This window comes from Nonomuraea gerenzanensis (genome assembly GCF_020215645.1).
GTDB classification, from domain to species: Bacteria; Actinomycetota; Actinomycetes; order Streptosporangiales; family Streptosporangiaceae; genus Nonomuraea; species Nonomuraea gerenzanensis.
On the sequence record NZ_CP084058.1, the window covers coordinates 3,662,507 to 3,718,561 of the forward strand.

General features: G+C 72.2%; 53 protein-coding genes and 1 riboswitch (2 of these 54 only partly in view). Of the genes, 31 read left to right on the forward strand and 22 right to left on the reverse strand.

All coding sequences use genetic code 11. From position 1 onward, the window contains the following. Positions 1-1,236: the 5' portion of a DEDD exonuclease domain-containing protein gene (locus tag LCN96_RS17610; protein WP_225273766.1), read on the reverse strand. 489 nt of this gene lie to the left of the window's left edge; 1,236 of the gene's 1,725 nt are visible here — the first part of the coding sequence; its start codon is at positions 1,234-1,236; its stop codon lies off the left edge, out of view. Between the two features lie 75 nt (positions 1,237-1,311). Between LCN96_RS17610 and LCN96_RS17615 the strand changes: the two genes are divergently transcribed. From LCN96_RS17615 to LCN96_RS17625, 3 genes are all read left to right on the forward strand, one after another. Further along, positions 1,312-2,808: a serine/threonine-protein kinase gene (locus LCN96_RS17615; protein ID WP_225273768.1), complete on the forward strand. Its 1,497-nt coding sequence runs from the start codon at positions 1,312-1,314 to the stop codon at positions 2,806-2,808. Further along, entirely contained in the window at positions 2,798-4,273 is a 1,476-nt protein-coding gene (locus tag LCN96_RS17620; RefSeq protein ID WP_225273769.1) for a serine/threonine-protein kinase, read from the forward strand. Before LCN96_RS17615 ends, LCN96_RS17620 begins: the two co-directional genes overlap by 11 nt. 280 nt (positions 4,274-4,553) lie before the next feature. Further along, positions 4,554-5,975, forward strand: a complete 1,422-nt coding sequence (locus tag LCN96_RS17625) for a hypothetical protein (RefSeq protein ID WP_225273771.1) — start codon at positions 4,554-4,556, stop codon at positions 5,973-5,975. A gap of 171 nt (positions 5,976-6,146) precedes the next feature. Here LCN96_RS17625 and LCN96_RS17630 read toward each other — a convergent pair whose 3' ends face one another. The 3 genes from LCN96_RS17630 to LCN96_RS17640 form a co-directional block, all read right to left on the reverse strand. After that, entirely contained in the window at positions 6,147-7,892 is a 1,746-nt protein-coding gene (locus LCN96_RS17630) for a PH domain-containing protein (RefSeq protein WP_263657491.1), read from the reverse strand. Between the two features lie 191 nt (positions 7,893-8,083). Continuing rightward, entirely contained in the window at positions 8,084-8,578 is a 495-nt protein-coding gene (locus LCN96_RS17635) for a PH domain-containing protein (RefSeq protein ID WP_225273772.1), read from the reverse strand. Beyond that, positions 8,575-8,802: a hypothetical protein gene (locus LCN96_RS17640; RefSeq protein WP_225273773.1), complete on the reverse strand. Its 228-nt coding sequence runs from the start codon at positions 8,800-8,802 to the stop codon at positions 8,575-8,577. The genes LCN96_RS17635 and LCN96_RS17640 overlap by 4 nt, the downstream gene beginning before the upstream one ends. A gap of 111 nt (positions 8,803-8,913) precedes the next feature. Between LCN96_RS17640 and LCN96_RS17645 the strand changes: the two genes are divergently transcribed. After that, positions 8,914-10,200, forward strand: coding sequence for a sensor histidine kinase (locus tag LCN96_RS17645; RefSeq protein WP_225273775.1), 1,287 nt, complete (start codon positions 8,914-8,916; stop codon positions 10,198-10,200). After that, a complete protein-coding gene (locus LCN96_RS17650) occupies positions 10,197-10,859 on the forward strand; it encodes a response regulator (protein ID WP_225273776.1) in 663 nt (220 codons plus the stop codon). The genes LCN96_RS17645 and LCN96_RS17650 overlap by 4 nt, the downstream gene beginning before the upstream one ends. Here the strand turns inward: LCN96_RS17650 and LCN96_RS17655 are convergent. Then, a complete protein-coding gene (locus LCN96_RS17655) occupies positions 10,841-11,917 on the reverse strand; it encodes a phosphotransferase family protein (protein WP_225273777.1) in 1,077 nt (358 codons plus the stop codon). The two genes, LCN96_RS17650 and LCN96_RS17655, sit on opposite strands and share 19 nt — an antisense overlap. A 234-nt stretch (positions 11,918-12,151) precedes the next feature. Between LCN96_RS17655 and LCN96_RS17660 the strand changes: the two genes are divergently transcribed. The 6 genes from LCN96_RS17660 (at position 12,152) to LCN96_RS17685 (ending at position 19,246) form a co-directional block, all read left to right on the forward strand. Next, the gene (locus tag LCN96_RS17660; RefSeq protein ID WP_225273778.1) at positions 12,152-13,384 is read left to right on the forward strand and encodes an NYN domain-containing protein; all 1,233 of its coding nucleotides are present in this window, start codon (positions 12,152-12,154) and stop codon (positions 13,382-13,384) included. 84 nt (positions 13,385-13,468) lie between these two features. Continuing rightward, the gene (locus tag LCN96_RS17665; RefSeq protein ID WP_225273779.1) at positions 13,469-14,443 is read left to right on the forward strand and encodes a C40 family peptidase; all 975 of its coding nucleotides are present in this window, start codon (positions 13,469-13,471) and stop codon (positions 14,441-14,443) included. Between the two features lie 369 nt (positions 14,444-14,812). Beyond that, a riboswitch (cyclic di-AMP (ydaO/yuaA leader) is annotated at positions 14,813-14,975 on the forward strand. Positions 14,976-15,048: 73 nt separating this feature from the next. After that, positions 15,049-15,573 carry a C40 family peptidase gene (locus LCN96_RS17670; RefSeq protein WP_225273780.1) on the forward strand — a complete coding sequence of 175 codons (525 nt, stop codon included), beginning with the start codon at positions 15,049-15,051 and terminating at the stop codon, positions 15,571-15,573. Between the two features lie 99 nt (positions 15,574-15,672). Next, positions 15,673-16,494: a gluzincin family metallopeptidase gene (locus tag LCN96_RS17675; protein ID WP_225273782.1), complete on the forward strand. Its 822-nt coding sequence runs from the start codon at positions 15,673-15,675 to the stop codon at positions 16,492-16,494. Between the two features lie 11 nt (positions 16,495-16,505). Further along, complete coding sequence (locus LCN96_RS17680; protein ID WP_225273784.1) at positions 16,506-18,131, forward strand: M48 family metallopeptidase; 1,626 nt, start codon at positions 16,506-16,508, stop codon at positions 18,129-18,131. 44 nt (positions 18,132-18,175) lie between these two features. After that, positions 18,176-19,246: a glycosyltransferase family 4 protein gene (locus LCN96_RS17685; protein WP_318528364.1), complete on the forward strand. Its 1,071-nt coding sequence runs from the start codon at positions 18,176-18,178 to the stop codon at positions 19,244-19,246. Here LCN96_RS17685 and LCN96_RS17690 read toward each other — a convergent pair. From LCN96_RS17690 to LCN96_RS17705, 4 genes are all read right to left on the reverse strand, one after another. Further along, on the reverse strand, positions 19,243-20,160 hold the full coding sequence (locus LCN96_RS17690) for a carbohydrate ABC transporter permease (RefSeq protein ID WP_225273786.1): 918 nt from the start codon (positions 20,158-20,160) through the stop codon (positions 19,243-19,245). The two genes, LCN96_RS17685 and LCN96_RS17690, sit on opposite strands and share 4 nt — an antisense overlap. After that, complete coding sequence (locus LCN96_RS17695; RefSeq protein WP_225273788.1) at positions 20,157-21,029, reverse strand: carbohydrate ABC transporter permease; 873 nt, start codon at positions 21,027-21,029, stop codon at positions 20,157-20,159. The genes LCN96_RS17690 and LCN96_RS17695 overlap by 4 nt, the downstream gene beginning before the upstream one ends. Further along, positions 21,029-22,315 (reverse strand): ABC transporter substrate-binding protein, encoded by a 1,287-nt coding sequence (locus LCN96_RS17700; RefSeq protein ID WP_225273790.1) that lies wholly within the window; start codon positions 22,313-22,315, stop codon positions 21,029-21,031. The genes LCN96_RS17695 and LCN96_RS17700 overlap by 1 nt, the downstream gene beginning before the upstream one ends. 241 nt (positions 22,316-22,556) lie before the next feature. After that, positions 22,557-23,444, reverse strand: coding sequence for an aldo/keto reductase (locus tag LCN96_RS17705; protein WP_225273792.1), 888 nt, complete (start codon positions 23,442-23,444; stop codon positions 22,557-22,559). Positions 23,445-23,522: 78 nt separating this feature from the next. Here LCN96_RS17705 and LCN96_RS17710 point away from each other — a divergent pair, with 78 nt between their 5' ends. Next, positions 23,523-23,882: a MerR family transcriptional regulator gene (locus LCN96_RS17710; RefSeq protein WP_225273794.1), complete on the forward strand. Its 360-nt coding sequence runs from the start codon at positions 23,523-23,525 to the stop codon at positions 23,880-23,882. 20 nt (positions 23,883-23,902) lie between these two features. On the opposite strand, the gene LCN96_RS17715 is transcribed toward LCN96_RS17710, so the two are convergent. Next, the gene (locus LCN96_RS17715) at positions 23,903-25,651 is read right to left on the reverse strand and encodes an AMP-dependent synthetase/ligase (RefSeq protein ID WP_225273796.1); all 1,749 of its coding nucleotides are present in this window, start codon (positions 25,649-25,651) and stop codon (positions 23,903-23,905) included. Between the two features lie 163 nt (positions 25,652-25,814). Between LCN96_RS17715 and LCN96_RS17720 the strand changes: the two genes are divergently transcribed. The 7 genes from LCN96_RS17720 to LCN96_RS17750 are packed head-to-tail and all read left to right on the forward strand — an operon-like array spanning position 25,815 to position 31,618. Further along, positions 25,815-26,582, forward strand: a complete 768-nt coding sequence (locus LCN96_RS17720; RefSeq protein WP_225273798.1) for a metallophosphoesterase family protein — start codon at positions 25,815-25,817, stop codon at positions 26,580-26,582. Between the two features lie 60 nt (positions 26,583-26,642). Further along, positions 26,643-27,077 (forward strand): SRPBCC family protein, encoded by a 435-nt coding sequence (locus tag LCN96_RS17725; RefSeq protein WP_225273800.1) that lies wholly within the window; start codon positions 26,643-26,645, stop codon positions 27,075-27,077. Between the two features lies 1 nt (position 27,078). Further along, the gene (locus LCN96_RS17730; protein ID WP_225273802.1) at positions 27,079-28,284 is read left to right on the forward strand and encodes an ArsA family ATPase; all 1,206 of its coding nucleotides are present in this window, start codon (positions 27,079-27,081) and stop codon (positions 28,282-28,284) included. A gap of 48 nt (positions 28,285-28,332) precedes the next feature. Beyond that, positions 28,333-28,770: a DUF5304 family protein gene (locus LCN96_RS17735; protein WP_225273804.1), complete on the forward strand. Its 438-nt coding sequence runs from the start codon at positions 28,333-28,335 to the stop codon at positions 28,768-28,770. 13 nt (positions 28,771-28,783) lie between these two features. Then, positions 28,784-29,716, forward strand: coding sequence for an ROK family glucokinase (locus tag LCN96_RS17740; RefSeq protein ID WP_225273806.1), 933 nt, complete (start codon positions 28,784-28,786; stop codon positions 29,714-29,716). A gap of 23 nt (positions 29,717-29,739) precedes the next feature. Next, positions 29,740-30,435 (forward strand): endonuclease/exonuclease/phosphatase family protein, encoded by a 696-nt coding sequence (locus LCN96_RS17745; protein WP_225273808.1) that lies wholly within the window; start codon positions 29,740-29,742, stop codon positions 30,433-30,435. Positions 30,436-30,472: 37 nt separating this feature from the next. Then, positions 30,473-31,618, forward strand: a complete 1,146-nt coding sequence (locus tag LCN96_RS17750; RefSeq protein WP_225273810.1) for a hypothetical protein — start codon at positions 30,473-30,475, stop codon at positions 31,616-31,618. A gap of 27 nt (positions 31,619-31,645) precedes the next feature. Here LCN96_RS17750 and LCN96_RS17755 read toward each other — a convergent pair whose 3' ends face one another. Then, complete coding sequence (locus tag LCN96_RS17755) at positions 31,646-32,125, reverse strand: hypothetical protein (RefSeq protein ID WP_225273812.1); 480 nt, start codon at positions 32,123-32,125, stop codon at positions 31,646-31,648. Positions 32,126-32,171: 46 nt separating this feature from the next. Next, positions 32,172-32,930 carry an alpha/beta hydrolase gene (locus tag LCN96_RS17760; RefSeq protein ID WP_225273813.1) on the reverse strand — a complete coding sequence of 253 codons (759 nt, stop codon included), beginning with the start codon at positions 32,928-32,930 and terminating at the stop codon, positions 32,172-32,174. Between the two features lie 178 nt (positions 32,931-33,108). Here LCN96_RS17760 and LCN96_RS17765 point away from each other — a divergent pair, with 178 nt between their 5' ends. Next, positions 33,109-33,825 carry a lysophospholipid acyltransferase family protein gene (locus LCN96_RS17765; RefSeq protein WP_225273814.1) on the forward strand — a complete coding sequence of 239 codons (717 nt, stop codon included), beginning with the start codon at positions 33,109-33,111 and terminating at the stop codon, positions 33,823-33,825. 65 nt (positions 33,826-33,890) lie between these two features. On the opposite strand, the gene LCN96_RS17770 is transcribed toward LCN96_RS17765, so the two are convergent. Further along, a complete protein-coding gene (locus tag LCN96_RS17770) occupies positions 33,891-34,352 on the reverse strand; it encodes a MarR family winged helix-turn-helix transcriptional regulator (protein ID WP_225273816.1) in 462 nt (153 codons plus the stop codon). A gap of 84 nt (positions 34,353-34,436) precedes the next feature. On the opposite strand from LCN96_RS17770, the gene LCN96_RS17775 reads away from it, so the two are divergent. After that, positions 34,437-34,862, forward strand: a complete 426-nt coding sequence (locus LCN96_RS17775; RefSeq protein WP_225273818.1) for a DoxX family protein — start codon at positions 34,437-34,439, stop codon at positions 34,860-34,862. Positions 34,863-34,949: 87 nt separating this feature from the next. Next, positions 34,950-35,249, forward strand: coding sequence for a hypothetical protein (locus tag LCN96_RS17780; RefSeq protein ID WP_225273820.1), 300 nt, complete (start codon positions 34,950-34,952; stop codon positions 35,247-35,249). On the opposite strand, the gene mmuM is transcribed toward LCN96_RS17780, so the two are convergent. The 4 genes from mmuM to LCN96_RS17800 all read right to left on the reverse strand — a co-directional run bounded on the left by mmuM (position 35,221) and on the right by LCN96_RS17800 (position 40,389). Continuing rightward, entirely contained in the window at positions 35,221-36,087 is an 867-nt protein-coding gene (gene mmuM / locus LCN96_RS17785; RefSeq protein ID WP_225273821.1) for a homocysteine S-methyltransferase, read from the reverse strand. The genes LCN96_RS17780 and mmuM overlap by 29 nt on opposite strands. Before the next feature lies 1 nt (position 36,088). Then, positions 36,089-36,907: a trehalose-phosphatase gene (gene otsB, locus LCN96_RS17790; protein WP_225273822.1), complete on the reverse strand. Its 819-nt coding sequence runs from the start codon at positions 36,905-36,907 to the stop codon at positions 36,089-36,091. Between the two features lie 216 nt (positions 36,908-37,123). Next, positions 37,124-39,568: a VIT domain-containing protein gene (locus LCN96_RS17795; RefSeq protein WP_225273823.1), complete on the reverse strand. Its 2,445-nt coding sequence runs from the start codon at positions 39,566-39,568 to the stop codon at positions 37,124-37,126. Beyond that, a complete protein-coding gene (locus tag LCN96_RS17800; protein WP_225273825.1) occupies positions 39,565-40,389 on the reverse strand; it encodes a helix-turn-helix domain-containing protein in 825 nt (274 codons plus the stop codon). Before LCN96_RS17800 ends, LCN96_RS17795 begins: the two co-directional genes overlap by 4 nt. A gap of 117 nt (positions 40,390-40,506) precedes the next feature. On the opposite strand from LCN96_RS17800, the gene LCN96_RS17805 reads away from it, so the two are divergent. Together LCN96_RS17805 and LCN96_RS17810 are read left to right on the forward strand one after the other, a co-directional pair. Then, positions 40,507-40,974, forward strand: a complete 468-nt coding sequence (locus tag LCN96_RS17805; protein ID WP_225273827.1) for a Dps family protein — start codon at positions 40,507-40,509, stop codon at positions 40,972-40,974. Positions 40,975-41,280: 306 nt separating this feature from the next. Beyond that, complete coding sequence (locus tag LCN96_RS17810) at positions 41,281-42,303, forward strand: alkaline phosphatase PhoX (protein ID WP_225273828.1); 1,023 nt, start codon at positions 41,281-41,283, stop codon at positions 42,301-42,303. 88 nt (positions 42,304-42,391) lie between these two features. Here the strand turns inward: LCN96_RS17810 and LCN96_RS17815 are convergent, their stop codons facing one another. Then, positions 42,392-42,988, reverse strand: coding sequence for a TetR/AcrR family transcriptional regulator (locus tag LCN96_RS17815; RefSeq protein WP_225273829.1), 597 nt, complete (start codon positions 42,986-42,988; stop codon positions 42,392-42,394). Between the two features lie 92 nt (positions 42,989-43,080). Between LCN96_RS17815 and LCN96_RS17820 the strand changes: the two genes are divergently transcribed. Continuing rightward, complete coding sequence (locus LCN96_RS17820) at positions 43,081-45,375, forward strand: MMPL family transporter (protein ID WP_225273831.1); 2,295 nt, start codon at positions 43,081-43,083, stop codon at positions 45,373-45,375. Here the strand turns inward: LCN96_RS17820 and LCN96_RS17825 are convergent. Further along, on the reverse strand, positions 45,344-46,195 hold the full coding sequence (locus LCN96_RS17825; protein WP_225273832.1) for a bifunctional helix-turn-helix transcriptional regulator/GNAT family N-acetyltransferase: 852 nt from the start codon (positions 46,193-46,195) through the stop codon (positions 45,344-45,346). The genes LCN96_RS17820 and LCN96_RS17825 overlap by 32 nt on opposite strands. Positions 46,196-46,289: 94 nt before the next feature. On the opposite strand from LCN96_RS17825, the gene LCN96_RS17830 reads away from it, so the two are divergent. Next, positions 46,290-47,195: a lactonase family protein gene (locus LCN96_RS17830; RefSeq protein WP_225273833.1), complete on the forward strand. Its 906-nt coding sequence runs from the start codon at positions 46,290-46,292 to the stop codon at positions 47,193-47,195. A 52-nt stretch (positions 47,196-47,247) separates the two neighbouring features. Next, entirely contained in the window at positions 47,248-48,696 is a 1,449-nt protein-coding gene (locus LCN96_RS17835; RefSeq protein ID WP_225273835.1) for a N,N-dimethylformamidase beta subunit family domain-containing protein, read from the forward strand. A gap of 12 nt (positions 48,697-48,708) precedes the next feature. On the opposite strand, the gene glpK is transcribed toward LCN96_RS17835, so the two are convergent. Further along, a complete protein-coding gene (gene glpK / locus LCN96_RS17840) occupies positions 48,709-50,166 on the reverse strand; it encodes a glycerol kinase GlpK (protein WP_225273837.1) in 1,458 nt (485 codons plus the stop codon). A gap of 131 nt (positions 50,167-50,297) precedes the next feature. On the opposite strand from glpK, the gene LCN96_RS17845 reads away from it, so the two are divergent. Next, complete coding sequence (locus LCN96_RS17845) at positions 50,298-51,323, forward strand: 6-phosphofructokinase (RefSeq protein WP_225273839.1); 1,026 nt, start codon at positions 50,298-50,300, stop codon at positions 51,321-51,323. Positions 51,324-51,455: 132 nt separating this feature from the next. Here LCN96_RS17845 and LCN96_RS17850 read toward each other — a convergent pair whose 3' ends face one another. Then, the gene (locus tag LCN96_RS17850) at positions 51,456-52,238 is read right to left on the reverse strand and encodes an MHYT domain-containing protein (protein WP_225273840.1); all 783 of its coding nucleotides are present in this window, start codon (positions 52,236-52,238) and stop codon (positions 51,456-51,458) included. A 94-nt stretch (positions 52,239-52,332) separates the two neighbouring features. Continuing rightward, positions 52,333-53,181 carry an MHYT domain-containing protein gene (locus LCN96_RS17855; protein WP_225273841.1) on the reverse strand — a complete coding sequence of 283 codons (849 nt, stop codon included), beginning with the start codon at positions 53,179-53,181 and terminating at the stop codon, positions 52,333-52,335. Positions 53,182-53,292: 111 nt separating this feature from the next. Here LCN96_RS17855 and macS point away from each other — a divergent pair, with 111 nt between their 5' ends. The 3 genes from macS to thiI form a co-directional block, all read left to right on the forward strand. Further along, positions 53,293-54,390, forward strand: coding sequence for a MacS family sensor histidine kinase (gene macS, locus LCN96_RS17860; RefSeq protein ID WP_225273842.1), 1,098 nt, complete (start codon positions 53,293-53,295; stop codon positions 54,388-54,390). Between the two features lie 32 nt (positions 54,391-54,422). Beyond that, positions 54,423-55,064: a response regulator gene (locus tag LCN96_RS17865; RefSeq protein ID WP_225273843.1), complete on the forward strand. Its 642-nt coding sequence runs from the start codon at positions 54,423-54,425 to the stop codon at positions 55,062-55,064. A gap of 70 nt (positions 55,065-55,134) precedes the next feature. Further along, positions 55,135-56,055, forward strand: partial view of a tRNA uracil 4-sulfurtransferase ThiI gene (gene thiI / locus LCN96_RS17870; protein ID WP_225273845.1) — the 5' portion only. The gene runs 276 nt beyond the window's last position; the window shows 921 of its 1,197 coding nt (coding positions 1-921); its start codon is at positions 55,135-55,137; its stop codon lies beyond the right edge, outside the window.

Genomic DNA, 56,055 nt, shown 5'->3' on the forward strand with positions numbered 1-56,055 from the left:
CGCGCTGAAGACGGGGGAGGCGTCGAGGGTCATGGCGCGGCGGGCGCTCTCGACGTGCACGGCGTACTCCTCGGGGCTCTGCCTGCCCTCGCAGGGCGCGCCGCAGCGGCCCATCTCGTGCAGCACGCACGCCGCCCGCCTGGTGCGCAGCGTGACCGGCTGCGTGCACTGGCGCAGCGGGACGGCCTCGTGCAGGGCGATGCGGGCGTCGTCGGCCTGGCGGGCGCTGGTGAAGGGGCCGAGGTAGGTGGCGCCGTCGTCCTTGAGGTCGCGCACGATCGACAGCCGAGGGAAGACGTCGGTGGTGAGCTTGAGCCACAACATCTTCTCCGGGAAGCGCGAGCGCCGGTTGTAGCGCGGCTTGGCGCCGCCGATCAGGCGCAGCTCGCGGACCTCCGCCTCCAGCGCGGTCGAGCAGACGATGTGGCGCACCCGCTCGGCGATGCCGATCATCTCGCGGATGCGGGGGCGGGTCTCGCCGGCGGTGAAGTAGGAGCGCACGCGGTTGCGCAGGTTGGTGCTCTTGCCGATGTAGAGGACCTCGCCGCGCTCGTCCTCGAACAGGTAGACGCCCGGCGCGTGCGGCACCGACTCGGCGAGGTGGCGCTTGCGCTGCTGCTCGGGCGTGGGGGCGCGGACGAACGACTTCAGCTCCTCCAGCGTGTGCACCTGGAAGGAGCCGGCCCGCTCGATCAGCCCGTGCAGCACGTCGACGGTCGCCCTGGCGTCCTGGAGGGCACGGTGGCACGGCTCGACGGGGCTGCGGAAGAACCTGGCCAGCGTCGCCAGCTTGGCGTTGGGCGTCTCGTCGCGGGTCAGCACCCGCCGGGCCAGATCGACGGTGTCGACGACCGGGTTGGCCGGCGGGGGATAGCCGAGCGCGGCGCACGCGGCCTTGATGAAGCGGGTGTCGAAGCCGGCGTTGTGCGCCACCAGCGTGGACCCCCTGATGAACTCCAGGAAGCTCGGCAGCACCGACTCGATCTTGGGCGCGGCCAGCACCATCGCGTCGGTGATGCCGGTCAGCACCGAGATGAACGGCGGGATCGGCCCCCCGGGATCGACCAGCGTCGAGAACTCGCCGAGCACCTCGCCCGCCCGCACCTTGACCGCGCCGATCTCGGTGATGGCGTCCTCGGCGGGCGCGCCGCCGGTCGTCTCGAGGTCGAACACGACGAACGTGACTTCGCTCAGCGGCGTGCCGAGCTCGTCGAGAGTGCCTTGAACCGGATCCACGAACCAAGACCATAGAGAGAGGGACCGACAGGAACGAGTAAGCACCCCTCTTGATCCTTAGTTACCCTTCCCTTTATGTCCGCGGGAAGACTTTCCGGCCGTTACTCCCTGCTTCGTCCGCTGGGCGCGGGCGGCATGGGGAAAGTATGGCTGGCCAGGGACGAGATGCTCCACCGCGATGTCGCGGTCAAGGAGCTGACGCTGCCCGAGGGCATGTCCGACAGGGAGCGGCACGACCTGGTGACGAGGGCCGTGCGCGAGGCGCAGGCCATGGCCCGGCTGCGCCACCCCGGCATCGTGGCGCTGCACGACGTGGTCGTCGAGCAGGAGCGGCCCTGGCTGGTGATGGAGCTGCTGCGCGGCCGCACGCTGGCCGAGACCGTGCGCGAGTTCGGGCCCATGCCGCCCGAGTACGCCGCCAGGATCGGCGCCGACGTGCTGGAGGCGCTGATGGTGGCGCACGCCCAGGGCATGCAGCACCGCGACGTCAAGCCGGGCAACGTGTTCCTGACCGAGAGCGGCCGGGTGGTGCTCACCGACTTCGGCATCGCCAGGCAGGAGGGCCAGGCCACGATCACCGAGCAGGGACTGACGATCGGCTCGCCCGGGTTCATCGCGCCCGAGCGGCTGGAGGGCCAGCCCGGCGGCCCGGCCAGCGACCTGTGGTCGCTCGGCGCCACGCTGCACATGGCGCTGAAGGGCACGCCCGCCTACGACGGCTCGGCGGCCCAGCGCATCCGTGCCACGCTGATGGAGCCGCTGCCCCCGCTGGAGGGCCCGCTCGGGCCGGTGGTGACCGCCATGATGGCCTACCAGCCCGCCGCCCGCCCCGACCCGCGCGTGGCCGTCGAGGTGTTGCGGCAGGTCGCGGCCGGCCGTCCCGCGCCGCGGCTGCCCGTCAACGCCGAGGTGACCGCGCCGGTCAAGCGGCGCGGCAGGGTGGCGCTGTGGACCGCCGCGGCGGCGGTGCTGGTCGCGGGGGCGGGCGCGACGGGGTTCGTGCTGCTGGACCGCGACGGCGGTGGCGGCGCCGGCGCCTTCACCGTGCCGCTGGACGTCTGCACGCTCCTCGGCCAGCAGGAGGTCGGCAGGCTGTTGCGTACGCAGCAGCCGCCGAAGGGCACGCCGGACTCCGACGAGATCGGCCCCAAGTGCGGCTGGCCGCTGCAGGGCACCGGCGTGGGCCTGCAGGTGCAGCGCGACTCCGACACCGTGGACCCCTGGTCCATGACCGAGACCTCGGCCCGCGCGCTCTTCCGCAACCAGCAGCGCTACTGGGCCAAGTACGACTCCGTCGACTGGACCTGGCCCGAGATCGGCGTGAGCAAGTCGATGCGGGCGGCGCGCACGCCGGTGCGCCCGCTCACGGGCGTCGGCGAGGAGGCGTTCGGCTTCGAGCTGAAGGGCCCGACGGGCCGCATGGTCTCGGCCCACGTCTACTACCGGCTGGCCAACCTGGTCGTCAGCGTCGAGTACACCACTCTCTCCGACAAGCCGACCGACGAGGACATCAAGCAGGCGGCCCTGAAAGCCGCGCAGGCGAGCGAGCAGGCGTTGCGCGATGCCAGGTGACCTCTACCTGCTGGCGGGCCGCTACCGGCTGATCGAGCGGCTCGGACAGGGCGGCGCCGGCACCGTGTGGCGGGCGATCGACGAGATGCTCGACCGGCAGGTCGCGGTCAAGCAGGTGCGCATCCCCGAGGGGCTCGACCCGCGCGAGCGGGCGGAGTTCGCCGACCGCGCCATGCACGAGGCCAGGTCCGCCGGACGGCTGCGCGACCCGGCCATCGTGCTCGTGCACGACGTGGTCCTCGACGGCGGCCGGCCGTGGATCATCATGGACCTGACCACCGGCCGCTCGCTCGACAAGGTGATCAAGGAGCGGGGGCCGCTGCCGCCCGGCTTCGTGGCCGCGGTCGGGCTGCGCGTGCTGTCGGCGCTGGAGGTGGCCCACGCCCATAGCCTGCTGCACCAGGACGTCAAGCCCGCCAACATCCTGCTGGACGCCGACGGCACGGCGATGCTCACCGACTTCGGCATCGCCGCGCCGATGGGCGGCAGGGGCGACATGTTCGGCAGCGCCGGCTCGCCCGGCTACATGGCTCCCGAGCGGCTCAACGAGCAGCCGTCCGGCCCGTCCGCCGACCTGTGGTCGCTGGGCGCGAGCCTGTACACGGCGGTGGAGGGGCGCGCGCCGTTCGAGCGGGCGCTGCCCGCCGCCGTCGCGGCGGCGGTGCTGCTGCACGAGCCGCCGTTCCCCACCAGGGCCGGGCACGAGCTGGGCCGCCTGCTGATGGCCATGCTCGCCAAGGACCCCGCCGCGCGTCCCACGGCGGCCCAGGTCCGCCAGGCGCTGAGCGGGCTGGCGGGCCAGGGCGCCGCTCCCCGCCCTGCGGAGCGGCGGCGCCGGTGGTGGCTGCTGCCCGGCGTGCTCGCCGCCGTCGTCGCGCTGGGCGCGGGCGGCTGGTACGCCGCCGCCGCGCTCGGCGAGCAGGAGACCGGCAGGTACGCCACCGCGCCCGACCCGTGCGCCCTGCTGACCGACGCCCAGGCCGCCGAGCTGGTGCGGGGCAGCCCGGAGCGCAGCCTCACCAGGCCGGGGGAGTGCCGGTGGCTCATCCGCGAGGGCATGTACCCGGCCCGCAGCCTCCTCGTCCGCGTCTGGGCCGAGCAGCCCACCGCCGACCTCGACGGCCCGCGGGTGGCGCAGCGCCGCTTCGACAGCGAGAGGAGCACCCGCGCCGCCGCCGAGGGCGTGACGCGGCGGCAGGCGTACGGGAAGATCCGCGAGATCACCGGCGTCGGCGAGGTGGCGATCGCGCAGAACGGGTTCAGGTTCTACGAGAACTCCAACGAGAGCGGCATCGCCGACAGCATCCTGCTCTTCCGCACGAGCAACCTGCTCGGCGAGGTGATCTGGCACCGCGAGGACGTGGACGTCGACACCGCGCCCGGCGGTGAGCCGGCCGGCGCGATCACCGACCAGAAGACGGCCGTGGCCGCGGCCCGACTGATCATGGCGGCGCTGGCGAAATGAGACCTTACGGCCAGAGACACTGTAAGCACCTTGCAAGGGGTGTGACTACCATGTCTCCCCGCAAGTCAGGGCAACCCCAGGAGTCCCAGTGAACCCCGGTAGCGAGTACGAGCCGCCCTTCGCCCCTCAGCAGGTGCCAGGCAGGCAGTACGAACCACCGGGCAGGCCGCCGATGCCGCAGGGCATGCCGCCGGGAAGGCAGCAGGGCATGCCGCCTGCCGGCATGCCGCCGGGGATGCCACCGGGAATGCCCCCGGGAATGCCACCGACCATGCCTCCCATGCCGCAGCCCCCGCCGCCGCGGCGCCCCGCCTGGCTCATGCCCACGCTGGCCGCCGCCCTCGTCGTGCTCGTCGCGGCGGGCGGCGTGGGGGCCTACTTCCTGTACGGCAGGCTCTCCGGCGGCTCGGCCCCCACCGGCACCGCCTCCTCCTCGCCTGCCAAGCAGCCCGCCACCGCCGCGGCGCCCCCCGACCTGTGCGCCATGCTGCCCAAGGAGGAGGCCGAGCGGCTCGTGCCCGGCGCCGCCGTGGCCACCTCGTCCCGGGACGGCGACTACACGGTCAACTTCGGTTGCAACTGGATCAACCAGCGCATCTCGTTCGGCGAGTTCTGGCGCAGCAGGGAGATCGACGTCAAGGTCGAGCAGCACAAGGGCGAGCGCGCCAAGACCGGCCGCGCGATGGCGCAGACCTCGTACGAGATGGAGTACCGCGGCGGCAGGTACGGCGAGACGGCCAAGCCGTCGCTCGACCCCGACGAGAAGCAGTACGTCTCCCCGGTCAAGGACGTCCCGGGCGTCGGCGACGCGGCGTTCGCCCAGTACACCTGGCGCCGCAGCGGCAAGCTGCTCTGGTACGCCTACGGCACCGCGTACGCCCGCGTGGGCGACATGATGGTCAAGGTCAGGTTCCAGGCGGGCCAGCAGCGCAAGGACGCGCAGATCCTGTCGAACCAGACCATGCAGGCGGTCACCGAGGAGAACGCCATCCGCGAGGTGAGCGGGCTGGTCGCGCACTTCGCCAAGGGGCTGGCGGACTGGCAGGCGAAGCACCCCGGCGTCCTGGTCAAGGCGGAGCCGACGGCGGCGGCCACGGTCTCGCCGACCACCAGTGCGACGCCCTCGCCCACCGTGCTGGCCTCCTTCCCGGCGGACTGCCAGGCCGTGACGGAGGCGGCCACCCGGCTCGTGCCCGAGCCGACGACCCGCGCGCGCGGCACCTCGGTCGGCGACGACGACCAGACCGAGTGCCGCTGGCTCAACCGGGAGCTGTCCGGCGGCCCCGGCGTGACGAAGATCCGCAGCGCGCTGATCACCGTGCACCGGTTCACGAACCGGGCGGGCGAGGTGGACGAGCCCGCGGCCAAGGCGTACTACGCCAGCGTGTACGGCCGTACCAAGACCACCGCGGAGTCCGCCATCGGCAGTATCAGCTTCGGCGCGGTGAGCGAGGTCAAGGGGCTGGGCGACCAGGCGTTCCAGCAGTTCGTGAAGAGCAGGAGCGGGGAGGTCTCCGCCTCCAGCGGCTCCGTCACCGTCCGCGAGGGCTCGTACGTGATCGTCGTCGACTACTCCGGGCACCAGCGGCCCGAGGGCGAGGCGACCGACTCGCCCAAGGTGACGCTGATGCCCGAGAAGGAAGCGATGGCGGGCGCGCTGGCTCTGGCCAAGGCCTACCTGGAGCAGCCGGCGGGCAACTAGCCCCATCGTGACCCTGAATCGTGACTCTGACTCATGATTTGCCGCCACGGTTAATGCGGCTGCAACCCGGTTGCAAGCGGGACAAATACGGTTATGTCTGCAAGCACCTGAGCCGCGCGATCATGTTTGTCCAGTACAGGGGCATGGGCAAACCGTGGGGGATCACGCGGCTCATTGCTTTTCCCGGGACAGGAAGGGTTCGAGCAGCCCGGGTACGGCCCGCGCGGCCAGGTCGAGGCCCTCGCCGCGGCCCACGTCCACCACGTCGTAGTGACCCCGGCCCGCCGCCGTCGTGGCCGAGACCGTCAGCAGGCCGGAGCGGCGCTGGAAGTACGTCTCGGTGATCGTCCAGCCGGAGATGCCCTTGCGGTCGAGCGCGATCGTGCGCCGCACCACGGCGCCCCTCCTGGCGATCAGATGGCGGGGGCCGAGCGCGTGCCCCAGGCTCGCGGCGCTCGCCACGGCCAGCCACAATCCGTACGCCAGCACCGCCACGGGCGCCAGCCACACCCAGCCGCCCAGCCGCGTGTTCACCCAGCCGCTCACCTGCGCCCACGGCAGCGCCGTACCCGTGGCCGTCGCCAGGCCGGGGGCCGTCCCCGTCGCCAGTGCGGTGATGGACGCGGTGACCAGTGCCGCCACCGCCGCCCGTACGAGCCGCCTGCGCCGGGCCGCCGCGGGGTGTGCCGCGAGCGCGGGCGCGTTGTGCCGGGCCGCGGGTGCGGGCGCGGGTGCGCTGTGCTGGGCGGGCGTGGGCGTGGGCCCGGGTGCCCTGTGCCGGGCTGCCGTGGGTCCTGCGGCGAGCCCGGGCACGTCGGCGCCGGCGATCGCGGCGGCCACGCGCACCGCCTGGGCGCGCGGCATCGGCGGGGTGAGCGCCGCCACGTCCTCGGTCTCGCCCTCGGCGCTCTTGCCCAGCCCGGTGGCGATGGACCTGAGCCGGGCCGCGCCGCCCAGCCGCAGCAGCAGCGGCTCGTTCAGCTCCACCCCGCGCAGCCTGCGCTCCTCCAGCGTCAGCGACCGGCTGGTCAGCAGCCCCCTGCGCACCCGCAGCCGGCCGGGCTCCCGCTCCAGCCGGTAACGGCCCCACGACTCGGCGAACAGCAGCACCGCCCCCAGCACGCCCACCACCACGTTCACCGCCAGCAGCAGCGGAACGGCCACCATCGGCTGCGCCACCAGCCACTCCCACAGGCCGGTCGCCAGCCGCGTGGTGAACCGCTTGAGCCCGAACGAGTCGAGCGCCTTGTACAGCGCCCCGAGCACCACGGCCGCGCCGGTGAACGTCCACACCGACAGCGGCGCGTACCTGACCCAGGACCAGCTCAGCTCCGCCAGCGGCCCGCCGCCCGCCTCGGCGGCCTCCGCGCCCTGGTGCAGCAGCACGCGGCGCAGGGCCTCGGCGTCGTGTCTGGTCAGCGGGTCGAGCTTGAGCTCGGCGCCCTCCTCGGCGTGCTCGCCCGTGCCGACCTTGACCACGGTCAGGCCGAACATCCTGTTCACGGGGTCGGCGCGGAGGTCGACACTGCGTACCCGGTCGCGGGGGATCGAGCGGTGCTGGCGGACGGTGATGCCCGAGCGCAGCTCCAGGCGGTCGGGGGTGAGCCGCCACCTGGTGGTGCGCAGCCTGAGCACGTCGTACGTGACCACGGCGGCGATCACCAGCACCGCGGCGCCCGCGCAGGCGGCCACCATCCCGCCCACGGGCCAGTCGCGGCCCAGCAGGAACCGCACCAGGCCGGCCGAGACGCCTGCCACGATCGCCAGCGACTTCACCCCGGACGCCCACAGGCTGCGCCGCGCCAGCCCCTGCCACCCACCGTCACCGGTATCGGCCCCCGCCCGGGGCACCCCTTCTTGGGCCGGCCCGGCCGCGCCCGCCCACGGCCCGGGGACGCCGCCTTCGATCCGAGCCACGCCGCCCTCCGACCTCGGCGCCCTGCTCTCGGCCCAGGAAGGGCTGCCCTCGGGCCTTGGGGCGCCGCTCCCGGCCCGTGCTTCAGCGCCCTCCGGCCTGGAGGCGCCGCTTTCGGCCGACGGCGTGCGGCCGGGCATGCCGCTCGCGGGGCGGCGCGCGGAGGCGTTGCCTGGCGTGGCGGGCCACGGCCTCACGTCGCATCCCCCGGAGTAGCCTGCGTGATCGCGGTCAGCCGCTCGGCGAGCTCGGCCGCCACCTCGTGATCCAGCGCCTCGATCTTGACGGCCCCAGCCGACGACGCGGTGGTCACCGTGACGTCCGCCAGCCCGAACAGCCGCTGCACCGGCCCCCGCGCGGTGTCGACCCGCTGGATCCTGGACATCGGCGCCACCCGCCAGGTGTGCGTCAGCCACCCCTTGCGCGTGTAGACCGCCTGCTCGGTGACCTCCCACCGCTCCACCCGGTAGGAGGCCCGCGGCGCCACCACCGCCACCACCAGGCAGCCCGCGGCGAACACCCCCACGACCGCGCCCAGCCACCCCGGCCGTGAGGTGAGGAACCAGTACGCCGCCACGGACGCCCCCGCCACCGGCACCATGAGGATCAGCCACTGCACCGTCCACCACGCCACCGCCCGCCGATCGACCTGGTGGCGCGGCGGGCGCAGTGTGGCCGGGCCGCTCATTCGCCGTCCTCCGCCCTGTCCATGGACTCGGCGACGGCGATCAACGCGAAGCCGAGCACCCCCATCACGATGGCCGCGAACACCGCATATCCCTCCAGGAACGGCAGCAGATTCACCACGAGCAGACCGTGGGCCCACCGCCACCAGCCGAGCAGGCCGTTCACCAGGCCGCCGACCCCTTGCAGGATCAGCAGCCAGCCGAGCACCTTCAACACCGCTTGCATGCCGTCAAGCCTCGCGCGGGCGCCCGGTGGCCCGCGTCGGCCGTTGGTCTCGGCGGGGACCGACTTTGGTCGCTGTCGCCGTACCGCCGGAAGGGCCTAACCTCGATGAACGTGACGGAACTGCGGGGAGACGGCGCCGCCACCACCTTCGAATATCGGTGGGCGCTGCCGTCGGTGCTGCTCGGCGACGGCGGCGCGGGCGGGCGCGTGCGGCGCTCGACGCGCGACTGGATCGTCGACATCCTCATGTTCCTGCTGGCCTGCGGCCTGACGTTCCTGTCCCTGGTGGAGCTCGACGCGCAGCGCCAGCCCGAGCTGCTGGTGCTGATCGAGCAGGTCACGGGGGCGCTGTCGTGCGTGGCGGTATGGCTGCGGCGCAGGTGGCCCGTCGCGCTGGCGATCGTCACCGCCCTGCTCTCCTCCTACCTGGAGATGATCGGCGGAGCGTCGGTGGTCGCGCTGTTCACGGTGGCGGTGCACCGGCCGTTCAAGATCTCGGGCCCCGTGACGCTGCTGAACCTGCTCACGCTCGCCCCCTACGTCATCCTGCGCCCGCAGACCGATCTCGACCGGTCGTGGGCGGCGGCGCTGGGCGTGGCGATCGTGCTGACGGTGTTCGCGTGGGGCATCGTGATCAGGGCCAGGCGGCAGCTCGTCTGGTCGCTCAGGCAGCGGGCCGACAGCGCCGCCGAGGAGGCCAAGCGGCTGGAGCGCGAGCGGATCGCCAGGGAGATGCACGACGTGCTGGCCCATCGCATCTCGATGCTGAGCCTGCACGCGGGGGCGCTGGAGTTCCGCCCTGACGCGCCGCCCGTCGAGATCGCCAGGGCGGCGGGGGCGATCAGGACCAACGCCCATCTGGCGCTGCAGGACCTGCGCGAGGTGATCGGCGTGCTGCGCCACTCCTCGTCCGGCGAGGGCGAGGGCGAGGGCGACGGCGGCGACGGCGGCACGGTGCCGGAGCGGCCGCAGCCGACGCTCGCCGATCTGCCCGCGCTGGTCGAGGAGTGCCGGCACGCGGGCATGGACGTGCGGCTCGACCTGCGGGCCGACGGCGCGCCCGCGGGGCTGGGGCGCAACCTCTACCGCATCGTGCAGGAGGCGCTCACCAACGCGCGCAAGCACGCGGGCGGGGCGCCCGTGACCGTCACCGTCGAGGGTGCGCCGGGCAGGCGGTTGTCGGTGGAGGTGCGCAACCCGCTGGGGCTGCGGCACGGGGCGCGCCTGCCCGGGGCGGGCGCGCGCATCCCGGGGGCGGGTGCCGGGCTGATCGGGCTGACCGAACGGGCGGAGCTGGCGGGCGGCAGGCTGGAGCACGGCGCCACGCCGGAGGGGGAGTTCCTGGTACGCGCCTGGCTGCCGTGGCCGGTGGAGACGACTCGGGAGGACGACGCATGACCGCTGACGAGCCGATCAAGGTGCTCATCGTGGACGACGACGCGATGGTGCGCGCCGGGCTGTCGATGATCCTCGGCGGCGTGGCCGACATCGAGATCGTCGCGGAGGCGGGCGACGGCTCGGAGGTGCCGCCGCTGGTGGGCGAGCACCGGCCCGACGTGGTGCTGATGGACATCCGGATGCCCGGCATCGACGGGCTGACCGCCACCGAGACGCTGCGCCGCACGCCGGAGCCGCCCGAGGTGGTAGTGCTGACCACGTTCCACGCCGACGCGCACGTGCTGCGGGCGCTGCGGGCGGGGGCGGCCGGGTTCCTGCTGAAGGACATCGCGCCGGGTGACCTCGTGCAGGCGATCAGGAAGGTGGCCGCGGGCGAGCCGATCCTCTCGCCGGCGGTGACGCGGCAGCTGATCACCCATGTCTCCGACGGCGGGGTGGGGGAGCGGGGCGAGCGCGCCAGGAAGCTGCTCGACCGGCTCAGCGAGCGGGAGCGCGAGGTGGCCACGGCCGTCGGGCAGGGCAAGTCCAACGCCGACATCGGGCGCGAGCTCTACATGAGCGTGCCCACGGTCAAGGCGCACGTCTCGCGCATCCTCACCAAGCTGGGCCTCAACAACCGGGTCCAGGTGGCGCTGCTGGTCTACGACGCCGGCTCGTAGCCCGCCAGCAACTGCTCGATGGTGGCCCGGTGCAGCACCAGGTCGTCGGGGTCGTCCGGCAGGGGCAGCTCGCCGAAGCGGATCCGGCGCTGCCAGATCCTGGCCATGATGACGCCGTGCCGCAGGGCGGCGTACATCTCGTAGAAGTCCAGGTCGCGGGGCTCGTAGCCGGTCAGCTCGCGGTAGGTCGCGCAGATGTCCTCGCGCCGCATGAACTCCGGCATGCCGGGCAGGCCGGCGCCGATCGTGATGTCCTGGAAGAACCGGTGCAGGAAGATCATCCAGGAGAGGTCCAGCTCGGGCGGGCCGACGGCGGCCATCTCCCAGTCGAGCACCGCGACCGGGTCGAAGCCCCGGTACATCACATTGCCGACCCTGGCGTCGCCCCAGGTCAGCACGTCGGGGCCGGGGTCGTCCGGCCAGTGCGCCTCCAGCCAGCCGAACGCCCGCTCCAGCAGCGGGATCCGGTGCTCGCCGTGCGCCCACTCGTAGTAGGCGCGCTGCGCCTCGACGTGCGCGCGCAGCCCCGCCCTGCCGAACGGGGCCAGGTCCTGCGGGGTGAACGCGGTGCGGTGCAGCGCGGCCACGACGCCCACGGTGGCGTCCTGCAGCCGCCGCTGGTCGGCGGGGGAGGCGTCGTGCAGCCAGCCGCCGAACGTGTACGGCATCACGTCGGGCGGCACCTCACCCTCGGCCCGCTCCATGACGAAGAAGGGCGTGCCCAGCGGGCCGGGGTCCGGCTCGAACCACAGGGCCCTGGGCGCTGGGATCCCAGCTTTTTCCCTGGCCAGCCGCATGATGTGAAACTGGGCCCGCAGATCGTAGGAGGGAAAGACGGGAACGGCTTCCACCGCAGGTGCCAGCCTGGCCACGCAGCGCGTACTGCGCCCGTCCCAGGTGGCGGTGAAGAACAGAGTCTCGCTTGACAGGCCGTTTTCCGACGGTCTGGACATCTCGGACACCGAGACGGTCGCGCCGACGCGGGCGCTGAGCCAGACGGTGGCACGTTTCCGCAGTTCTTCCAGGTCGCGAGTGGAAGTGCGCAACTGTTCCGGCACGAGGGGCCTCCCGGTTGGACATGTGCCCTTCGTCAGTCGTATACCCCCTAGCAAGCGCTTGTCCATACAGGGGCGGCCGTTACGGTCAGGTACGCAACAGCCGTACCCTTGTCTGAAAGGGCATGTCACGAAGGGACAAGTGGGATGAGTTCAGCGGGTGAAGGCCTGTCTCGCCCGCTTCCCGAGCAGGTGCGGCTCAATGTCGTGGATCTGGCCTCCCAGGTTCTCGGCACGATGCCCACTGCCACCATCCCGCCACCGCTGCGCGGCATCGCCAAGTTCGACCCCCGCAAGCGGGCCAAGCTGGGGGGCGCGCCGATCGCGGCGCAGCTGGAGAACGACAAGAAGTTCCGCGAGCTGGTCGCCGAGTCGGTGGCCGCCGGGTGGCCGGAGCTGGTCGCGTCGCTGGCCGAGGGCAACGTGCCCCCGGCCGCCGACCCCGTGCTCGTGGCCGCGGCGGCGTACCTGACCAGGCCGCCCGGCTGGGCGGAGATGATCGAGACCGCCCGCGCCGACCTGGAGCAGTCGGCGGTGGCCGCCGAGGACCACGAGCGCGAGGAGACGGTCACGCGGCTGCGCGAGCAGCTCGCCGCGCAGAAGAGCGCGGCCAAGGAGGAGGTCGACCGGCTGCGCGAGCAGCTCAAGGCGGCCCGCGCGGAGAACTCCGACCTGCGCCGCAAGCTGCACGACGCCCGCGAGCGGGCCAAGGCCGCGGCGCGGCGGGCCGAGGAGACCGAGCGGGCGGCGGAGGAGGCCAGGTCGGCCGCCACGGCGGCGGGCAGCGCCGGCGAGTCCGAGCTGCGCCGGCTGCGCGAGCGGCTGGCCGACGTGGAGAAGCAGCTCGAGGCCTCGCGCCGGGCCGCCCGCGAGGGCAGGAGCATCGAGGACGCCCGCATCAGGGTGCTGCTCGACGCGCTCCAGGACGCCTCGGCGGGGCTGCGCCGCGAGCTGGCCCTGCCCACCACGATCAGCCGGCCCGCCGACTCGGTCGCGGCGGTCACCGGCGAGCGGCCCGGCGTGCGCGGGGTGCCCGCGCGGGCCCTGGCCGACGACGACCCGCAGCTGCTCGACCAGCTCCTCGCGCTGCCGCAGGTGCATCTGATCATCGACGGCTACAACGTCACCAAGACCGGCTACGGCACCCTCACCCTCGCCGACCAGCGCACCCGGCTGATGACCTCGCTGGGCGGGCTGGTGGCGCAGACCAGGGTCGAGGTGACCGTGGTGTTCGACGGGGCGGAGCTCAACGCGCCCGTGCAGGTGGTGGCGCCGCGCGGGGTGCGGGTGCTGTTCAGCGCGCCGGGCGAGATCGCCGACGACCTCATCCGCCAGCTCGTCCGCGCCGAGCCGTCCGGCCGGGCCATCGCCGTGGTCTCCTCCGACCGCGAGGTGGCCGAGTCCGTCAGGCGGATGGGTGCCAGACCCGTTCCGTCTGGTTTGCTGCTGCGCCGGCTCGGCCGCGCGTAAATTACGAATTGGTAGGTTTGGCGTTACCCCGCCTGCCACTTCTGTACTATTTCGCCCCAGGTGTAATCCCTGGGAGGCGATACAGTGAGGTTTGGCCGGGTGCCGGTGGCCGCGGGTCTCGCGTTCGGACTGGTGCTGTACCCGACGGGAGCTGCCCTCGCTGATCCACGGCCTACGCTGGCGCAGGCCAAGGCGAAGCTGGAGAAGCTGAACGACAAGGCCGACAAGGTCGTCGAGCAGTTCAACCAGGCCAACGAGCGCTACAAGAAGGCCAAGAGCACCTACACGAAGCTGAACGACAGCTACAAGCGCAAGCTTGAGACGGTCGCGGACCTTCGTGCGCAGGTGATCGGGATGGCCGTCGAGAGCTACAAGCTCGGCGAGGACGTCACCTCCTGGCCCGGCCTCTTCAACTCCGACAACCCCAACGCCATGCTCTCCGGCTGGGCCGTGGCCGGGCAGCTCTCGCAGGAGCGGGCCGAGAAACTGGCCGTCTTCGACCGCGAGAACAAGGGCCTGAAGGCCGAGCGCGACAAGGCCGAGGTGGCGCTGGACGAGGCGGACGAGGAGCGCGACGCCGTCGAGAAGGAACGCGCCGAGATCCGCAAGCTGATCGCCCAGCAGAAGAAGCTGCTGGACAGGCTGGGGGCCTACAACCCCGGCAACCCCAACAGCACGGGCATCAAGTACACCGGGCCCGCCTCGGGCAGCGCCGCCGCGGCGCTGCGGTTCGCGTACGCGCAGGTGGGCAAGCCGTACATCTACGGCGGTACGGGGCCGCGCGGCTACGACTGCTCCGGCCTCACGCAGGCGGCCTGGGCGGCGGCAGGGGTGTCACTGCCCCGGACGACGTGGCAGCAGTGGGCCTGGGGCGCCAGCCGGAAGGTGGACCTGAACGACCTGCAGCCCGGCGACCTGATCTTCAGCGAGGGGCTCGGGCACGTCAGCATCTACGCGGGGAACGGGCAGATCGTGCACGCGCCGCAGACGGGTGACGTCGTCAAGGTCGTCAAGCTCTCCTCCTACGGGCGCTCCCTGGTCGGCGCCGTCCGCCCGTAGCCTGCCGTCTACGATTCGGCGTCGTAGATCCGTCGGGAGCGCTCCCAGTGGCGTTGCTCACGTTTGAAGTGTGTCAAATGTGACTTAAGTGACTTTTGGGACCTGACAATCAAGGCGTTCGCGAAGTGTGAGCAGGGTCACATTATGGTAACAGAACCTGGTGTTCCAGCAGGGGTTTCGACCTTGACTCCACTCCTTGTCTGATCTTTACAACCTGACTCACCTTTTGCCGTTCCTTGACCTTTCGGCGTAGCTTCTGGCGTCGTCGCGGTGAACAAGCCATGGCTCCGCGAACCGGCATCGGTCCCTCCCGATGTGAGAGATAAGAATCCGCCGGCCGCTCCCGACATCCCCAATCGACACGATCGGGCATGCGGCCTGCCGAATCCGTGCAGCCAGGAGGCACGGAGCCGGGGACCCAGCGATCCCAGTTCCCCAGGGATCAGGGGTGAATCGGCGCGCCATCGCGCCGTAGGGCGACTTCCAGGCCCGAATCCGTCAGCTAACCCGGTAGGCGTTCGTGGAAGACTCAAGGAGCAATCCTGTCCAGTCCCCTGCAGAACCCCCGCCTGTCCCGCCTTGCCCTGAGTGGCGTAGCACTCACGATGACCGTGACGGCCGGAGGTCTGGTCCTCCATGCCCCCACGGCTCAGGCGGCGACGACGAGCGACACGGCCGCCCTGACGACGGTGAAGGCGGAGACCACCGCCAAGACGTCCAAGAAGGCCACGGCAGCCCAGCGAGGGGCAGCCAAGCTCGCTCGGCAGCAAGCCAAGGCCCGCAGGGCCGTCTCTGTGGCCAAGAACCAGATCGGTGACCCGTACAGGTACGGAGGCACAGGGCCTGGTTCGTTTGACTGCTCCGGTCTCGTCCAGTTCGCCTGGAAGAAGGCCGGGGTCAAGCTCCCGCGCGTGGCGAGCAGCCAGTTCGCCCGCACCAGGCACAAGGTCTCCTGGCGCAAGCTGCGGCCCGGTGACCTGATGTTCTTCAGCGGGCTCGGCCACGTGGGCATGTACGTCGGCAAGGGCAAGATGATCCACTCGCCACGGACAGGCGAGCGGGTACGCATCGACAAGCTGAGCGGATGGCGCCGATCGTCCTTCGTCGGCGCGGTTCGTCCCGGCATGTGAAGAAGCCCCGTCCGGATTCTTGGAGGATTTCCTGGATTCGGACGGGGCTCTCGCACGTTCGGCGCCCGCACCAGGGCAGGGGCACTACGATCGGGCATCGTGTTCGAGCAGGTGAGCCGGCGAGCCGTGGTGGCGGGCCTGCTGCTCCTGCTTCCCGCCGCGGCCACTCCGCCGCCGGGTTCCCCCATCCTGCCTCCCGAGCTGCGCGACCTGTGGCCGGGACGGCCCGCGGCGGTCAGCCGCGGCGCCCGCGCCACCGTGGCGGGCCCGGCCACCGCGCCGCCCGGCCTGCTCGACGAGCTGGCACGCAGGGCCGACAGCGCGGGCAGGCGGGTCTCGGCCGTCCTCGGCAGGCCCGTACGCCCCCTCGTCGTCGTGCCGGAGTCCAGCCGCGACGCCGCCCGCCTGGCCGGGGTCGGCCGGGTAGACGGGCTGGCCGCCGTGGCCGACGGCCGGCGCGTGATCGTCGTGCCCGAGCCGTTCGCCACGCTCACCCCCACCGGCAGGGACGTCGTCCTGACCCACGAGCTGACCCACGTCGTGGCGGGCACCGACGGCCTGCCCGTCTGGCTGTACGAGGGGTTCGCCGACTACGTCGGCTACCGCGACGCCGGGCTGCCCGTGGCGACGGCCGCCGCCGAACTGGCGGCCGAGGTGCGGGCCGGGCGGCTGCCGAGCGCTTTGCCCGGGCCTGCGGCTTTCGCGGCGGACGGGCGTGACCCGGACCGGCTCGCCCGGGCGTACCAGGAGGCCTGGCTGGCGTGTCGCTTCCTCGCTGACCGGTTCGGTGAGGGGACCCTGGTGAGGCTCTACCGTGCGGCCCAGGCCGGAGGCGTCGATCGGGCGCTCGCCTCGCTGGGGCTCTCCGTCGCCACGCTGACCGCACGGTGGCGCGCGTACGTGCGGGAGCGGCTCGGATGAGGGGGAGGCAGATGAGCGATCGAGAAGACACTGACGACGCGGCACGGGAAGGCGAGGTGACGGACGGCGCGCTGGCGGCCGTGGGCGCGGCCGGCCATCCGGAGGAGGACACGGCACGGAGCGAACGCACCGCTCACGGAGAGGCGGGCGCCGGGGAGGCGCTGAGCGGCTCCGGCGGCTCCCGGGAGGCGTCGAGCGGCCGGGGCGCGGGCGAGCACTGGGGCGACGCGGCGGAATCGGAGGACGCCGCACACCCCGGACGCGCGCCGGCGGACGCCGCGCACCCCGCAAGCGCGTCGGAGGACGCCGCGCACCCCGGAAGCGGAAGCGCGGGCGACGCCGAGCCGTCCGCGCCGGGGCATCGTGGAGAGGTACCCGTGACAGGAGCAGCCCCCGACAGCCGAGCCGCGTTGCGCCCGGCGGCCATCGCGCTCGTCCTGCTGGGCCTGCTGATCGTGGCCGTGGCCGCCTTCAGCACCCCCTGGCAGGTGCTGACCGGCGACCCGCCGGACCCGGCACGCGACTTCACCGCCGCCCAGATCGCCAGATCGCAGGCGTTCGACGCGTCCACCACCCTGCCGAGCTACCTCTCGCTCGCGCTCACGATCATCGTCGCCGGCATCCTGGTCGCCACCCCGTTCAGCGCCAAGGTGCTGGGCAGGCTGAAGGGCCCGTGGTGGGCGCGGGTGGTCCTCGGCGCCCTGGTGATCACCGCGCTCGCCGAGCTGGTCAGGTGGCCGCTCGCCATCTGGGTCGAGACGATCCTGCGCGACTACGGCCTGTCCACCCAGGACTGGGGCGGCTGGGCCGGCGACCGGCTGAAGAACCTGGGCGTGGAGGCGGTCCTGCTCTGCGTCATGCTGCTGGCCCTGGTGGCGCTCGCGCGCAAGGTCAGGCGCTGGTGGATCCCCGCCGCGATCGGCGCGTTCGTGCTGACGGTGGTGACGTCGTTCGTCTACCCGGTGGTGTTCGAGCCGCTGTTCAACGACTTCAGCTCCATGCCGCAGGGCTCGCTGCGCACGAATCTGCTGGAGATGGCCGAGCGTGACGGCGTGCCGGTCGAGGACGTGCTGGTCGCCGACGCCTCGCGCCGCACGACGGCGCTCAACGCGTATGTGTCCGGCTTCGGCGCCACGCGCCGCATCGTCGTCTACGACACACTGCTGCAGGCGCCGCAGCGCGAGGTGGAGCTGGTCGTGGCGCACGAGCTGGGCCACGCCAAGCACGACGACGTGCTGTACGGCACGCTCATCGGCGCCCTGGGCGCCGGTCTCGGCGCGATCGGGCTGTTCCTGGTCTTCAATTCGGTACGGCGGCGCACGCGCGTCACCTCCATCACCGATCCCCGGGCGGTCGGCGTGGTCATGGGCCTCATGACGATCGGCTCGCTGATCATGGGCCCCGCGCAGAACGTGATCAGCCGGCACATCGAGGCCAGGGCCGACATGCACGCGCTGGATCTGACCCAGGACCCGGCCACGTTCATCGCCATGCAGAAACGGCTCGCCATCGCGAATATTTCCGACTTGTCGCCGGATGCGGTGGAATATGTGCTCTATGCCTCCCATCCTCCCGGCCCCGAGCGCATCGCCATGGCTCGCGCATGGGCCAAGCTGAACGGCGTCCCCGAGCCGTGACCCACCCCGCTCGGCCGGCCGGCGACAGCGCTGCCGGTGTGCTCATCGTGACGAACGACTTCCCGCCCAGGCCGGGCGGCATCCAGTCGTTCGTGCACGGGCTCGCGCTGCGCACGCCGGGCGTGGTGGTCTACGCCCCCGACTGGCCGGGCGCCGAGGAGTTCGACCGGCGTCAGCCGTTCAGGATCGTGCGGCATCCGACGCGGCTCATGCTGCCCACCCCGGCCGTCGCGCGCACGGCGGCCGGGCTGGTGGCCGAGCACCGCGTGCGGACGGTGGTGTTCGGCGCGGCGGCGCCGCTGGGGCTGCTCGCCCCGCGCCTGCGCCGGGCGGGCGCGCGGCGGGTGGTGATGCTCACCCACGGCCACGAGGCGTCGTGGGCCGGCTCGCCGGGCTTCCGCGCGGTGCTGCGCAGGATCGGCGGGCACGCCGACGTGGTGACCTACCTGGGCGAGTACACGCGCCAGCGGCTGGCCGCCGTCATCCCGGCGGGCAAGCTCGTACGGCTCGCGCCCGGCGTGGACGTCGCCCAGTTCCACCCCGGCGCGGCCAGGGCCGAGCTGGGGGTGGACGGGCGCCCGGTGGTGGTGTGCGTGTCGCGGCTGGTGCCGCGCAAGGGCCAGGACCAGCTCATCAGGGCCTGGCCCCAGGTGCTGCGCTCGGTGCCGGAGGCGGTGCTGCTGCTGGTCGGCGGCGGGCCGTACCGCAGGACGCTGGAGCGGCTGGCGGCCGGGCGGGAGTCGATCAGGTTCACCGGCACGGTGCCGGCGGCCGAGCTGCCGGGCTACTACGCGGCGGCGGACGTGTTCGCGATGCCGTGCCGTACCCGGCTTAAGGGGGTGGACGTGGAGGGGCTCGGGATCGTGTTCCTGGAGGCGTCCGCGACCGGGCTGCCGGTGGTGGCGGGCGCGTCGGGCGGCGCGCCCGACGCGGTCAGGCCCGGCGAGACCGGGCTCATCGTCAACGGGGAGGACGCCGGCGAGGTGGCGCGGGCCGTCGTCGAGCTGCTCACCGACCCCGACAAGTGCCGCAAGCTGGGCGCGGGCGGCCGTGACTGGATCGCCCGCGCATGGGCGTGGGACCAGGTGGCCGCCCGCTTCCACCAGCTGCTCTAGCCCTTCGTGGCGCCGAGCGTGAGCCCGGCCACGAACTGCTTGTGCAGGAGCTGGAAGACGATCAGCGTCGGCAGCGCCACCAGCATCGAGCCGGCGGCCAGCAGGTTGTAGTCGGTGAAGAACTGGCCGCGCAGGTTGTTCAGCGCCGAGGTCACGGGCAGCTTGTCGCCCGACGACATCAGCACCAGCGCCCACAGGAAGTCGTTGTACATCCAGGTGAACTGCAGGGTGGCCAGCGCCGCCAGCACCGGTCTGCACAGCGGCAGCGTCAGCCGCCAGTACCGCTTCCACACCCCGGCCCCGTCCACCAGCGCCGCCTCGGTGATCTCCTCCGGGATCGTGCGCATGAAGTTGGCCAGCACGAAGACGCAGAAGCCGAACTGGAACGCCACGTGGATGACGATCAGCCCCAGGTAGGAGTCGTAGAGCGACTGCGAGTCCGACAGCCACGCCGGCAGCGGGACGAGCGTGTAGAGGGTGTAGAGCGGGGTGATGAGGACCTGCGGCGGCAGCAGGTTGCCCGCGGTGAAGACGATCAGCAGCGTCATGCGGCCCGGGATGCGCAGCCGGGCGATCGCGAACGCCGTGAAGGAGGCCAGCAGCAGCGTCACCACCACCGCGGGCACCACGATGATCAACGTGTTGAGGTAGTAGCGGGGCAGCTCGGCCTGGGTCCACGCCTGTGCGTAGTAGTCGAGCGTGAGCCGTTCGGGCAGCGAGACGTACCCCAGCCTGGCGGTCTCCTCGTACGGCCGCAGCGACGCGTACACGGCCAGTGCCAGCGGCAGCAGCCAGCCCAGCGCCACCAGCACGAGGAAGAGGTGCAGCAGGAGCCGCAGCGGCCGGACGGGACGCCGCGCGGGCACGCGCGGCGCCTGGGCCGGGGGAGCGGAGGCTGGCGCGGTGAGGGTCATCGCCCCTCCCTGAACATCTGTGACAGGTACACGACGATGAACCCCATGGAGATCACCAGCAGGATCACCGCGATCGCCGAGCCGAACCCGATCCTGCTGGCCTCGCCCACGATGTTCTCGGTGACCAGCACCGACAGCAGCTCCAGCCCGTTCCTGCCCTTGTTGATGGCGTAGACGATGTCGAAGGCCCGCAGCGCCTCGATCACCGTGATCACCAGCACGATCACGTTGACCGGCCGCAGCGTCGGGAACACCACCCGGAAGAACGCCTGCCGCTCGTTCGCCCCGTCGATGGCCGCGGCCTCCTTCAGCGCCGGATCGACGGCCTTGAGCCCCGCCAGATAGATGATCATGACGTAGCCGACGTGCCGCCAGCCCGCCGCGACCATGACCACCCAGATGTTGACGGAGCTGTCGCCCAGCCAGTCCACGCCCAGCCCCGTCACCGCGTTCAGCACGCCGTAGTCGGAGGAGTAGACGAGCTGCGCGATGAAGCCCACCACGGCCAGCGACAGCACGACCGGCATGTACAGGGCGCTCTGGTAGAAGCGCGACAGCCGCAGCCGCCGGTCCAGCAGCACCGCGCAGAACAGCCCGAACGGCGTCGCGACCAGCCCCAGGAAGCCCAGCCACAACACGTTGTTGCGGACGGCCGACCAGAACGGCGGGTACTCGGCCGACAGGTCGTGGTAGTTCTCCCCGCCGATCCACTCGATCGGCCCGATCCCGTTCCAGTCGGTGCCCGACAGCCCGATGGAGGCCAGCGTGGGCCCCCAGATGACGCTCACGTTGACGGCGATGGCCACCCCCAGCCCGATGACCAGGACGGTCACGTCCCGGGCGGAGTAGCGACGGGTCTTGACGGCCATCAGCGGAAGATGTTCGCCTTCTGCTTCTCGATGCTCGCCAGCAAGGGGTCGATCTGCTCCGGCTCGCTGACGAACGACTGCAACGACGGGATCATCACGGTGGAGGCGAAGTCGGGCCGGGTGTCACGGTCGAGGAACTGCGCGATGTGCGTGGCCTTCGACACCAGCTCCGCGCCGCGCTTCTGCAGCGCGCTGTAGCCGGAGGTGTCGGCCTTCGAGCCGGCGGCCAGCGTGCCGGGGTCCAGCCCCGTCGCGATGTTCTGCGAGGACGGCTGGGCGAAGTGCTTGAGCAGGGCCTTGGCGCCGTCGGCGTTCCTGGCCTTGGCGGAGATCATGTAGCCGTCGATGGGGGCGTCGATCGAGTCCGTCCCGTACGCCGGGTTGATCTCGGGGAAGGTGAAGAAGTCGAGGTCGTCACGGTCGGCCTCCGGGAACTGCTGGGCGACGAACATGCCGAGCAGGTACATCCCGGTCTTCTTCTGCGCCAGCGACTGCCCGGCCTCCTGCCAGGTACGGCCCAGCGCCGCCGGCTGGTGGTACTGCATCAGCCCCCGCCAGGTCTCGAAGACCTGCTTGACCTTGGGGTCCGTCCACGACTCCTTGCCGGCCATGAGCGAGATGTGGAAGTCGTAGCCGTTCGTGCGCAGGTTGAGGATGTCGAACGTGCCCATCGCCGGCCAGCCGTCCTTGTCGGCGAACGCGATCGGGATCAGCCCGTCGGCCTTCATCTTCCTGGCCAGCGCGGTGAACTCGTCGAGCGTGGCCGGCGGCTCGTACCCCTTGTCCTGCCAGAGGCTCCTGCGGTAGAAGACCGCCCACGGATAGTAGGTGAACGGGATGAAGTACTGCTTGCCGTCCACGCCGGTCGACTGGTCCTTGAACGCCTGGGTGTAGTTGCCGCCGATCTCCTGCCACACGTCGGAGATGTCGACCGCCAGCCCCTGCTCGGCGAAGAACTGCATGCGGTAGCCCGCGAACCAGGTGAACACGTCGTCGGGCGTGCCGCGCAGGTAGCGGTTGATGTTCTCCTGGAACGTGTTGTGGTCGACGGTGTTGATCTTCGTGGTGGCCTGGGTGAAGCCCTTGACCACGGTTTCGAGGGTCTTCTTCGGGATCTCGTCGGAGGCGTTCGAGCCGATCGTGACCGTGCCGAGGTCGCCGCCCGTGCCGCCGGGCGCGGGGGCGGGGCTGCCGGAGCCGCACCCGGCCAGGACCGCCGGGACGCCGAACGCGGCGGCGGTGCCGAGCAGGAGATGGCGGCGTGAGATCGGCGGCCGTTGGTTCATGGTGGATTCCTCCTTGCCGGACCCGTCAGAATCCCCCGAGTTCGCTCACCTTCCCCCATCGAAAAGCCAACATTTCGGACTGTCAACGCACGAAATCCGGCATCATCGTGCGGTGCCCACGCCATCGCCGACCTGGCCTGGCGATATGGGCCTGACGATATGGGCCTGGCAGGGGGCGGCGCCGCCCCCTGAGTCGTCGAGCCCGGCCCGGGGCGGCGGGCCGCCGCCCGCCCCGCAGCCCTCACCGAGCGGCGCGGGAGAGCCGCTCGTACTGGTCGTCCGTCAACGTGATCGACAGAGCGGACACGTTCTCCTCCAGATGGGCGATCGACGACGTCCCGGGGATGGGGATCACCGTGGGGGAGCGGCGCAGCAGCCAGGCCAGCGACGCCTGCGCCGCCGTGACCCCGATCTCGCCCGCCACCTCCGCCAGCGGGCTGCCCGGCCCGGCGTGCGAGCCGGCCGCGAACGGGAACCACGGCAGGAACGCGATCCCGCGCTCGGCCGTGTAGTCCACGACGGGGTCGTGCTCGCGGGTGCTCAGGTTGTACAGGTTCTGGACGCTCGCGATGGGCGTGATCTCCGCGGCCTGGCGCAGCTCGTCCACGCCCACCTCGGAGAGCCCGAGGTGGCGCACCTTGCCCTCGTCCCTGAGCTGCTTGAGCGCGCCGATCTGGTCCGCCAGCGGGTACGCGGGGTCGATGCGGTGCAACTGGAGGAGGTCGATGCGCTCCACGCGCAACCGGCGCAGCGCCAGCTCCGCCTGCTGGCGCAGGTAGGCCGGGTGGCCGTGGGTGACCCATTCGGTGGGCGACGGGCGCAGCACGCCGACCTTGGTGGCGATCGTCAATTCGCCCGCGTACGGGTGCAGCGCCTCGGCGATCAGCTCCTCGTTGGCGCCCAGGGCGTAGGCGTCGGCCGTGTCGAACAGCTCGACCCCCAGCTCGGCGGCCCTGCGCAGGAGCGCGATCGCGCCCGCCCGGTCGGCCGGGGGACGCCAGATGTGCGCCTCGGCGGCGGACAAGGCAGGCTCGGGGCCGTCGGCCAGCCGCATCGCGCCGTAGCCGATCCGGCTCACCTTGAGGTCGCCACCGAGGAAAAAGGACTCAGGTACTGGAATTTCGCTCATGGCCGTAACGCTAGGACTTCACATAGATGTGAGATTCAAGCCGCCAGGCTGTGAGGAGCGTCACATGAGGATCGGGGGTTGTCGCGGGAGACCGGCGTCAGCCCGAGGCTGCTGCGTTACTACGAGGAGCAGGGCCTGCTCACCTCCCACCGCGGGGAGGGCGGCCACCGGCGCTACGACCAGGACGCTCCCACGGTCGTCCGCCGGATCCGCACGCTGCTCGCCGCAGGGCTGCCGACCAAGGTCATCAGGGACGTGCTGCCGTGCGCGTCCGGCTCGGGCGAGGTGCTCGACGCCTGCACGCTGGGGCACCTGCGCGAGCGCCTGGCGGGGCTGGAGGAGCAGCTCGCCGAGATCCAGCGGACCCGCGACAGTCTGGCCGCGCTCGTGGCCGGCACGGAGGGCACGACGGAGCAGGCAGCCGCAAGGGCCGCCTGACCCCCGAGGCGCCGGAGGGCTCAGTGCCCGCCGTACAGGTCGTCGACCTCCTTGGCGAAGTCGCGCATCACCAGGTTGCGCTTGACCTTGAGGGTCGGCGTGAGATGCCCGCTCTCCTCGGTGATGTCGGCGTCCAGGATCACGAACTTCTTGATCTGCTCGGCCTTGGACACCGACAGGTTGGCCCGGTCCACCGCGCCCTGGATCTCCGCCTGCACCTGGGGGTCGCCGCGCAGCTCCGCCATCTTGGCGCCGGCCGGGACGGCCTCGGGGTCGAGCGTGATCAGCGCCGCGACGAACGGCCGGCCGTCGCCCACGATCATCGCCTGGGAGATCAGCGGGTGCGCGCGCAGCGCGTCCTCCAGCGGGCCGGGGGCGACGTTCTTGCCCGCCGCCGTCACCAGGATCTCCTTCTTGCGCCCGGTGATCCGCAGGTAGCCGTCGGAGTCGAGCTCGCCGATGTCGCCGGTGTGGAACCAGCCGGCGGCGTCGATCACGTCGTCGGTCGCGGTGTCGTTCTTCCAGTAGCCGGGGAAGACGTTGCGGCCCTTGGCCAGGATCTCGCCGTCGTCGTCGATGCGCAGCGTGACGCCGGGCAGCGGCTTGCCGACGGTGCCGATCTTGTTGGCGCCCGGCATGTTGACCGAGACCGGGGCCGAGGTCTCGGTGAGGCCGTAGCCCTCGAAGACCTCGATGCCGACGCCGCGGAAGAAGTGGCCGAGCCGGTCGCCCAGCGCGGAGCCGCCGCACACCGCGGCCGACAGGCGGCCGCCGGTGGCCGCGCGCAGCTTGGTGTACACCAGCTTGTCGAACAGCGCCCGCCGCAGCCGCAGCCCGAGCGGCGCGCCGCCGGAGCTCTCCGCCTTGCTCCAGGCCACCGCCACGTCCACCGCGCGGGCGAAGATCTTGCCCTTGCCGCCGGAGATGGCCTTCTGCTCGGCGCCGTTGTAGACCTTCTCGAACACGCGCGGCACGCCCAGCAGGAACGTCGGCTGGAAGTCCTGGAGGTCGGGGGCGACGTTCTTCATGTTGGGGGTGTGCGCCATGACGGCCCCCGCCTCGATGAGCACGACCTGGATCATCCGCGCGAAGATGTGCGCCAGGGGCAGGAACAGCAGCGCGGCCGGGTCCTTGCGGGCGAACAGCGGCTCCAGCGGCCCCCGCAGCACGTTGAGCGCGGTGAACAGCAGGTTGTCGTGGGTGATCCGGCAGCCCTTGGGCCGGCCCGTGGTGCCCGAGGTGTAGACGACCGTGGCCAGGTCGGCGGAGCTGACCCGCTTCCTGCGCTCGTCGACCTCGGAGTCGGTGACGTCGCCGGTCTCCAGCGTGCCGTCCACCCGCCACAGCGCCTTCAGCTCGGGCGCCGCCTCCCTCACCGTCTCCTCGTGCCCGTCGAGCTCGACGAAGGCCGCCTTGGCCTCGCTGTCCTGCAGGATCCACCTGACCTGCTCGACCGAGGAGGTCTCGTAGATCGGCACGGTCACCGCGCCGACGGCCCAGATGGCGTAGTCGACCAGCGTCCACTCGTAGCGGGTGCGCGACATGAGCGCGACCCTGTCGCCGTGCTCGACGCCCGCCGCGATGAGCCCCTTGGCGACCTCGAGCACCTGGTCGCGGAACTCGGCCGCGGTGACGACGGGCCAGCCCGTGCCGACCTTGCGACGCATCACGACCGCGCCCGGCTCCTGCTCGGCGCGCCGGAAGACGGTGTCGGCCAGGCCCGCCGAAGCGGGCACGTCGACCAGGACGGGGACGCTGTACTCGCGCACGAACTCAACTCCTCTTCGGTGACCGCCTGGACGTTACCGCCTTAAGTTACGCGCCGGTAGCTCCGTCATTGAGGCGTTATGAAGGGCGTTTCTCACGCTAGCAGCCGTCGCCCGCCGGTACGCGCACCGGAATCGGCCGATCCGGCGGCTTAGGATCTCCCTCATGAGGGTCCATGTCGTCAGTGACGTCCACGGCAGAGCCGACGCCCTGGCCCGCGCGGCCGACGGCGCCGACGCGCTGATCTGCCTCGGCGACCTGATCCTGTTCGTCGACTACGACGACCACGCGCAGGGCATCTTCGCCGACCTGTTCGGCGCCGAGAACGCCAGGCGGTTCATCGAGCTGCGCACGGCCAAGCGGTTCGACGAGGCCAGAGCCATGTCGGCGAAGCTGTGGGCGACGCTCGACGGCGACCCGCGTGAGCACATCGAGCAGAACGTGCGCGGCCAGTACGAAACCCTCTTCACCGCCATGCCCACCCCCGCCTACCTCACCTACGGCAACGTGGACCTGCCCCGCCTGTGGGCCGACTACCTCAGGCCGGGCCACCACGTGCTCGACGGCCAGGTGACGGAGATCGGCGGCCTGCGCTTCGGCTTCGTGGGCGGCGGGCTCAGGACCCCGTACCGCACCCCGCACGAGCTGACCGACGAGGAGTACGCCGCCAAGGTCGAGGCCGTCGGCGAGGTGGACGTGCTGTGCTGCCACATCCCGCCCGCGCTGCCCGAGCTGCTCTACGACGTGGTGGCCCGGCGGTTCGAGCGCGGCAGCGAGGCGACGCTGGCGGCGATCAGGCGCACCCAGCCGCGTTACGCGCTGTTCGGCCACGTGCACAACCCCCTGCGCGCGCGAGCCCGGGTGGGACGCACCGAATGTGTGAACGTGGGGCATTTCCGGGGGAAGGGGGTTCCGTACGTCCTCGAATGGTGATCTGACCGGCACCGTGCAGCGGTCCGCCGCGGTCGGCGGTTTGTGCACTACGGTGGTCGCATGTCTGATCGCACCACTTCGAGCATCACCATCGGCGCCCCGCAGGCCGACGTGATGGCGGTGATCGCGGACTTCCCCTCCTATCCGGAGTGGGCCGGGCAGGTCAAGCGCGCCGAGGTCCTCAGCACCGACACCGACGGCAGGCCGCAGACGGTGCGGTTCGCCCTGGACGCCGGCCCGATCAGCGACACCTACACCCTGGCCTACACCTGGGAGGGTGACGGCGTGCGCTGGCAGGTGGCCGAGCCCGGGAAGATGGTCTCCGACCTCCGGGGGAGTTACCGGCTCGCCGGCGCGGGCAGTGGCACCGAGGTGACGTACGAGCTGACGGTCGATCTCAGCGTGCCGATGATCGGCCTGATCAAGCGCAAGGCGGAGAAGGTGATCGTGGACACCGCGCTCAAGGGCCTCAAGAAGCGCGTCGAAGGCCGCTGAGTTGAGCCCGCGGGTCCTGCTGTTCACGGGCAAGGGCGGCGTCGGCAAGACGACGGCCGCCGCGGCCACCGCCACGCTCGCCGCCGGGCGCGGCCTCAAGACGCTCATCATCTCCACCGACACGGCGCACTCCCTGTCCGACGCGCTGGCCGCGGCGCCGGGTGAGATCGTGCCCGGCCTGCACCTGCACCAGGTCGACACACAGAAGTCGCTGGAGCGCCACTGGGGCGAGCTGCAGGAGTACGCCAGGGGAGTGCTGGCCGAGCTGGGGCTCGACCAGATCACCTCCGAGGAGATCACCGTCCTGCCGGGCGCGGAAGAGGTCATCGCCCTGCTGGAGCTGCGCGAGCACGCCCGCGAGGGCCGCTGGGACGTGATCGTGGTCGACTGCGCGCCCACCGCCGAGACGCTGCGCCTGCTGGCCCTGCCCGAGGCGCTCGACTGGCACGTCAGCCGGCTCATGCCGGTCGGGCGCAAGCTGGTGCGGCTCGTCGCGCCGTTCGTGCGCGGCGTGGCCCGCGTGAGCGCCCCCGGAGAGGACGTGATGAGCGCCGGCGAGCGCTTCCACCGCGGCCTGATGGAGGTGCGCGAGCTGCTCACCGGCGACCACGCCTCCGTGCGCCTCGTGCTCACTCCCGAGTCGGTGGTGCTCGCCGAGGCCAGGCGCACCCTGACCTCACTCAGCCTGTACGGCTACCGCGTCGACGCCGTCATCGCCAACCGGGTCTTCCCCGGGGAGGGCGCCGACGAGTGGCGCGCCCGCTGGGTGGCGGCGCAGTCCCGGCTGCTGGCCGAGGCGGAGCAGTCGTTCGCGCCGCTGCCCGTGCACGTCGTGCCGTACCTGCCCGCCGAGCCCGTCGGCAGGGACGCCCTGGCCGACCTGGGCGCCGCGATGTACGGCGAGGCCGACCCGTTCGCCCCGCACGCCGTCGAGCCGCCGCTGCGGATGAGCGCCGACGAGCTGACGCTGGCCCTGCCCGGCGCCGACCGCGGCGACGTGGACCTGGCCCGCAAGGGCGACGAGCTGATCATCACCGCCGGGCCGTACCGGCGGATCCTGGCGCTGCCCGTGGCGCTGGCCCGCAGGAAGATCAGCGGGGCGGAGCTGCGCGACGGCGTGCTGCGCGTCCGCTGGGCCGCCGCGCAGGGCTCGGCGGAGACGGGGTCTGGGCTACCGTTCGGCTCAGGGAGCGAATCCGCGCCCTGAGGAGTTGAACATGGAGGAGCCAGACCCCGCACGCCAGGAAGGGCCAAGATGAGCGAGAGCCAGGACAGAGACCCGATCGGCACCGTCGCCGACGAGGCACGCAAGTTGTTCGACTCGATCCAGGGGCGGGCCACCCGCCAGGTCGGCAGGAGTGTGTTCAACTCCTTCACCGGCGGCCCCCGCAGGGAGCGGGACGTGTGGGAGGAGGCCGTCTCCGAGCCGCACGACGAGTACATCTGCCGCGCCTGCCCCGTCTGCCGGGCGATCGCGGCGCAGCGGGAGTCGGGCAGCGACGTGACCGGGCACCTGATGGCCGCGGGCGGCGAGCTGTTCGCCGCGGTCAAGGGCGCGCTCGACGCGCTGAGCAAGCCCGCGCCGCGCACCGGCGGGCCCAGGGAAGACGGGCGCGAGGACCGGCGTGACGACCGGCGTGACGACCGGCGCGACGACGGGCGCGACGACGTGGAACACATAGATCTGAACTAGGGAGACACGGGGCATGCTCACGATCGGTGTCGACATCGGCGGGACGAAGGTGGCCGCCGGTGTGGTCGACGACAATGGCGAGATCGTCGAACACACGCTCAGGCCCACCGCCGCCGACCGCCCCGACGTGGTCGCCGACACGGTGGCCGACGTCGTCCGCGAGCTGTCCAGAGACAGGACGATCGAGGCCGTGGGCGTCGGCGCGGCCGGTTTCGTGGACGAGACCAGATCCGTCGTGCGCTTCGCCCCCAACCTGGCCTGGCGCGAGGAGCCGCTGCAGAAGAAGATCAGCGGCCTGGTCGGCCTGCCCGTCGTCATCGAGAACGACGCCAACGCCATGGCCTGGGGCGAGACCCGGTTCGGCGCGGGCAGGGGCCAGTCGCACGTGGTCTGCCTGACGCTGGGCACCGGCATCGGCGGCGGCATCGTCATCGACGGCGCGCTCTACCGCGGCCGCTGGGGCATGGGCGCCGAGCTGGGGCACATGCAGGTGCTGCCCGGCGGGCGGCTGTGCGGGTGCGGCAACGTCGGCTGCTGGGAGCAGTACGCCAGTGGCCAGGCCCTGGTCAAGGACGCCAGGGAGATCGCCGAGGCGCAGCCGGAGCGGGCCGCCACACTGCTCGGCCTGGCCGGCGGCAAGATCGAGGGCGAGGAGGTGACCGAGGCCGCCCGGCTGGGTGACGAGGCCTCGCTCGACGCCTTCCGCAGCCTGGCCGACTGGCTGGGCCAGGGCATGGCCGACCTGGCCGCCGTGCTCGACCCCGGCTGCTTCATCGTCGGCGGCGGCGTCTCCCGCGCCGCCGACCTGTTCATCGACCGGGCCAGGCAGGCCTTCGCGGAGCGGCTCACCGGGCACGGGCACCGGCCGTTCGCCGAGATCAGGCTGGCCGAGCTGGGCGCCTCCGCCGGTGTGGTGGGAGCCGCCGACCTGGCCAGGCAGCGCTGAGCCTCGGCCGTGACGACCCGTCCGTGACGGTCAGGGTCGGCACGTACAACCTGCACGGGCTGCGCGACAGCGTGCCCGCGCTGACCAGGGTCATCGCCGCCGCGCGCGCCGACGTGCTGTGCGTGCAGGAGGCGCCCAGGTTCGGCCGGTGGCGGGCCAGGCGCGCGGCGCTGGCCGCCGCGGCGGGGCTGGCGGTGGCGACGCCCGGCAGGGTGGGCGGCGTGGCCGTCCTCGTCGGGCGGCGGGCCCGCGTGCTGCACGCGGGGAGCCACCCGCTGCGCACGTTCCTCGGCCTGGAGCGGCGGGCGCTGGCCGTCGCCGTGGTGCAGGCCGAGGGGGCGCGGCTGGCCGTCGGCTCGTTGCATCTCGACCTCCACGACGCGGCCAGGATGCGGCACGCCGCCGAGGCGGTGGAGCTGATGGAGGGCGTGGCGGCCAGGTACGGCGCCGCCGTCGTGCTCGCCGGCGACGTCAACGAGCATCCCCAGCGGCCCGCCTGGCGCTACCTGGCCGGGCGGCTGGCCGACTGCTACGCCGTGGCGCCCGAGGGCGACGGGCTGACCTTCCCCGCCGCCGGCCCCTCCGCGCGCATCGACGGGGTGTTCGCCGCGCGCGGGACGCGGGTCGTGTCGTGCGGGGGAGTGGACGCCGCGATCGCCGATCTGACCGGGGCCAGCGACCATCTCCCGGTCGTCGCGGAGTTGCGAGTTGGGCACTAGCGGGCAAGACAGGCTCTCCAGCCCGTAGCATTTCCTCATGACCCGTCGCTCTCAGCGGCGTGCGCTCTCCTTGATCTTGGCGACGTTCGTGGCCTGGACGCAGGTCACGCCCGCCGCGCATGCCGATCCCCGCCCCACGCAGATCGAGGCGTGGCAGCAGTCGACCAGCGTGCGCCTCCAGGCCGACGGCTCCCTGTCCGACGTGCTGGCGATCTCGCCGGGCGACGTGTGGGCGGTCGGCCAGCAGGAGATCTGGGACGTCTGGAAGAACCGCGGCACCATCCGCCACTGGAACGGCAGCAGGTGGGCCGAGGTCGGCATCCGCGACAACACCGCCGCGGGCAACCTGCGCGCGCTGGCCGCCGCCTCGGCGTCCGACGTGTGGGCGGTCGGCGACGGGCACGACGGCGTGCCCTACCTCGCGCACGGCGACCAGGCCGGCTTCGACCGGGTCAGGCCGCTCTGCCCGCCGGTCGGCTCCGACCGGGTGCGCCCGCCCTGCCTGCGGGCCGGCGACTGGCTGAGCGGCATCGACGCCAAGTCCGGCAAGGTCGTGGCGGTGGGCAGCCGCGAGAAGCACGCGCTGATCGTCACCGGCGAGGGCAACGACTGGAGCGTGCACGAGACCAAGGAGAAGGGCGCCCTGTACGCGGTCTCCAGCGGGTTCGCCGTCGGCGACACCGGCACCGAGCCGCTGGTCCTGCACTACTCCGGCGGCTCGTGGAAGTCCATGACGTTGCCCTCCGTCCCCGGCGGATATCTGCGCGACGTGCAGGTCGACAGCTCCAAGCGGGCGCTGGCCGTCGGCGGGATCTACCGCGGCCCCGGCGACATCTCGCCGCTCGCCCTGATCTGGAACGGCAAGCAGTGGCGGGAGCTGCGGCTGCCGGACTCCGAGGCCAGGCTGTACGGCGTGACCGGCGACGGCAAGGGGCGTTACTGGATGACCGGTTACGACCCCGAGCGGGCCGCCGAGCCGTTCATGCTGCGCTGCGAGAAGGGCGAGTGCGAGGTCATCAGGGGCGGCACCCAGAAGGGCAGGAGCAGCGTGCGGCTGCAGGCGGTCGCCTACCTGGCGGGCAAGAGCACGGTCTGGGCCGTCGGGCACGCCGTCGACACCAAGGACCGCTACACCGACGTGGTGGAGTCGTTCGCGCCCAGGACCACCACGTCGAAGTCATAGCCGTAACGGGTCAGCAGCCGTAACGGGTCAGAGGACGGCGCCGTCGTCCCAGCCGGAGTCGTTGGGCGGGCCGTCGCCCATCCGCACCACCAGCGCCACGAACCCGCCGATGAACGCCGCCACCGCGGTGAACAGCGCCCAGCCCTCCATGTGCCAGCTCGCCATGGCCGCCACCAGCAGATAGGCGGGGCCGCCGAACAGCGCCACCCAGGCCAGCTTGGTCGGCAGGTCCAGCTTCGGCAGCGGAGGCGGCGGCGGAGGCTCGAAGTGGCCCTCGTCCTCCTCCTCGTCGTCGCCGTCGCTGCGGTCCAGCAGCGGGCCGTCGTCGAGGGCGGTGCCGTGCTGCGCGGGCTCCTCCTCCGGGGGTCTGACCACCCGGCGGGTCGGCTCGGCAGGCACGTTCTCGCTGTCCGGCCATGGCTGATCGGCCGAGTCGCGCTCGGCGGTGTCGTTGAAGGACGCGACGATCTGCCGCCAGACCTCGTCCTCGTCACTCTGGGGCGTCACCTAGATGGGCCTCTCCGCAGCGATCGCGACTTCCCCCTGGGTGCGATCAGTCCCTCTGCAAGGGTACCGAGGCATGTGTCCGGATGAAGTCGAGGCTCCCGGCAAAGATCCTGTCGGCATCGTTGTCAAGCGTCGCAACATGGTAGCTATCGGTAAGCTCCTCGATCGTGGCCTGCGGGACCTTCGCGCGTATGATCGCGACACTCGTCGGCTTCACCACGTGGTCCTCCGTGCTGTGGAAGACCAGCAGCGGCTGTGTCACCTTCGCCAGGTCGGCCTGCACCAGCGACCACAGGCCCGGCAGCGAGGCCGCCGCCTTCACCGGGGTGCGGGCGTAGGCCAGCTCGCGCGCGCCGGGCTTCTTGACGTCGTTGGCGACGCCAGGCACCGACGGCACGAACCATTTGAGCAGCGGAGCCAGCTTCAGTAACGGCACGTCGTTGGCGATCGAGGGGTTGACCACCATCACGCCCCTGATCGCGGAGCCGTGCACCTCGGCGAGCCGCAGCGCCAGGCAGCCACCCAGGGACAGCCCCGCCACGAACACCTCCGCGCACCGCCCCTGGAGGTCGGCGAACGCCTTCTCCACCTCGGCGTACCAGTCCTCCCAGCGCGTCCTGTTCATCTCCTGCCACCTGGTGCCGTGCCCGGGCTGGCGGGGGAGCGAGACGCTGACCCCGTGCCCGGCCAGGTACTCACCCCACGGTCGCAGGGACTGCGGCGTGCCGGTGAAGCCGTGACACAGCAGCACGCCGATCTGGCCTGCTTCGTGGTGGTAGGGCTCCGCGCCTGGCATGAGCGGCATAACAGCTCCTCGGTGCCGTTTCATTCCGGGAATTTCCGCCGGAACGGCCCGATCGTCGCACGTTCCGGGGTATTTGTGCGAGAGCTGATGTAGGAGCACGGCCGTCGAGATGCGAAGATGACTCTGCCCGCTGCTGACAATGCCCGCCGACGAGAAGTGCGCAGGAAGAGGTGCCAGGGTGTTCTACTGGGTGGTCAAGGCCATCTTGGGGCCGTTCCTCCACCTCATCTTCAGGCCGTGGACCGAGGGCGCCGAAAACGTGCCCAAGCAGGGGCCCGCGATCCTGGCCGGTAACCACCTGTCCTTCGCCGACCACTTCTTCGGCCCGCTGCAGATCCGGCGCAAGGTGATCTCGCTGGGCAAGGCCGACTACTTCACCGGGCGGGGCATCAAGGGCTTCTTCACCCGGCTGTTCTTCAGCGGGGTCGGCACCGTGCCGATCGACCGCTCCGGCGGCAAGGCCAGCGAGGCGGCCCTGCGCACCGGGCTGCGCGTGCTGCGCGAGGGCAACATCCTGGGCATCTACCCCGAGGGCACCCGCACCCCCGACGGCCGCCTCTACAAGGGCAAGACCGGGGTGGCCAGGCTCGCCCTGGAGTCACGGGTGCCGGTGATCCCGTGGGCGATGATCAACACGTACGAGATGATGCCGCCCGGGCGGCTGCTGCCCAAGCTGGGCATCAGGCCGGGCGTGCGGTTCGGCAAGCCGCTCGACTTCTCCCGCTACTACGGCATGGAGGACGATCGGCTGGTGCTGCGCGCGGTGACCGACGAGATCATGTACGCGCTGATGGAGCTGTCGGGCCAGGAGTACGTCGACAAGTACGCCGCCAGCGCCCGCGTCGAGATGGAACGGGCGGCCCGCGCCGCCGCCTCGGCAGGCAAGAGCGAGTGATCCGCGCGGGAGGCGCTCACCGCGTCCCCGCCCGAGCCGATGATCTCCGCGCGTCCGCGAGGCGGTCACGCGGAGGATCGTAAGGCCTCCTCCGTCTTGCGCATGGCGCTGGTCATCGCCCGCAGCTCCTCCCGGCTCAGCCGGTCGATCAGGTAGGCGCGCACCACCTCGACGTGCCCGGGAGCCACCTGCCGCAGGCGGCTCATCCCCTTCTCCGTCAGCACGGCGAGCACGCCGCGCTCGTCGGACGGGCAGGTGGCCCGCTCGACCAGCCCCGCCTTCTCAAGCTGGGTGATCTGGTACGTCAGCGCGCTCTTCGACACCACGACGTCCCTGGCCAGCTCGGTCATACGCATCTGATGGCCGGGTGACTCCGACAGGACCACCAGGATCTCGTACTGCGGGTGCGTGAGGCCGGCGTCGGCCTTGAGCTGCTCCTCGATGCGCCGCTCGAGCAGGTGGGAGGTGGACACGAAGGCGCGCCATGCCGCCATCTCGGTCGCGTCCAGCCATCGGGTGTCCGTCACCGAATCAGTGTACTGTCGTTCGAATTTGAACAAATCACTGCTAGAGTCGTCGTTCAAATCTGAACAACCTTCGAGGGAGTCCACATGGTGGATCAGGCGCGTCCCGTCGTGCTGTTGCTGGCGAGGGTCGCCATCGGGGTGATCTTCCTGGTGCACGGCTATCAGAAGTTCGCGACGATGGGGATCGCGGGCACGACCAAGTTCTTCGAGTCCGTCGGCATCCCGCTGGCAGGCCTGGCCGCGCCCGCGGTGGCCGTGCTGGAGGTGGCAGGCGGGCTGGCGCTGATCCTGGGCGTCGCGCTGCCGATCGCAGGCACCCTGCTGGCCCTCGACATGCTGGGCGCGATCGCGTTCGTGCACGGGGCCAACGGGCTGGCCGGCGACGGCGGCTACGAGTTCGTGCTGGCGCTGGCGGCGGCGAGCCTGGCCGTCGGCTTCACCGGGGGCGGCGCGCTGGCGCTCGACCGCGTCCTGACCCGCCGCCGCAGCGCCGCGACGGCGACCGCCTGACGCGGCTCCCGGGCGTCCGCTCCTCTCCCGCCGTGCTCGGGGCTCCAGGGCTTCGGGGCTCCGGGGGAGGAGCGCTCAGGCGGCTCGGTGGCCGAACACCTCGCGTACGCGCTCCCGCAGCCACGCGTGCGCCGGGTCGGCGTCGACCCCGCGATCCGGCGCGACAGCCCCATCCCGGCCAGCAGCTCGTCCGAGCGGGCCGGGCTCGGCTCCGGCCTCAACAGCGCCACCCGTGAGCTGGGCAGCGCCGTCGGGGTCGCCGTCATGGGGACGGTGATGGCCACGTACGGCATGCACACCGGCTACCGCGTCGTGGCCGCCGTCGTCCTGGCCGGAGCGCTGCTGACCGCCTGGTGGCTCAGGGCAGCCACGCGCGGATCTGCCTGATGTGCTCGGGCGTCGTCCGGCAGCAGCCGCCGATCAGCGACGCGCCGGCCCGCTGCCACTGCGCGGCGGCCATGCCGTACTCGACCGGGTCGGCCAGGCCCTGCCAGCGGCGGGCGGCGGCGTCCCACGACTCGCCCGAGTTGGGGTAGACGATCACGGGCAGGCCGCCCGCCAGGCAGGAGATCAGGCCGGGGATGTGGCGCGGCGCGGTGCAGTTCGCGCCGACGGCCACCACCTGCGGGTTTCCCGTGAACAGGGCGGCCGCCTCGCGGATCGGCGTGCCGTCGCTGAGCCGCTCGCCGTCGCGGCAGGAGAAGCTCACCCACACCTTCACCTCCGGCGTGCGGGCCAGCAGCGCGGCCAGCGCCCGCGCCTCGGCGACGGACGGGATGGTCTCGCAGGCCAGCAGGTCCGCCCCGGCCGCCGCGAGGATCTCCCAGCGCGGCAGGTGCCAGGCGTACAGGCCGTCCTCGTCGAGGTCGTAGTCGCCGGTGTACTCGGCGCCGTTGGCCAGGTAGGCGCCGTACGGGCCGACCGAGGCCGCCACCAGCCCGCGCCCGGCCTCGTCACGCGCCTGGGAGGCCAGCTCCACCGACAGCCGGATCAGCCGCTCGGCCGCCACCACGTCCAGCCCGCGCCGCTCGAACCCCGGCAGCGTCGCCTGGTAGCTGGCCGTGGTCGCCACGTCGGCCCCCGCCGCGAAGTAGTCGGCGTGCGCGCGCCTGATCAGCGCGGGCTCCTCCAGCAGCAGCCGCGCCGACCACAGCGCGTCGCTCAGATCCGCGCCGAGCTGCTCCAGCCGCGTGGCCAGCCCGCCGTCCAGGACAAGTGTCGTCACTTCATCCAGCGTACGGGGTCGCCCGGAATGCCCGGATGACGTGATCGAGCATGGCCGGGGTGTGCTCGGGGGCGTCGATCGTGAAATCGGCCAGGCGGGCCAGCTCGTCGCCCGTCTCCCCGTTCGCCACCGCCACCCTGATGCCCAGGAACGCCGGGTCCCGCTCCTCCCGCCCGCGCAGCGCGTCGAACGCCCGGCCGTCGGACAGGTCGTCGCCGAAGTACCAGGCGCGGGTGAGCGCCTCGGTCTCGCGCGCGACGAGCGTGCCCTTGTCACCCTCGACCGGCGGCCTCAGCTCGACCACCATGCGCCCGTACTGCTCGCGCAGCCCCAGCTCGGCCGCCTTCGCCGAGGCCCACCGCTCCACCGCGCCGCGCGCCGACGGCGAGGAGCGGTAGTGCAGCGCCACCATCAGCGCCTTGTCCTCCACCAGCACCTCGCCGGGCAGCTCGCGGGCGGCGTCGGCGGCCACCCTGGCGATGACCGGAGCCCAGGCCCCGGCCTCCGCCTCCGTGCGCACCCGGCCGTCGACCACGCTCTGCATGCCGTACAGGCCGAACAGCCCCAGCCGGGGGACGCCGGCGAGCCGCTCGCACAGGAACGCCGCCGGGCGGGCCGAGACGATCGCGACCCTGCCCACCAGCTCCGCCAGCACCCGCAGCCGCTCCACCGCGCCGGGCACCGGGAAGACGGCGGCGGGATCTCGCATGATGGGGGCGATCGTGCCGTCGAAGTCGAAGAAGAAGCCGGACCTCGTGCTCTGCGCGACGGTGGCGGACACCGCCTCGGTGAAGGGGAGCGGGGCGCGGGAGGTCGCCATGCTCAGTGACTGTAGAACAGCGTGACCGGATCGGACAGACGCTCATGTGCGCTGTGGGGGAGTGCGGGTGAGGGGAGGGGGCGAAGGTGGGTGGGGGCTTCGACATGACGGTGTCCGCGCACGCCTGCGCCGCCACCGAGAGGTGACGGTGCCCGTGCATGCCTGTGCCGCCACCGCGACGTGACGGTGGCGGCGCAGGCGGTCAGGCGCGGTTGATCACCCGCGCTTCCAGAACGGGCCCCGGCGGCGGCCGTCCGAAGGGCCGGGCTGGGGGGACGGCGCGGAGCCGCCGCCCGTGAGCGCGGTCAGCACCTCGACGGCGCGATCGTGCAGCGCCTGCGCGTCCGCGCCCGGCCGCTCGGCCGCCTCCAGCTCGCGGGCCAGCGTCTCCAGGTCCTCGTTCCCGCCGAGGAAGGCCGCCAGCGCGGCCAGCCGGGTGCCGAGGTCCGCCAGGTACAGCAGGTCAGGCACGGCCAGGGCGTTGAGCCGGTCGAGCTCGGCGGCGAGCTGGGGCCGTACCGACTCCAGCCGGTGGGTCGGCCGCCCGCCTGACTTGCGCCAGGGGCCGCCGGGGGCCTGGGGAGCGGGCATCGGCGGCCCGCTCGGCCGCGGCGCCCCGCCGTACGCCGGCCGCCCGGCGACAGGAGCCCCACCGGGAGCCCCGCCAGGACCGCTGCCGGGAGCGCCGGCAGGACCGCCGGTGAGGTCGCGAGCGGGCCCGCCGAGTTCCGGTGCGCCTCCACCCACGAACCCCTGGTCCAGGTCGGCCTGGCTGAGCCCCGGAGCGGGCATGCGCATCCTGGGCGCCGCCATGGGGGCGGCGGCCAGCGTCATCCCCGCCGCGAACGCCGGCGCCGCGCTCGGCAGCTCCCAGCCGCTCGGCGGCTCCACCGGCTGGATGACCCGATGCTCGGGCCCCTGGCCGGCGACCTGCCTGGTGTCGATCGCCACGTACGCGGTGAACCGGCAGAGCACGCCGTACTCCAGGGACGTGCGCACGATGCGCTGCTCCAGGTCGTGCTCGCCCATGGCGTACCGATCCTCCAGCTCGCGCAGGTGCGCCCGCGCCCACACGGCGCGGATGGCCGGATTGTCGGTGGTCACGCCGGGCACCCGCTCCTCCCACGGCGCCCCGGCGGCGGTGCCGCGCACGGTGACGGAGGAGCCCTCGCGGTAGCGCCCGTACGCGCGCAGCGGCACGCCGGGGAAGATCGAGCCGAGGTGGGTGACCGTGCCGGGCTCGACGTCGAGGTCCTTGAGCGACAGGTCGGTGACCAGGGGCGCGCCGATCCTGCGGTGGATGTGGTCCATGGCCGCGTCGAGCCGGTCCTCCGACTCGACCAGCTCGCACCGCCCGGCGCCGAGCCCGGCCAGCCGGCCGAGGAACCCGGCGTTCACGGCCCGGTCGATGCCCACGGTGTGCACGCGCATGGCCGACAGCGCGCCGCCCGCCTGCTCCAGGATCTGGTCCTCGTTGCCCACCTGGCCGTCGGTGACCAGCACCACGACGCGCTCGCGCCCGCTCTCCGCGCCGCCCAGCAGGGTGGTGGCCTGGCGCAGCGGTTCGAGCAGCTCGGTGCCGCCGCGGGCGTCCACCCCGGCCAGGTGCTCCACCGCGCGGTACCGGTTGCGGTCGGACGCCTCCACCAGCCCCTCGAACGCCTGCTCCACCACCGAGTCGAAGGTCAGCACCGCGAACCTGTCCTGCGGCGTCAGCGTGTCCACGATGCGCGCGGCGGCCCGGCGGGCGCAGACCATCTTCCAGCCGCCCATGCTGCCGGAGCGGTCGAGCAGCAGCACCAGGTCGCGCGGCGCGCGGGTGCCCTCCAGGGGCGGGGGCAGCACGGTGAGCGCGAACGTGCCCCGGCCGTCCAGTTGCAACGACGTGGAGGTGTCGAACGACAGCCGCAGCACGAAGTCCCGGTCGAGCCGCTCGCCGGGGCGCAGCCGTACGGTGTGGCCCTCCTCCTCCACGACGTGCAGGCTGGAGGCCAGCTCGCGCAGCTCCAGCCCGGCCGCGTCGATCGTGGCGGCCAGCGACAGCCGGACGGGGTTCGGGAAGCCGGGCAGCAGGACGGGCGGGCTGATCCTGGACGCGTCGGGCACGGCGTCGGTGTCGGGCGCGGTGCCGTCACCGGCCGGCGGGCCGTCGATCGGGCTGCCCGGGACGTAGCGCGGAGCCACGACCAGCGGGAACCTGAACGTGGCCGCGCCGTCCTCGTACGGCAGGGGCTGGCTCATCGTCAGCCGCACCGAGACGCGCTCACCGGGCAGGATGTTGCCCACCCTGATCGTGAACACGTCCGGCCGGTCCTCCTCGGCGATCGCCGCCCGCCTGCCCTCCCGCAGCGCCTGGTCGTAGTCGGCCCTGGCCTGGCCGCGCTCCTTCAGCACGCCCTCGATCACCCGGTCGTCGGCCTCCATCCGGAACCCGGTGACGGCCGCCCTGTCGGGCAGCGGGAAGACGTACGTGGCCTCCAGGGTGACGTCGAACGGGTTCCTGAAGCCCTGGGTGACCTCCACCCCGGCGATCAGGCCCGAGACGGCGGCGGACACGTCCACGCTCTCCAGCGGCAGGTTGCCGCGCTCGGTCAGCAGCGCGCCGAACCCGGCGTCCGGCACCGGCAGGCACCGTGCGGGCTCCAGCGAAGTGATCCTCATGTCAGCTTCCTCTCTTCGAGCACCGCGAGCAGCGGTCGCGCCGCCGCCAGCACCGCCTGAACGTCCTCCTCCGTGGGGGGCCGGCCCGCGTCCAGCACGAGCCGTACCCCGTTGCCCAGCCTGATCCCCGTGACTACTGCGCCGGTGTCATGTCCGGGGGCGGTGGTGGGCCTCGCTCCTGGCTCCCGTGCCAGGGCCGTACCTCTACGCGGGCGGTCGGACCGGCTTGCGCTGTGGGGCGGGCGCGGGTCGCCAGGCTGGCTCGGGCTGCCCGCGCTGTATGGCGTGCCGGGCACGGTGGTGCCCTGCGCTTCGGCCGCGGGCGCGGGCGCTGCGTCGCGGGCGTGCGTCGCGCCGCTGCCCGGCCGCTCGGCCCAGAACCGGCCACGCACGGGCTCGCCACCGTCCGGCCGGAGCACAGGCGACGGACCGTCCAGCGGCGGTACGGGCGACGGGCCGTCCTGGGGCGGTACGGGCAACGGGCCGTCCTGGGGCGGCGCGGGCGGCGACTCCAGGCGGGCCGCCGCCTCCAGCATCCGATCCGTGGCACCCGCGAGCGCCGCCTGAATCTCGGCGATCGACCGCCCGGCAGCCTGCAACCGCTTCACGGCGACGAGCTGCAGCAGATGCCGCCGCCCGTACCGGGCCACCCGCCCGCGCCGGGTGAGCGGCGGGTCCACGAGCCCGATCGTGGTGTACCACCTGATCAGCCGCTCGCCCGGGACATCACGGACCCGCCCGTTGACAGGCGCCGGCGCGCCGGCGCGCAGGGCGCGCGCCGCGTGCTCCGACAGCTCGCCGATCGTCCAGGTGTCACTCATAGGACCACGATGACACTGTCACTATTACACTGTCAATGACAGCCGGGGCAGGAAGATTCGACGTGTCCTTTACGTTCTTGAATGTGTAAATTCCGACCGCTGGGGAGGAAGTTAGACATGGCTACCATCACCGGCCCGCTCTCGGGCGACGCGAAGAACACTGTCGCCGAGGCCCTCCAGGGCGCCCTGGTTGACCTGATCGACCTGTCGCTGGTCGCCAAGCAGGCGCACTGGAACCTCGTCGGTACCCATTTCCGCTCGATCCACCTCCAGCTCGACGAGGTCGTCGCGCTGGCCCGTACCCATATGGACACCATCGCCGAGCGCGCGGTCGCCCTCGGCGTCAACCCGGACGGCCGCGCCGCCACGATCTCCCGCTCCAGCAAGCTCCAGCAGCCGGAGAGCGGCTGGATCGAGGACGGGAAGGTGCTGGCGACGATCACGGACGTGCTCGACGGCATCAGCAAGCGCATGTACGAGCGCATCCGGGCCACCGAGGAGGCCGACCCCGTCAGCCAGGACCTCCTGATCGCCGTGGCGCAGGAGATCGACAAGCAGCACTGGATGTTCCAGGCGCAGCGCTGACCGTCGCGAAGCGAGCCCGGGCCTGCTGCCCGGGCTCTCGCATGCCGGCCGGACGTCTCCGCGCCCGCCACGGTGCTGTCACCGGCACCCGGCTCCGAAGAGGCCCACGCACTCGAGCCCACCGACATCGGTCATCACGACACGGCAGGTCGCCGCCTGGCGTACCGTCAACGCCTGTACGGAAAGTCACCGCGCGAGAACCGCGCGGCGAACGGGATCGGGGTTTGCGCAGAGTTTGATGTCGCGAGTCCCTGCCATTCATGTCGGTGCGGTCGACTAGCGTGGCACCTAGAGGGAGGCCCCACGATGTCGCGCAAGACTCTCCTCCGCACGGGCCCGCTCGTGCCGGGCGGCGTCAGCCCGTACGGTCCGCTCGGCCTGGCAGGCACGGGCGGTTTGGCGTTGCCCCCAGGGTTCACCGGCCGGGTCGTGGCCCGCTCCGGCGAGAAGGTCGCCGGGCTGACCTGGCACGCGGCGCCCGACGGCGGCGCCTGTTTCCCCGACGGCGACGGCTGGATCTACGTGAGCAACTCCGAGCTGCCGCTGCTGGGCGGCGCCTCGGCGCTGCGCTTCCGCGCCGACGGCAGCATCGGCGACGCCTACCGCATCCTGTCGGGCACGGATCTCAACTGCGCGGGCGGTGCCACGCCGTGGCACACCTGGCTGTCGTGCGAGCTCGGCCACCGGGGCCGCGTCTTCGAGTGCGACCCGTATGGCGCCCGCGCCGCCCGTCCCCGGCTGGCCATGGGCCGCTTCAAGCACGAGGCCGCCGCCTGCGACCCCGAGCGGCACGTCATCTACATGACCGAGGACGAGCCCGACGGCTGCTTCTACCGGTTCAGGCCGGGCGACTGGGGCGACCTGACGGAGGGCACGCTGGAGGTGCTGTGCGCCTCGGGCCGCTGGCAGGCCGTGCCCTCGCCGGCCGCCCTGGTGCTGGAGGCCCGCCACCAGGTCGAGGACGCCCGTCACTTCGACGGCGGCGACGGCTGCCACTACGCCGGCGGCGTGTGCTACTTCACCACGAAGGGCGACACCGGCCTGTGGGCGTACGACGCGCAGACCGCCACGCTCGACCGGCTCTGCGAGGGCGTGCGCGCCATCACCGCCGCGCCCTCCGGTGATCTGTACGTCGCCAGGGAGCGCGCCGAGATCGACGTGATCGCGCCTGATCGGGCGGTGACGCCGTTCCTCCGGCTGGAGGGGCACGACGGCGCGGAGCTGACCGGGCTGGCGTTCTCGCCCCGGGGCGAGCGGCTGTACTTCTCGGCCAGGCGCGGGCGCACGGAGGGGCACACGTTCGAGGTGAGCGGCCCCTTCCGCACCTGACGCCACTTCCGCGCTGATGCTCTGGCGCGGGACGCCTCCGTGCCTGACGCTGCCTCCTGCCTGACGCCACCCCCGGCGCAGCGCCCGCTCAGGTGGCCAGGTAGCGCACGAGCATGAGCTTGAGCTCGGCCACCAGCTCGGCCGACCGCTCGGGCGTCGCCGTCGTGATCATCGGCATCACCGCCTTCACCGTGGCCAGCGCCATGGTGCCCGCCAGCCGGGCGCGTTCCTCGGGCAGCTCGGGGGAGCGCCGCCGCAGCATGGCCGCGAGGTGCCCCGCGATGTCCTCGTGCAGCCGCTGCGACGCCGCCGCGAGCTGGTCACCCGTCGCCGTGCCGTACAGCAGCGACCAGTACGCGGGCGACGCGCTCTTGAACCGCACGCTCTCGTCCACGAGCTGCCCCACCAGCACCTCCAGCGGCACCTCCGGTGTGACGGCGGCCAGCCGTCCGGCCCAGAACTCCTGCCGGTCGACCGTGTAGCGGGCGACCAGCCCGTCCAGGATCTCCTCCTTGTTCCTGAAGAACTGGTACAGCGACCCCGGCGACACCCCCGCCCGCGCGGCGACCTGGTTGGTGGTCAGCTCCGGGTAGCCGACGTCGGCGATCACCAGCTCGGCGGCGTCGAGGATCTCGGCCATGCGCTTCAGGCCGCGCGCCTGCCGGCGGACCGTGCGTTCAGCCATGGCACTCCTCGTTGACAAATACGAGCATTCACTTGTATTTCTGGGTCCGACAGTGAAACACGAGCAGTTTACCGAGTTTTCGGGGAGATCTCATGGTGACCACCCGCGCCCGTCCCGCCCGCCAGGCTCCGGCGGGCGGCCCGCCCCTGCGCAGGCTGGGGTTCCTGCTCGTCCGCCGGCGGCGGCTCGTGCTCGCGCTGGCCCTGGCGGTGCTGATCGGCGCGGGTGTGCTGGCGGCGGGGGCGGCCTCGGGGCTGTCGCTGGCCAGGTTCGAGGCGCCGGGGTCGGAGTCCGATAGGGCGCAGGCCGAGCTGGTGGAGCGGTTCGGCACCGGGAGCCCTGACATGATCTTCCTGGTGACGGCGCGCGGCGGCACCGTGGACGACCCCGCGGTCGAGGCGGCGGGCAGGGAGCTGACGGAGCGGGCCGGCCGCCACGAGGGCGTGGCCGAGTCCGCCTCCTACTGGACCCGCGGCAAGCCCGCCACCCTGCGCAGCCGGGACGGCAGGCACGCGCTGATCGTGGTGCGCATCCCGGGCGACGCCGACCACGTGCGCGCCACGGTGCTGCCCGCGCTGGTCCCCGAGATCACCAGGGGCGGCGACCTGCTGGAGGTGCGGGCCGGGGGCGGCGAGGAGGTGTTCAGGGAGGCGGTGCCGCTGGCCAGGCAGGACTTCGTCCGGGCCGAGCTGGTCATCTTCCCGCTCGCGTTCGTGCTGCTGTGGCTCTACCAGCGGCGCGCCATGGCGGCCCTGGTGCCGATCCTGGCCGGCGTGTACGCCATGGTGGTCGGGCTGGCGCTGCTCAGCGGCGTCCTGCTGTTCACCGAGATCTCCACCTTCGCGCTGAACCTGACCCTGGCCATGGGCCTCGGCCTGGGCATCGACTACTGCCTGTTCGTCATCCAGCGCTTCCGCGAGGAGACGCGGCGGGGTGCGGACCGGGCCGCCGCGGTCGCCGGGGCGGTCGAGCACGCGGGCCGGACGGTGCTGTTCAGCGGCCTGACCGTGGCCTCGTCGCTGGCCGTGCTGTTCGCGCTGCCGTTCGACTTCCTGCGTTCGTTCGCCTACGCCGGGATCGCGGTCGTCCTGGGCGGGCTGGTGGCGGCGGTGATCGTGCTGCCCGCCGTGCTGGCCACGATCGGCGGCACGATGCTGCCCCGGCGCGACGAAGCCGACAGGCGCGACAGGCGCGAGCGGGCGGGCGGCCACGGTCTGGCAGGCGGCCACGGGCGCAGGCCGGCGGGCGGCCACGGTCAAGGGCCGGCGGGCGGTCAAGGGCCGGTGGGTGGCTTCTGGCACGGGCTGGCCACCCGGGTGATGCGCCGCCCGCTGGTGTCCGGCGGCCTGGCCACGGTGCTGCTGCTCGTGCTCGCCTCACCGTTCCTGGGCCTGCGCTTCGGCGTCGCCGACGACCGCATCCTGCCGCCCGAGGCCTCCTCCCGCCAGACGCAGGAGATCATCCGCCAGACCTTCCCCGCCGAGGAGACCGACGCCATCCAGCTCATCTCGACAACGGCCGCGCCGGGCGATGTCTCCGCCTACGCCGCGAGCCTGTCCAGGCTGCCCGGCGTGGCGCAGGTGGACTCGGCGGCCGGCTCGTACGTGAGCGGCACCCGCGTCGGCGACGGCGACCCGGCCAGGTTCCGGGGCGAGGGCACCTGGCTGTCCGTGGTCCCCTCGGCGGCGGCGCTGGCCGACGACCCCGTGCGCCTGGTCGAGGCCGTCCGCGCGGTGCCGCCGCCCTTCGAGGTGCTGGTCGGCGGCTACCCGGCCGAGCTGGCGGACTACCGCGCCTCCGTCGTGGACCGGCTCCCCCTGCTGCTGGCGCTCATGCTGGGCGTGACGTTCGCCGTCCTGTTCCTCATGACGAGGAGCGTGATCATCCCGATCAAGGCGACGATCCTGAACGTGCTGAGCCTCGGCGTGATGTTCGGCGCCCTCGTCTGGATCTTCCAGGACGGCAACCTGTCGGGCCTGCTCGGCTTCACCCCGACGGGCACGCTGGACCCGAGCATCCCGATCCTCATGCTCTGCGTCGCCTACGGCCTGTCGATGGACTACGAGGTCTTCCTGCTCTCCCGGATCAAGGAGGAGTACGACAGGACGGGCGACACGGAGTCGGCCGTGGCCACAGGGCTGCAGGCGGGGGCGCCGCTGATCACGGCGGCCGGCGGGATCCTGGCGCTCACGTTCGCCGCCTACGCCACGGCGTCGGTGACGTTCGTGCAGATGCTGGGCGTCGGCATGGCGGTGGCCGTGCTGGTGGACGCCACCGTGATCAGGGCCGTGCTGGTGCCCAGCCTGATGCGCCTGGCGGGCCCGCTCAACTGGTGGCCCAGCGGCACGGCCGGGCCTACAGCTCGCGCGACCACATCTGCTCGGTGACCTCGATCCCGTTCTCCATCCCCTTCTCCTCCGAGTCCAGCTCGAACCCGGCTGCCTGGTAGAGCCGCCGCGCGCTCACCAGGCAGTCGCGCGTCCACAGCTCGATTCGCTTGAACCCCTCGGCCCGCGCGTGCCGCAGGCACTCCTCCACCAGCCGCCGCCCGATGCCCAGGCCGCGGGCGGACGGCTCGACCAGCAGCATGCGCAGCTTGGCCGTCGTGTCGTCCTGCCGCACGCAGAAGACGCATCCGGCCCGCTCCCCGTCCACCTCGGCGATCCACCCGGCGTCGCGGGAGAAGTCGAGGCCGCCCACGATCCTGGCGACGAGCTGCTCGAACTCGGTGCCCCAGCCGTACTCGGCGCTGTAGAGGGCGCCGTGCCGGTAGGCGACCCAGCCCAGGTCGCCGGGGCGCGGCGGCCTGATCACGTACGGCGCCCGCTCCTGCCCGCCGCCGCCCAGGAGCCGCCTGATCACCGCCATGCCGGCGACCAGTCGCTCCTGGTCGGCCTCGGGCAGGCCGGCGAGCAGGGCGCCGATCTCCTCCGACGAGCGCCGGTCGAGCGCCGCGAAGACGCCGGACCCGGTCTCGGTGAGCGCGACGAGCTGCTTGCGCGCGTCGGCCGCCGATCGCTCGCGCCTGACGAGCCCATCGCCTTCGAAGCGGGCCAGGATGCGGCTGAGGTAACCCGCGTCCAGGCCGAGCAGCCCGCGCAGCTCGCCGGTCTCCATCGGCTCGGCGTGCGCCAGCTCGAACAGCACCCTCACCTCGGTCAGTGAGTACGGCGAGTCGAGCATCCCCGCCTGGAGCGCGCCGATCACCTTCGTATAGAACCGGTTGAAGGCTCTGACCTCAGAAACCCTTGCTTCAGTCAACGAACTCATTGCCACAGTCAACCATAGGAGGATCCCCGCTGTGAAGCACGTGCGCATAGGCGGATACGGCCCCGGCATCGTCACGATCGGCGGCGACCTCACCCGCGTGACGGCCCCGTCGTTCCTGGCCGCCCACCCCTCACTGCCGGTCCTGTACGCCGTGGGCGAGCTCGAACGCGGCTGGCTCACCGCGTTCCAGGCCGACGGGGCCGCCCTCGGCCCGCTGGACGAGCGCCCCAGCGAGGGCCACAGCCCCTGTCACGTCGCCGTCGAGCCCGGCGGCACCCTGCTCGCGGTGGCGAACTACGGCGACGGCACCGCCACCCTCTACCGGCTGGACGAGCGGGGCGTGTTCGCGGGGGAGCCCATCGTGCTGCGCCACGAGGGCTCGGGCCCGGACGCGGAGCGCCAGGAGGGCCCGCACGCCCACCAGGCGGTCTTCCACGACGGCCTGCTGCACGTCTCCGATCTCGGCACCGACGAGATCCGCCGCTACCGCTACGACGGCACCCCGCTGGAGCCCATCACCCTGGCCCCCGGCACCGGCCCGCGCCACTTCGCGTTCGCGGGCTCACGCCTGTACGTGGCGGGCGAGCTCGACGGCACCGTCACGCTGATCGACGGCGCGGACCGCACGGTCCAGCGCGCCTCCCGCCAGGAGGGCGAGAACGCCCCCTCCCACCTGCAGCTCCACGGCGACCTGGTCTACGTCGCCAACCGCGGCCCGAACACGATCTCCGTGCTGAGCGCCGCCGACCTGTCGCCGGTGGCGGAGGTGCCCTCGGGCGGCACCTGGCCCCGGCACTTCGCCATCGACGGCGAGCTCATGTACGTGGCCAATCAGCAGGCCAACACCGTCACCCGCTTCAGGCTCGTGGACGGGGTGCCGGAGCCGGACGGGGAGACGTACGAGGTGGAAAGCCCGGCCTGTGTGCTGATCATGTAAGGAGTTCGCCAAGTCGCGGCCCGGCGGGGCGTCCCGTCCCGAGCATGGGCACGTGCGCAAGATCCTGCTCGCCCTCGCCCTCCTGGCCGCCGGCTGCGGCGCGGCGCCCGCCGCCCGGCCGCCCGCCGTGTCGCCGGCGGCCGTGCTCCCCAGCGGGCCCGCCAGCGGGACCAACGGCGGGCCGCCCGTCGCCGACGTCCAGGAGTCCTGGCGGATCACCCGGCACGGTGCCGAGCACGAGATCGAGGGCTACGCCGACGAGGTGAGCGTGCTGGCGGGCGAGCGGTTCCGGCTGCACGTCTCCACCACCGCGCCGCGCTTCTCCGCGCACGCCTTCCGCATGGGCGCCAACCCCTCGAAGGTGTGGGAGTCCGCGCGGGTACGCGGGACGCGGCAGGCCCCCGCCCGGGTCGTGAACGGCACGGTGACCGCCGCCCACTGGGCCCCGTCGCTGACCGTGGACACTACCGGCTGGCCCGAGGGCGCCTACCTGGTCAGGCTCGACGCCTCCACGGGCGCCCAGCGCTACGTGCCGATCACCGTGCGCTCGGCCTCCACCGCCGGCCGCGTGGTGATCGTGAACGCGGTCACCACCTGGCAGGCGTACAACCTGTGGGGCGGCCGCAGCCTCTACACCGGCCCCGGCGGCTACGGCTACCGCTCGCGCGCCGTCACCTTCGACCGCCCCTACGACGGCACCGGCGCCCGGCTCTTCCTCGACTTCGAGAAGGAGGCGCTGGCCGTGGCCGAGCAGAGCGGGGTGCCGCTGGCGTACCTGACGAACCTGGACCTCGTGCCGGGCGCGCTGGACGGCGCCCGCGCGGTGTTCTCGCTCGGGCACGACGAGTACTGGACGCCCGGCATGCGCGCGGCCGTCACCCGGGCCAGGGACGCCGGCGCGAACCTGGCCTTCCTCGGCGCCAACGCCGTCTACTGGCGGATCGCCGTGCGCGGCAGGCAGGTGCACTGCGACAAGGAGCGGGTGTGCGAGCTGTGGCGCGAGTCGCAGCCGGAGAGCGCGTTGATCGGGCAGATGTACGACTGCTTCCCCGCCGAGGGCGTCTACCGGGTGAGCAGGCCGGGGCACTGGATCTTCGCGGGGACGAAAGGGCGGCGCTTTCCCGGGATGGTGGGCGTGGAGACCGACCGGGTGTCGCGGGGGTCGCCGGCCGGGGTGAAGGTGCTGGCCGAGTCGCCGTTCTCGTGCGGCGGGCGGGCCGCTGTCACGCACAGCACGTACTACGCCGCGCCCAGCGGGGCCGGGGTGTTCGCCTCCGGGACCATGCGGTGGGTGTGCGCGCTGCGCGGCCGGGCGTGCGGGCACGGCGTCACCGACGCAGCCGCCGCCTTCACCCGCCGCGCCACGCTCAACCTCCTCACCCGCTTCGCCGAAGGCCCCGCAGGCGAAGCGCGCGCCGACGGCCCAGCGTCGCGCGCTGACGGCCGGGCGCCTCACGCCCTCGGGGACGCCTTCGTCCTCGGCGGCGCCCAGGGGCCGTGACGCGGAGCGGGCTCACCCGCCCGTGGCGAGCCGGACGGCCGCGCGCCAGCGCTCGTAGGCGGCGTCGTCCCGCTCGCCCGGCTCGAAGCGCCGGTCCAGGTGCCAGGTCTTGCGCAGCTCACCCTGCGACCCCCACACCCCGGCCCCCAGCCCGGCCAGGAACGCCGCCCCCAGCGCCGTCGTCTCCTGGATCGCCGGCCGCTCCACCACCGCCCCGAGCTGATCGGCCTGGAGCTGCATGAGCAGGTCGTTCGCGCTGGCCCCGCCGTCGGCCTTGAGCACCGCCCCTGATCCACCGGTCATCGACTCGACGACGTCCCGCACCTCGAACGCGATCGCCTCCAGTGTGGCCCTGACCAGGTGCGCCCGCGTCGTGCCGCGCGTGATGCCGGTGATCAGCCCGCGCGCCCGCGGATCCCAGTGCGGCGCCCCCAGCCCGGTCAGCGCGGGCACGAACACCACCCCGCCGCTGTCGGGCACCGTGCGCGCCACCGCCTCGGACTCCGGCGCCGTCCCGATCACGCCGAGCCCGTCGCGCAGCCACTGCACCGCCGCCCCCGTCACGAAGATCGACCCCTCCAGCGCGAACGTGCGCTCACCCGACGGCGTCTGCCAGGCCACCGTGGTCAGCAGCCCGGACTCCGAGCGCACGATCTCCCCGCCGAGGTTGGTCAGCACGAACGAGCCCGTGCCGTAGGTGCACTTGACGTCCCCCACGTCGAAGCAGGTCTGCCCGAACAAGGCCGCCTGCTGGTCGCCCGCCACGCCGCTGATCGGCACGTCCAGGCCGAGGAAGGCCGCGGGGTCCGTACGTCCGATCGGCCCGTAGTTCGGCACGATCTCCGGCAGCGCCTCCTGCGGCACCCCGAACAACTCGCACAACTCGGGCTCCCAGGCGCCGGACGCCAGCCCGTACAGGAGCGTGCGCGAGGCGTTGGACGGGTCGGTGACGTGCCGCGCTCCCGCCGTCAGCCTGGCGATGAGGTAGGAATCCACCGTCCCTATCGCTATATCTCCGGACTCGACGCCTTGCCAGACCCGGGGATCGTTCTCGGCCAGCCAGGTCAGCTTCGTGGCGGTGAAATAGGGGTCGAGGCGCAGCCCGGTCAGCTCGGAGACGCGCGGCTCGTGCCCCGCCTCGCGCAGCCGCCCGCACAGCGCGGCCGTGCGGCGGTCCTGCCAGACGATGGCCCGGCGCGGCGCCGCCAGCGTGCGGCGATCCCACAGCACGGCGGTCTCGCGCTGGTTCGTGATGCCCACGCAGGAGGGCGGTTCCGGCGCCGTCCGCAGCGCGGTGGCGCAGGCCGCGAGGGTGGCCTGCCAGATGTCCTCGGGGTTGTGCTCGACCCAGCCGGGCTCGGGAAAATGCTGCGCGAATTCTTCGTAGCCCTTGGCGATGATCTGCCCGTTTTCTGTGACAACCAGCGCCGTTACCCCAGTTGTCCCAGCATCGATGGCCAGCACATTCATGAAATTTCCTCCACGGTAAGGGTTTAGTTTTTCGGGGCCGTGTTTGGTCTAGACCACTCGGTGTGAGGCCGGGCACAATGCGAGTCTGACATCACGTCTGGTTCGTGACCCCTATCTGGGAGGAACCCGCCATGCGTATTGGAGTGCTCACCGGAGGCGGCGACTGCCCCGGGCTCAACGCCGTGATCAGGGCAGTGGTGCGTAAGGGGGTGAGCGTCTACGGTCATGAGTTCGTCGGCTTCCGCGACGGCTGGCGCGGCCCTCTCGAGGGCGACACGATGCCACTGGACATCCAGGCCGTACGCGGCATCCTGCCGCGAGGTGGCACCATCCTTGGCTCCTCCAGGACGAACCCGATGAAGATCGAGAACGGGGTCGACCGGATCAAGGAGAATCTGGCCGCCACCGGTGTGGACGCGCTGATCGCCATCGGCGGCGAGGACACGCTGGGCGTGGCCAAACAGCTCTCCGACCGCCAGGTCAACGTCGTGGGCGTGCCCAAGACCATCGACAACGACCTGTCGGGCACCGACTACACCTTCGGCTTCGACACCGCGGTCAACATCGCGATGGAGGCCATCGACCGGCTGCACACCACCGCCGAGTCCCACCACCGCGCGCTCATCTGCGAGGTCATGGGCCGCCACGCGGGCTGGATCGCGCTGCACGCGGGCATGGCCGGCGGCGCGAACGTGATCCTCATCCCGGAGAAGCCGTTCGACATCGACCGGGTCTGCGAGTACGTCGAGTCCCGCTTCCGCACCCGCTACTCGCCGATCATCGTGGTCGCCGAGGGCGCGCACCCCATCGAGGGGCAGATGGAGCTGCAGACGGGCACGCTCGACGCGTTCGGCCACGTCCGGCTGGGCGGCATCGGCGAGGTGCTGGCCAAGGAGATCGAGAAGCGCACCGGCAAGGAGGCCCGCACCACGGTGCTCGGCCACATCCAGCGCGGTGGCACCCCCACGGCCTACGACCGGGTGCTGGCGACCAGGTTCGGCCTGCAGGCCATCGACGCGGCCCACGAGGGCGACTACGGCAAGATGGTCGCGCTGCGCGGCACCGACATCGTGCGGGTCGGGCTCGACGAGGCCACGGCCGAGCTGAAGACGGTGCCGGTGGAGCGCTACTCCGAGGCCGAGGTGTTCTTCGGCTGAAAGCGGCTTGCAAGCGGGCGGCCGTACCTTCGAGTCAGCGGGGTTACCGCTACAACCCCCTCAAGGTACGGCTTGCGCCGCAGAGAGTCGGCGGCCCACCATTGCGTCGCAAGCCGTACCAGGCCGGAGGGCTCAACCGCGGGGCGTGCCGAAGAGATCCACCTCCGGCGCGCCCTCGTCGCGTCCGCCCAGCCGTTCCCTGAACTCCGCCTCGCTGCGCAGCTCCTTCTCCGAGGGCGACAGGATGACGGTGAGCAGCAGCCCCACCGTGATCACGCTGATGCCCACGATGAGCGGCAGCAGGAAGTCGATGGCCCGCGCGCCCGGCACGGGCACCAGCTCCGTGTGCGAGGCGACCGACATCGAGGACATGCCGGTGTAGTGCATGCCCGAGACCGCCACGCCCATGACCAGCGCCGCCCCGCCGATCCTGAGCGCCCCGCTGACGCGCAGCGTGAACCAGAGCGCCACCGTGGCCGCCGCCACCGCGATCAGCACCGACAGTGAGACGACCACCGGGTCGTAGGAGACGTGGGCGGACATGTTCATGGCCGCCATGCCCAGGTAGTGCATGCCCGCCACGCCGAGCCCGGTCAGGACGCCGCCGCCGAGCAGGAACGCCGGCCGTTCCCCGCCGTGGGCGGCCAGGAACAGCCCCATGCCCACGACGACGACGGCGAGGAACGCGGAGGCCGCGGTCAGCGGCACGTCGTACCTGATCGCCAGGCCGTCCACGGAGAAGCCGAGCATGGCGATGAAGTGCATCGTCCAGATGCCGGTGCCGCCGATCGCGAAGGCCGCGCCGACGAGCCACCACCTGCTCTCACGCCCGCCGATCAGCCTCGCGCGCGAGGTGAGCAGGAGCCCCAGCATGGAGCCCACGCTGGACATGACGTACGCGAGTACGGGCGTCAAGAGCCCATGTGAGAAATGATCGATCGGCGACATGCCCCACCCATCCCTTACGCACCGATAAGGGAGTATGAGCAGTGAGTCGTCGCGCGCGCAACTACCTTCGCCGAGCCTGCATCGGCTGTTGGCGCGGCATTGGCGTGGGGTACGTGAGTTGTTGCTGATGAGCGGTGCGACGGCGGAGTTCGAGCTTCGCCACGAGTTCGGCGTCCTCGTGCAGTTCCTCCTCCGACGGCGACAAGATGACCATGAGGAGCATGGTGAGGGTGATGAGGCTGATCACGGTCATCAGGGGCACCAGGAAGTCCAGCGCGTCGGCACCCGGCACCACGGCGGCCTCGGCGTCGACCGAGACGTGCATGGCGTACATGCCGGTGTAGTGCATGCCGGAGACGGCCACGCCCATGACCAGGGCGGCGCCGGTGATCCAGATGGGCTTCTTGACCCGCAGGGTGAACCAGAGCGCGACGGTCGCGGCGACCACGGCGATGCCCACGGAGGCGGCCACGGTGAGCCGGTCGTAGGAGACGTGGGCGGACATGTTCATCGCGTACATGCCGAGATAGTGCATGGAGGCCACGCCGAGCCCTGTCAGCAGGCCGCCGCCGAGCAGCGCCAGGACCCGGCCGCCGCCGTACGAGACCAGGAACAGGCCGGTGCCGACGACCACGATGGCCACCACCGCGGAGGCCACGGTGAGCAGCACGTCGTACTTGATCTGGGTGCCCTCCACCTCGAAGCCCATCATGGCGATGAAGTGCATGACCCAGATGCCGGTGCCGCCGATGGAGATGGCCGCGCCCAGCAGCCAGCGCACGCGGGCGCCGCCGCGCGAGGCGTGGGCCTGCGCGGTGAGCCGCAGTCCGAGCATCGAGCCGATGCAGGACATGACGTAGGCGAGCAACGGCGTGATCAGTCCGTAGGTGAAATGATTCACAGCGGTCATCTATCGGTTCCTTGCATTAGGGGTTCCCGGATTGTGCCATCCCGGATGTCCCTTTCGCTTGGATATCCGAACTATCTGTCAACTTCCGTGTCGGAAACATGAGAAGGACTCATGGCTATCGAGGGGCCGTTCTGGCGGGCGATCGCGGTCTTCCGGGTGGCGTCGCTGGTCTACGCCGCCGTGCTGATGGCCCAGCACCGCGGCTACGAGCAGCCGCTGCTGGGCTGGCTGGTGATCGGCGTGATGGCGGTGTGGACGGCCGTCGCCACGTTCGCCTACGCGGCCGAGGCGCTGCGCCGGTGGCCGCTGCTGAGCGTCGACCTGGGCGTGACGCTGGCGTGCCTGCTCACCACCCCGGCCGTGCAGGGCGGCCAGCAGGTGGCGATCGGCGCCATGCCCGTGCCCGCCACCTGGATCGCCGCGCCCGTGCTCGCCTGGGCCGTGCACTACGGCAGGCGCGCGGGCACGCTGGCGGCGGCCGTGGTGGCGGCCGGCGAGCTGTGGTCGCGGTCGCGGGTCGAGGAGCCGTCCGTCCTGATCAACGAGACGGTGCTGCTGCTCATGGCCGGCTGGCTGGTCGGCCACATGGTCCGGCTGGCCAAGCGGGCGGAGGAGCGCATGCAGCGGGCCGCCGAGATGGAGGCCGCGCAGCGTGAGCGGGAGCGGCTGGCCCGCGACATCCACGACTCGGTGCTGCAGGTGCTCGCCCTGGTGCAGCGGCGTGGCAGGGAGCTCGGCGGCGAGGCGGCCGAGCTGGGCCGCCTGGCGGGTGAGCAGGAGGCCGCGCTGCGCGAGCTCGTCTCGGTCGGGCCGCCGCCTCTGGGCACGACCGACCTGCGCTCCCTGCTGGCCCGCTTCGGCTCACCCTCCGTGACGGTCTCCAGCCCGGCCACGCCGCTGCTCCTGCCCGCCGAGGCCGCCGCCTGCCTGTCCGCCGCCGTCGGCGCGGCCCTGGACAACGTCCGCGCGCACTGCGGGCACGAGGCGCGCGCCTGGGTGCTGGCCGAATCGCTCGACGGCACCGTCACGGTCACGGTCAGGGACGAGGGGCCGGGCATCCCGGAGGGGCGGCTGGAGCAGGCCGCCGCCGACGGGCGCATGGGGGTGGCCAGGTCGATCCGAGGGCGGATGAGCGAGCTGGGCGGGAAGGTGTCGATCGTGAGCGTCCCCGGGCAGGGCACCGAGGTGGAGATCACCCTGCCCGCCTGACGAACGCCAACAGTGCCGCCTACAGTGGCGCCATGGTGCGGGTCATGGTGGTGGACGACCATCCCATGTGGCGCGACGGCGTCGCCAGGGATCTGACGGAGGCCGGTTACGAGGTCGTGGCCGCCGTGGGGGAGGGCCGGCAGGCCGTCAGGGTGGCCGGCGCGGTGCTGCCCGAGGTCGTGGTGCTCGACCTGAGGCTGCCCGACCTGTCAGGGCCCGAGGTGACGGCCCACCTGGCGCGGATGGACCCGGCGCCCAGGGTGCTGGTGCTGTCGGCGAGCGCCGAGCAGGACGACGTGCTGGAGGCGGTCAAGGCCGGCGCCTGCGGCTATCTGGTGAAATCGGCCAGCCGCGAGGAGTTCCTCGACGCCGTGCGCCGCACCGCCGACGGCGACGCCGTGTTCACCCCGGGGCTGGCCGGGCTGGTGCTGGGGGAGTACAGGCGGCTGGCGGTGCAGCTGGAGCCCACCGAAGGGCCCCGGCTGACCGAGCGGGAGACCGAGGTGCTCAGGCTGGTGGCCAAGGGGCTGTCGTACAAGCAGATCGCCGAACGGCTCGTGCTGTCGCACCGCACCGTGCAGAACCACGTCCAGAACACCCTCGGCAAGCTGCACCTGCACAACCGGGTCGAGCTGGTGCGATATGCGATCGAGCGGGGGCTCGACGCGGACTAAACTCGGGTGGTCGCGGCGTTGGCATCTTCGATCGCCGCGCTCATCCCCTTCTTTCCCCGGAGGTTCCACCATGACGATGTCCGCCCTGGGCGAGCCGTGCGTTCTGCTCAAGCTGGGCGAGATCGTCCTCAAGGGCAAGAACCGCGAGCTGTTCGAACGCCGCCTGATCGCGAACATCCGCGACGCCCTGCAGACGGTCGGCGTCCAGGTCGACGTGCGCAAGCGGCACGGCGTGATCGCGATCTTCCTGCCCGAGGGCGCCACCGCCGAGCAGGCGGACGCCGTGGCGCAGCGCGTCGCCGACGTGCCGGGGCTGGTCTGGATCCACCGCGCCTGGCGGGTCGCCAAGGACCCTGACACCGTGCTCAAGGCCGGTCTGGAGCTGGTCGGCGAGAGCGAGGAGGCCAAGCGGGGCGCCCGCTTCGCGGTCCGCTCCCGCCGCCGCGACAAGCGCTTCCCGCTGCGCTCCAACGAGCTGGACCGGCTCGTGGGCGGCGCCATCAACGACGAGTACGGCCTGCCGGTCGACCTGAAGAACCCCGAGCTGACGGTCTTCATCGAGGTCGACAGGGACGAGGTGTTCGTCTTCACCGGCGGCATCCCCGGCCAGGGCGGCCTGCCCGTCGGCAGCAGCGGCCGGGCCCTGGTGCTCATGTCGGGCGGCATCGACTCGCCCGTGGCGGCCTACCGGATGATGCGGCGCGGCCTGCACGTCGACTTCCTGCACTTCTCCGGCATCCCGTTCACCACGTCGGAGTCGATCTACAAGGCGTACGCGCTGGTCAGGAAGCTCGACCGGTTCCAGGGCAGGTCACGCCTGTGGGTGGTGCCGTTCGGCAAGGCCCAGCAGTCGATCCGCACCTCCGGCCAGGACCGGCTGGCGGTGATCGCGCAGCGGCGGCTGATGCTCAAGACGGCCGAGGAGGTCGCCCACCGCATCCGCGCCTCCGCCCTGATCACCGGCGACGCGCTCGGGCAGGTCTCCTCGCAG

Excerpts from the sequence above, each read along its gene's own strand:
- LCN96_RS17700 (WP_225273790.1), bottom strand. The coding sequence starts at position 22,315 with ATGAACCAACGGCCGCCGATCTCACGCCGCCATCTCCTGCTCGGCACC.
- LCN96_RS17695 (WP_225273788.1), bottom strand. The coding sequence starts at position 21,029 with ATGGCCGTCAAGACCCGTCGCTACTCCGCCCGGGACGTGACCGTCCTG.
- macS (WP_225273842.1), top strand. The coding sequence starts at position 53,293 with ATGGCTATCGAGGGGCCGTTCTGGCGGGCGATCGCGGTCTTCCGGGTG.
- LCN96_RS17620 (WP_225273769.1), top strand. The coding sequence starts at position 2,798 with ATGCCAGGTGACCTCTACCTGCTGGCGGGCCGCTACCGGCTGATCGAG.
- LCN96_RS17750 (WP_225273810.1), top strand. The coding sequence starts at position 30,473 with ATGACCCGTCGCTCTCAGCGGCGTGCGCTCTCCTTGATCTTGGCGACG.
- LCN96_RS17760 (WP_225273813.1), bottom strand. The coding sequence starts at position 32,930 with ATGCCGCTCATGCCAGGCGCGGAGCCCTACCACCACGAAGCAGGCCAG.
- LCN96_RS17775 (WP_225273818.1), top strand. The coding sequence starts at position 34,437 with ATGGTGGATCAGGCGCGTCCCGTCGTGCTGTTGCTGGCGAGGGTCGCC.
- LCN96_RS17815 (WP_225273829.1), bottom strand. The coding sequence starts at position 42,988 with ATGGCTGAACGCACGGTCCGCCGGCAGGCGCGCGGCCTGAAGCGCATG.
- LCN96_RS17800 (WP_225273825.1), bottom strand. The coding sequence starts at position 40,389 with ATGAGTGACACCTGGACGATCGGCGAGCTGTCGGAGCACGCGGCGCGC.
- glpK (WP_225273837.1), bottom strand. The coding sequence starts at position 50,166 with ATGAATGTGCTGGCCATCGATGCTGGGACAACTGGGGTAACGGCGCTG.
- LCN96_RS17725 (WP_225273800.1), top strand. The coding sequence starts at position 26,643 with ATGTCTGATCGCACCACTTCGAGCATCACCATCGGCGCCCCGCAGGCC.
- LCN96_RS17680 (WP_225273784.1), top strand. The coding sequence starts at position 16,506 with ATGAGCGATCGAGAAGACACTGACGACGCGGCACGGGAAGGCGAGGTG.
- LCN96_RS17650 (WP_225273776.1), top strand. The coding sequence starts at position 10,197 with ATGACCGCTGACGAGCCGATCAAGGTGCTCATCGTGGACGACGACGCG.
- LCN96_RS17820 (WP_225273831.1), top strand. The coding sequence starts at position 43,081 with ATGGTGACCACCCGCGCCCGTCCCGCCCGCCAGGCTCCGGCGGGCGGC.
- LCN96_RS17845 (WP_225273839.1), top strand. The coding sequence starts at position 50,298 with ATGCGTATTGGAGTGCTCACCGGAGGCGGCGACTGCCCCGGGCTCAAC.
- LCN96_RS17735 (WP_225273804.1), top strand. The coding sequence starts at position 28,333 with ATGAGCGAGAGCCAGGACAGAGACCCGATCGGCACCGTCGCCGACGAG.
- LCN96_RS17705 (WP_225273792.1), bottom strand. The coding sequence starts at position 23,444 with ATGAGCGAAATTCCAGTACCTGAGTCCTTTTTCCTCGGTGGCGACCTC.
- LCN96_RS17740 (WP_225273806.1), top strand. The coding sequence starts at position 28,784 with ATGCTCACGATCGGTGTCGACATCGGCGGGACGAAGGTGGCCGCCGGT.
- LCN96_RS17805 (WP_225273827.1), top strand. The coding sequence starts at position 40,507 with ATGGCTACCATCACCGGCCCGCTCTCGGGCGACGCGAAGAACACTGTC.
- LCN96_RS17720 (WP_225273798.1), top strand. The coding sequence starts at position 25,815 with ATGAGGGTCCATGTCGTCAGTGACGTCCACGGCAGAGCCGACGCCCTG.
- LCN96_RS17615 (WP_225273768.1), top strand. The coding sequence starts at position 1,312 with ATGTCCGCGGGAAGACTTTCCGGCCGTTACTCCCTGCTTCGTCCGCTG.
- LCN96_RS17690 (WP_225273786.1), bottom strand. The coding sequence starts at position 20,160 with ATGACCCTCACCGCGCCAGCCTCCGCTCCCCCGGCCCAGGCGCCGCGC.
- LCN96_RS17625 (WP_225273771.1), top strand. The coding sequence starts at position 4,554 with ATGCCGCAGCCCCCGCCGCCGCGGCGCCCCGCCTGGCTCATGCCCACG.
- otsB (WP_225273822.1), bottom strand. The coding sequence starts at position 36,907 with ATGGCGACCTCCCGCGCCCCGCTCCCCTTCACCGAGGCGGTGTCCGCC.
- LCN96_RS17795 (WP_225273823.1), bottom strand. The coding sequence starts at position 39,568 with ATGAGGATCACTTCGCTGGAGCCCGCACGGTGCCTGCCGGTGCCGGAC.
- LCN96_RS17640 (WP_225273773.1), bottom strand. The coding sequence starts at position 8,802 with ATGCAAGCGGTGTTGAAGGTGCTCGGCTGGCTGCTGATCCTGCAAGGG.
- LCN96_RS17810 (WP_225273828.1), top strand. The coding sequence starts at position 41,281 with ATGTCGCGCAAGACTCTCCTCCGCACGGGCCCGCTCGTGCCGGGCGGC.
- LCN96_RS17855 (WP_225273841.1), bottom strand. The coding sequence starts at position 53,181 with ATGACCGCTGTGAATCATTTCACCTACGGACTGATCACGCCGTTGCTC.
- LCN96_RS17660 (WP_225273778.1), top strand. The coding sequence starts at position 12,152 with ATGCCCACTGCCACCATCCCGCCACCGCTGCGCGGCATCGCCAAGTTC.
- LCN96_RS17865 (WP_225273843.1), top strand. The coding sequence starts at position 54,423 with ATGGTGCGGGTCATGGTGGTGGACGACCATCCCATGTGGCGCGACGGC.
- LCN96_RS17670 (WP_225273780.1), top strand. The coding sequence starts at position 15,049 with ATGACCGTGACGGCCGGAGGTCTGGTCCTCCATGCCCCCACGGCTCAG.
- LCN96_RS17635 (WP_225273772.1), bottom strand. The coding sequence starts at position 8,578 with ATGAGCGGCCCGGCCACACTGCGCCCGCCGCGCCACCAGGTCGATCGG.